This window comes from Kosakonia pseudosacchari (assembly GCF_900184035.1).
Taxonomy (GTDB): domain Bacteria; phylum Pseudomonadota; class Gammaproteobacteria; order Enterobacterales; family Enterobacteriaceae; genus Kosakonia; species Kosakonia pseudosacchari.
In genome coordinates, this window is the sequence record NZ_FXWP01000020.1 from 1 (window position 1) to 54,703 (window position 54,703).

The following is a 54,703-nucleotide window of genomic DNA, read 5'->3' on the forward strand; positions in this document are numbered from 1 at the left end:
CTTTAGCGCTGTTGATACGCAGACCGGAAGAGAGACGCTCGATCGAGGTGCCCAGAGAAGACTGAGATTTGTTCAGGTTGTTCTGGGTCATCAGCGACAGGGTGTTAGTATTAATAACAGCCATGATGTAATTCCTTAAAAAAGTTATCAGATTCAGGCATCTGCCTACGGTTTTCTCACCGTCATTCAGATTATCGACCGCGTCTGAGCAACCTTTAGAAAAAAAGATCATTTTTTTAAAGCCGCAAACTGCCCGCTATTCTTTATCTTTATTTCGCCATTGTTTTAAAAAAAACCCTCTAATCTTTTCGCAGTCGCTGCCGATAATCCACACAGTGATTGTCTAAAACTGAAGGATAAAGAAATGGCAACTATTAGTTCTATCGGAGCAGGCACCAGTTTAAGTTCGTCGCTCAGTACGCTGTATAGCCAGCTGCAGACGGCCGAAGAGGCCAGGCTGACGCCAATTACCACTCAGCAGACATCGTATAAAGCAAAACTTACTGCGTGGGGTGTCGTTCAGACGTCGCTGACCAAACTGCAAACAGCGGCCAATGCGCTGAAAGATACTTCCAAAATTGCATCGGCCAAAGTTTCCAGCACTAACACGGCGTTTACCGCCTCCCTGGCGACCAGTGCAACGGCGGGATCATATTCTATTGAAGTGACGTCGCTGGCAGCAGCGCAGTCGCTGCTCAGCCCGAAAGCGGCAAGTAAAGATACGGATTTAGGTGATAGCAGCCTGAGCTCGCGCACCATTACGATCACCCAACCGGGTCAAAAAGATCCGCTGACCGTTACGCTGGCAAGCGATAAGACCAGCCTGGCGGATATCCGTGATGCGATCAACGCGAAAGCAGGCAGTGTGACCGCCAGTATCATCAAAGCCGATGACAGCAGCTACTACCTGGCGCTGACCTCGCGCGATAGCGGTACCACCAACCAGATGACGATCACGACTAATGATACCAAATTAGCCAAGTACGTTAGTTATGACTCCAGCAATGCCGGCAGCGCCAGCAATACCATGACGCAGCAGGTTGCCGCTGCCGACGCCAACCTGAAGATCAACGGCGTTGCCATCACGCGTAGCAGTAACACCATCACCGATGCGCCGGAAGGTGTAACGCTGACGCTGAACAAGACCAATACCGGTAGCCCGGAAACGCTGGCGGTAACCAAAGATAACGCGCCAATGACCGCGGCGGTGCAGGCGTTTGTAGATGCCTATAACTCACTGCAGACGACCATTGCCAACCAGACAAAATACACGAAAGTGGATCAGGGCAGTTCGTCTCAGGACAACTCTAACGGCGATCTGCTGGGTGACGGTACGCTGCGTAACATTCAAACGCGTCTGCGCTCCCTGCTCTCCTCGTCGCAGAGCAACACCGGCAGCTATAACATCCTGTCGCAGCTGGGTATTACCCAGGATGTCTCCGGCAAACTGACCGTCGACAGCACCAAGCTCGACAAAGCGCTGACGGAAAAATCGACTGACGTCATCTCTTTCCTGACCGGTGATGGCAAAACCACAGGTTTTGCGACGCAGGCCAGCAATCTGCTGGATGATTTCCTCGGTACCGACGGCACCGTGCAGAATGCAACCGATGGGATTAACAAGACGCTGAAAAAGCTGTCTGAGCAGTATGACCGGGTTAACGACCAGATCACCGCAACCATGGCTCGTTATAAAGCGCAATTTACAAGTTTAAGTACGCTGGTATCGTCACTGGAGTCAACCGGTAACTATTTAACCCAGCAATTTAACAAGACCAATTAATAAAGTATTCGTTGAGGTTTGAAATGTATACGAAATCGGGAACTCAGGCTTATGCTCAGGTCGGCGTGGAAAGCGCCGTCCTGAGCGCCAGCCCGCATCAACTTGTGGTACTGCTTTTTGATGGCGCATTAAGCGCCATGAAAAGGGCTGCGATCCTGATTGAGCAGGGAGATATTCCTGGTAAAGGACAGGCGCTTTCAAAGGCTATTAATATCATTACCAATGGTTTGCGTGCCGGTCTCGACCACGAAGTCGGTGGCGAGATCGCCGCAAACCTGGACAGTCTTTATGACTATATGACACGACGTCTTTTACAGGCTAATCTCCACAATGACCTCTCCGCCATTGATGAAGTTTCAACGTTGCTCAACAACATTGCTGATGCCTGGAAAGAGATTGGCCCCAATAATCAAAACGCGCGGGACACTTACTAATGGAAGCAAATTTCGGGTTGCTCCACCACTATCAGCAGCTGTTGGTCACCAGCCGCACCATGCTTAACCTCGCGAAGGAAGGGCGTTGGGACGAACTCATTGAGCACGAGTTGAATTACATTACCGCTGTGGAGAAACTGACACAGTTCCAGGACATTAGTGAAGTCGCGCCTCAAATGCAGGCGCAAATTCGCCCGCTGCTACAGCAAATTCTGGACAATGAAGTTTCCCTCAAAGAACTGTTAAGCCAGCGAATGGACGAGCTGCGGACATTGGTTGGACAGACATCCCGACAACATAACCTGCATTCGACATATGGACGTCTCTCTGGAAACATTTTATTCCCCAACGAGATCTAATCTCATGCCCGGCGGGTGATACAGGAACAGTCCATCACCCGCTACGGTTTTCGCCTTCACCACGCATTCCGTTTTTCTCTCCCAATACAGACTCCACCGCCAATATGTGCGTAGCGGCTCGTTGTTTCTCAAATCTCAGCCATACTTCCAACGTCTCATTCTGGAGCATGGAAGATGAAAAACCCCACCCTGTTGCAAACGTTTCACTGGTACTCCCCTGATGGCGGCGCACTCTGGCCGGAACTTCGCGCGCGCGCAGGTGCGCTCAATGACATGGGGATCAATATGGTCTGGCTTCCCCCGGCGTACAAAGGTGCCGCAGGCGGCCAATCGGTGGGTTATGACAGCTACGATTTATTCGATTTAGGTGAGTTTGATCAGAAAGGCAGCGTCGCCACTAAATATGGCGATAAAGCGCAACTGCTCGCCGCCATTGACGCCCTGCAGGCGAACGATATCGCCGTGCTGCTGGATGTGGTGGTAAACCACAAAATGGGCGCCGATGAAAAAGAAGCGGTACGAGTAAACCGGGTCAATCAACAGGATCGTACGCAAATTGACGACGAGATTGTTGAATGCGAAGCCTGGACGCGCTTCACCTTCCCTGCCCGCGCCGGGAAATATTCGCGATTTATCTGGGATTACAAATGTTTTAGCGGCGTCGATCATATCGAAAATCCGGGCGAATACGGCGTCTTTAAAATCGTTAATGACTATAGCGGCGACGGCTGGAACGACCAGGTTGACGACGAGCTGGGCAACTTCGACTACCTGATGGGCGCCAATATCGATTTTCGTAACCATGCGGTGACGGAAGAGATTAAATACTGGGCGCGCTGGGTAATGGAACAGACCCACTGCGACGGTTTTCGTCTGGACGCAGTGAAACACATTCCGGCCTGGTTCTATAAAGAGTGGATCGAGCATGTGCAGGAAGTCGCGCCCGGACCGCTGTTTATCGTTGCTGAATACTGGTCCCATGAAGTGGAAAAGCTGCAGCAGTATATCGGCCAGGTTGAGGGCAAGACGATGCTCTTTGACGCGCCGCTGCACATGAAATTTCATGAAGCCTCGCAACAGGGACGCGATTACGATATGCGCCAGATCTTCGACGGAACCCTGGTGGAAGCCGATCCGTTTCACGCCGTCACGCTGGTTGCCAACCACGACACGCAACCCCTGCAAGCCCTGGAAGCCCCGGTCGAAGCCTGGTTTAAACCGCTGGCCTATGCGCTGATCCTGCTGCGCGAAAATGGCGTGCCGTCGGTGTTTTACCCGGATCTGTTTGGCGCAAGCTACGACGACACCGGCGGCGATGGCGAAACCTACCATGTCGATATGCCCGTCATTGCACATCTCGATCGGTTAATTCTCGCCCGTCAGCGTTTCGCCCACGGCGTGCAAACCCTGTGGTTTGATCACCCTAACTGCATTGCCTTTAGCCGCAGCGGCACCGAATGTGAGCCGGGCTGCGTGGTGGTGATGTCCAATGGCGATGAGGGAGAAAAGCAGCTAATGCTGGGGGAGAATTACGCCAGTAAAGTGTGGCGGGATTTTCTCGGTAACCGCGAGGAAACCATCACCACCGACGAACACGGTGAGGGAACATTCACCTGCCATGGCGGTAGCGTCAGCGTGTGGGTCATTGAGGATGCGGGATAAAAATGCGCCGGGTAACATGCCGACCCGGCGTACTATTTAGTGCGGGATCTTCAGCCCGGCTTTTGTTAACGCGTCCTGGCATTCAACCGTGGGTTTATCCACCCGTTGCAATGTCAGACCGTCAAACTCCAGCGTATTGCCTTCGCGCTCAAGGCGGTAAATGTCGCGTTTTTGCGTCACGTTATACAGCTTGTCGCCATTACGCATCAGCTTGCCCGGAACGGCGATCACGCGCTGCCACTGGCGGCAATCAAGCGTATCTCCCTCTTTTGTCACGATAAGGCTGGCGATGGCTTCCGGGCTCACCAGGCTGCTTTGCGGCCCGGAAGACTGCCAGTAACCCGCCAGCCCTGCCGGTGCGGGCTGCTTCACCACCGCATCGTAATTATCCACCTGAACGCAACCGCTCAGCAGCATCGCCGCGCCAATAATCACTCGCTTTTTCATTATTTATCCTGCTCGCGAAGAAAAAAATATTGTGGCATTAAAGCATTATCATCGCCACCCTTTCCCCCACCGCCTGCAAGTTTGATCTATACCAGGTTTTTCGCCTTTTTTACGTTAGCTTGTCATCTCACCCGTGTATTATCCGGGTTCTTTTGCATTACCCGTTCCTTCTGAGTTCAGAGGCTCATTTCTATGTCATGGCAACAGTTCAAAGACTGCTTTTTGATAAAGTTCTGGTCACCTGTCCCGGCGGTTATCGCTGCGGGCATCCTCTCCACCTACTATTTTGGTATCACCGGCACGTTCTGGGCGGTCACTGGCGAATTTACCCGCTGGGGAGGCCAGTTATTGCAACTGGCCGGCGTGCATACCGAAGAGTGGGGCTACTTCAAATTGATCCACCTGGACGGCACGCCGCTCACCCGTATTGATGGCATGATGATCATCGGCATGTTTGGCGGCTGTTTCGCCGCCGCGCTATGGGCGAACAACGTCAAGCTACGTTTACCACACAGCCGTATCCGCATCATGCAGGCGATTGTCGGCGGGATGATTGCCGGTTTTGGCGCGCGTCTGGCGATGGGCTGTAACCTCGCCGCCTTCTTTACCGGTATTCCGCAGTTCTCGCTACACGCGTGGTTTTTTGCTATTGCCACCGCCATTGGCTCGTGGTTTGGCGCACGCTTTACGTTGCTGCCGCTGTTTCGTATCCCGGTCAAAATGCAAAAAGTCTCCGCCGCCTCGCCGCTGACGCAAAAACCTGCGCAGGCAAAACGTCGTTTTCGCATCGGCATGCTGGTGTTCGCCGGCATGGTGGCCTGGGCGCTGCTGACGGCGATGAACCAGCCAAAATTAGGTCTGGCGATGCTGTTTGGTGTCGGTTTTGGTCTGCTTATCGAACGTGCGCAAATCTGTTTTACCTCGGCCTTCCGCGATATGTGGATCACCGGACGCACGATGATGGCGAAAGCGATTATTTTCGGTATGGCCGCCAGCGCTATTGGCATCTTCAGCTATGTCCAGTTGGGCATGGAAGCCAAAATTATGTGGGCGGGTCCGAATGCGGTGATCGGCGGGTTGCTGTTCGGCTTTGGTATTGTCCTGGCCGGCGGTTGTGAAACGGGCTGGATGTACCGCGCGGTAGAAGGCCAGGTACACTACTGGTGGGTTGGGCTTGGTAACGTGATTGGTTCAACGATCCTTGCCTACTACTGGGATGATTTATCCCCTGCGCTGGCTACCAGCTGGGACAAAATCAACCTGTTGAATACCTTCGGTCCGCTGGGTGGCCTGCTGGTCACTTATCTTTTGTTGCTGGCCGCTTTCTTGTTTGTCGTCGGCTGGGAGAAACGCTTCTTCCGCCGCGCCAGCACAATCACTTCCGTTAAGGAGACAGCATGAACATTGTGCCTGATTACCGTCTTGATATGAGCGGTGAGCCCTGTCCGTACCCGGCCGTTGCGACACTGGAAGCGCTGCCGCAGTTAAAAAAAGGCGAGATTCTGGAAGTGGTAAGCGACTGCCCGCAATCCATTAACAATATCCCTCTGGATGCGCGTAATCACGGCTATACCGTACTGGATATTCAGCAGGATGGGCCGACGATCCGGTATTTGATACAAAAATAAGGTTTTACCTGTACTCCTCCCCCAGGCTAACGATAAAATTAGGCGCTGTAATTACAACGGAATGCATAAACCTGGGGGCGTTTATAAAATGAAATTAGCATTAATTGGTAATTGCCAACTTGAAGTTCTGGGAAATTTGATAATGAACGTCAGCGGGCTGCATGAAGGTAAGTTCGACGGCATTTTCAATATGCCTATTTATAAACTTAACGAAATAATGACTTCATTAACTTCTATCACGAATTAGAACAGTGTGATTTCATTTTTATGCAGCATCATGCGGACAAATGGGGACCGTTTTCAACGGCAGCCTTAAGTCAATTCTTCGATATCACTATGCTGCCGACCATGGAATCCCGCATTTCAACGCCGCAACTCGGGTACTATAAAAATAAAATCCCTGATTTTATGGTCTACGTCGATTACCGCATGCTGCATCTTTATCTCACCAATGTGGGTATTCAAAACGTGGTGGAAGCGTACCATTCCGTGCGTTTTTCCAGTGAAAAACAGACCACTATGCTTAAAGAAGATGCGCTGAAATACCGCACCTTATTTCAACAAGGTAAGCTTTACTTCGATTATTCTGAAGAGTATTTCCGTACACTTTCCGCGAATCCGGATTGCTACTCAACGGTAAGCCACCCGGATAACTATAATCTGAGTTTGTTATTACAGGTGATTTATCACAAATCACTGGGTATTAACGAGAGTTTTGATCTGCAGGGCAATGACCTGCTTAAAAATTATGTTGCACCGAAAATTGGCTCAGGTGACAACGCGTATCATATGATGCGCCCGACAGGCCTGGCTCTGGCCGGTAAAATTAATTATGCCTTCTTTGACAGTCAAAACCGGCATGCCCTTAAACAAGCGCTGGTCAACTCCTCTTACTATATTAGCCTTGAAGACCGCTACCAGAATTTGTAATTCATCCGCTGTTTTCCTGCGTTAAAAAAGCCCTTTGAAGGGCTTTTTTATTATGCCTAAAAATAACGTCACCCGTCTGTTGATAACAGAACCCTTGATAACAATGAGCGCGACATAAAACAAATCAACCTGCGATAACGGAGTATTAGCTGGTAATAAGGTGAATCTCACCGCCTTCATCCATTAACATACAGCGATTGCGCCCGGTCTGTTTTCCCCGGTACATCGCCGCATCGGCTCTTTTCACGACGACGCCAATAGACTCGCCCGCCCACGCCTGCGTCACACCGATGGTCACCGTAATGTTAAGCGCTTTATCGTCACAGCGAATGGTTGTCGCTGCAACCGATTTACACAGGCGCAGCGCGGCCTGGCACGCCTCTCTGTCCGAAGGCGCGTATAAAATAATAATGAACTCCTCACCACCGTAGCGGTAGGCGGTGTCACCCTCACGGATCCGATCGCGCAATTGCTGCGCCAGTTCACGTAAAACAGCATCGCCGACAAGATGCCCGTAGGTATCATTCACATTTTTAAAACGATCGATATCAAGCAGCAGCATATACATATTCTGATCGGATACGTCTTTCAATTGCTGTTCAAATCTTTCATCCAGCATTCTGCGGCCTGGCAAGCCTGTTAATATATCAACGCTACTGCGCATCTTTAATAAATAGATTTTATAAGCGGTTACCGCTGCAGAAAATAACGTAAGACGATGCTTAAATTCTGAAAATTTATCCGTATTTGTTTTTTTATCCCTAATCACCCACATCAATTCACGACCGCAGTGATGCATTTTTGTGTGTGTTGCCTCAATTGCCTGCAGGCAGTTGGACTCCTCCTGATCCATGGATTGATGCCCGTCCAGCCAGCGACCGAAATGGCACAGGTGGTGCGAGTTCACATTAATACTTTCCGACTGCTCAATATTATTATTGACCACACAGGCAAACATATTGATTAACCAATCATAATGCGCGTCAACTGCCTTATTAAGATCAAAAAGAATATTATCAATTTGTTCCGTACTCCGATACATGATATTCCTCACCGCTGCGTTACAGGCGCTACAGTGTAAAAAACAAAGTGTATATTTATGTCAATATAATAAAGAGCACGCAATAATCAGATATTTCGTCACAAGGAATATTTACGAAGCGGGGCCCGCGCGCGCACTAATTTTAAGCGCGGAAAATGCCCTAGCATAAAACTCATCGCATTCAGTCTGTTACCCATGCGCTGTTTTGCAGCACCACGCGGTAGCCGTCATGATCCTGCCAGCTCTTGCCTGAAATATCCCAGTAAGGGTTAAACGAAACGACTTCTGTAAAACCGGCTTTGCGCATGGCTTCACAGCGCGCAGCCCATTCATCAGCATCCGGGTAATAGAGCACCAGCAAATCCTCGGCCGTCGCGACAGGTGTGACAGGATGGTGGTGACAAAGGGTAAATTCAAGATGCCAGGGCACAGCGCGATGCCCCAGCATCACGCCGCTGAATCCCTCGTGATCGGTGAAATCGGCAATTTTGCGCAGTTCAAGCGCGTCGCAATACATGCGGCAGCTCAGTTCAAGGTCGGTTACGGGCCGGGCGATTCTCATATGGGCAAACATTCGCAATCTGTCCTTCGGGTATCGTCAGTGGAAAACGGTAAAAATGACTTTACCCGCAACGGCAATGGTCGATGTGATCGTCTGTGCCCACGCAATAGGGTAGTAAGGAGGAAAAAGAAGTGGGTGAAAAAGCGCGAGGCACGCAAAAGAAGGGGAAAATAACCGCCAGCGTGGTGGTTATCTTCCCGTTATTCGTGGTTATGCGTGAGTCAGGCTCACTACACCTGCATGTTCATGATGTCCTGGTATGCAGAAACCAGTTTGTTACGTACCTGAATACCCATTTGCAACGAGATCGATGATTTCTGCAAATCGGTCATCACGTCGTTCAGCGCTACACCCGGCTCACCGAGTGTAAATTTTTCCGCCTGGGTACGCGCTGCGTTTTGCGTGTCGCTAATGCGATCCAGCGCAGCATGCAGTTGCCCGGCGAAGCTGATAGACGGTTCACTCTCCACGCTCTGATTACGCGCAACCCCGGCAGTTGCCTGCAACTGACTGACGACGCTTTCAATGCCCTGTATAGCCATGGTAAATCCCCGGATGGTTTGATACCTGACAAGGTTAACAGCTTGTCAATGGGATAATGGCGGTAAATAGCGATAAAAAACCAGGTTATTTGAGGCATAGAAAATTCGGATTCATCAAATAATGACACTGCCAGTTAATGGACATTTGTCGAGTTTGCCGACCCGGGAGTCTGTTTTGTTTCTCAACTCAAATAACAACATCCACCCAGAGTTACGAGGTGCGCAATGAGTGCGACTGCAACAACTGCACCGCAGAATAAATCTCTTGAGTGGCTTAACCGCTTACGCGCGAACCCCAAAATTCCTTTAATGGTGGCCGCTGCAGCAGCGGTTGCCATTGTTGTTGCTATGGTACTGTGGGCGAAAAGCCCGGACTACCGCACGCTTTATAGCAACCTGTCCGATCAGGACGGCGGCGCTATCGTCACCCAATTGACGCAGATGAACGTCCCCTACCGCTTTGCTGACGGTAGCGGTGCTATTGAAGTTCCCGCCGATAAAGTCCAGGAACTGCGCCTGAAACTGGCTCAACAGGGGCTGCCGAAAGGCGGCGCTGTCGGTTTTGAACTGCTGGATCAGGAAAAATTTGGTATCAGCCAGTTCAGCGAACAAGTGAACTACCAGCGTGCGCTGGAAGGCGAACTGGCGCGCACCATCGAAGCACTCGGCCCGGTAAAAGGCGCGCGCGTTCACCTCGCGATGCCAAAACCGTCGCTGTTCGTGCGCGAACAGAAAGCCCCTTCCGCGTCCGTCACGGTGAATTTACAGCCGGGACGCGCGCTGGATGACGGCCAGATCAGCGCCGTCGTACACCTCGTTTCCAGCGCGGTGGCTGGTTTGCCGCCGGGCAACGTTACCGTTGTCGATCAGAGCGGTCGTCTGCTGACCCAATCCGGCGTTGCCGGTCGTGACCTGAATGATGCGCAACTGAAATACACCGCCGACGTTGAAGGCCGTATCCAGCGTCGTATCGAAGCGATCCTTGGGCCTATCGTGGGTAACGGCAACGTTCACGCGCAGGTAACGGCGAAACTCGACTTTTCGAATAAAGAGCAGACGGAAGAGCAATACACGCCAAACGGCGGCGATCCGTCACAGGCAGTGCTGCGTTCGCGTCAGGTAAACAGCAGCGAGCAGATTGGCGGCCAGTACCCTGGCGGCGTTCCGGGTGCGTTGTCGAACCAGCCTGCCCCGGCGAATAGCGCGCCGATCACCACGCCGCCTGCCAATCAGCAGAACGGCCAGCAGAATCAAAATGCGCAGGGTCAGCAAGGCACGAGCACGGCAAGCACCACCACCGGGCCGCGTAACACCACGCATAACGAAACCAATAACTACGAAGTCGACCGTACGATCCGCCACACCAAAATGAATGTTGGCGATATCGAGCGCCTCTCTGTGGCGGTGGTGGTCAACTATCGTTCGCTGCCGGGTGGCAAAACCGCCGCGCTGACAGCCGACCAGATTAAACAGATTGAAGATTTGACTCGCGAAGCGATGGGTTACACCGAGAAACGCGGTGACACCCTGAACGTCGTCAACTCGCCGTTCAACGCAACGGACGATCTCGGTGGTCAGCTCCCATTCTGGCAGCAGCAGTCGTTTATCGAACAGCTGATGTCCGCAGGTCGCTGGTTGCTGGTTCTCATCGTGGCGTGGCTGCTGTGGCGTAAAGCGGTTCGTCCGCAGCTGGTACGCCGCCAGGAAGAGGCGAAAGCCCTGCAGGAAGCGCAACAGGCCAAAGCGGAAATCGAAGAATCGGTGGAAGTGCGCCTCAGCAAAGACGAGCAGAACCAGCAACGTCGCTCTAACCAGCGCCTGAGCGCCGAGGTAATGAGCCAGCGTATTCGCGAAATGTCAGATAACGATCCGCGCGTCGTGGCGCTGGTCATTCGCCAGTGGATGAGTAACGAACATGAGCAATAATCTTTCCGGAACGGACAAAAGCGTCATCCTGCTGATGACCATTGGCGAAGATCGCGCGGCTGAGGTGTTCAAACACCTCTCCGCCCGCGAAGTCCAGCACTTGAGTACCGCGATGGCCAGCGTACGTCAGATCTCCAACAAACAGCTGATGGACGTGTTGCAGGAGTTCGAGAACGAAGCGGAACAATTCGCGGCGCTGAACATCAACGCCAACGATTACCTGCGTTCGGTGCTGGTGAAAGCCCTTGGCGAAGAGCGTGCTTCCAGCCTGCTGGAAGATATTCTCGAAACGCGCGATACCACCAGCGGCATCGAGACGCTCAACTTTATGGAGCCGCAGAGCGCCGCCGACCTTATCCGCGACGAACACCCGCAGATCATCGCCACTATCCTTGTGCACCTCAAACGTTCTCAGGCGGCGGATATCCTTGCGCTGTTTGACGAGCGTATGCGCCACGATGTGATGCTGCGTATTGCCACCTTCGGCGGCGTACAGCCTGCTGCGCTGGCGGAACTGACCGAAGTGCTGAACAACCTGCTCGACGGCCAGAACCTCAAACGCAGCAAAATGGGCGGCGTGAGAACCGCGGCGGAAATCATCAACCTGATGAAAACGCAGCAGGAAGAAGCCGTTATTACCGCCGTTCGCGAGTTCGACGGCGAACTGGCGCAGAAAATTATCGACGAGATGTTCCTGTTCGAAAACCTGGTGGATGTGGACGACCGCAGCATCCAGCGCCTGCTGCAGGAAGTGGATTCCGAATCCCTGCTGGTTGCCCTCAAAGGCGCCGAGCAGCCACTGCGCGAGAAATTCCTGCGCAACATGTCGCAGCGTGCGGCAGATATCCTGCGCGACGACCTGGCCAACCGTGGGCCGGTGCGTCTGTCTCAGGTGGAAAACGAACAGAAAGCCATCCTGCTCATCGTTCGCCGTCTGGCGGAGACCGGCGAGATGGTAATTGGCAGCGGCGAGGATACCTATGTCTAATGAATTGCCGTGGAAAGTCTGGAAGCCGGACGATTTGGCACTGCCGCTGGCTGCCGAGTTCGCTCCCCTGCTGACGAAAGAGTCTTCGTCAGCCGATGAAGCGGACGGCGAAGAAGACGAGATATCCCAGGAGCAGAAGCTGCAACAGCAGCTGGCGCAGATCCAGATGCAGGCGCACGACGCCGGGTATAACGCCGGTCTGGCGGAAGGCCGCAAAGCCGGTCACGACGTCGGCTATCAGGAAGGGCTGGCGCAGGGGCGCGAAGATGGTCTCAATCAGGCACGCCAGCAACAGGCGCCGATCCATGCGCGTATGCAGCAGCTGGTCAGCGAATTCCAGTACACGCTGGATGCGCTGGACAGCGTTATCGCCTCGCGTCTGATGCAGATGGCGCTGGAAGCCGCGCGCCAGGTGTTAGGCCAGGTGCCGGTTGTTGATAACAGCGCGCTGATTAAGCAGATCCAGCATTTAATTCAGCAGGAACCGCTGTTCAGCGGGAAACCGCAGTTACGCGTGCATCCGGACGACTTGCAACGCGTGGAAGAGATGCTTGGCGCAACCCTCAGCCTGCACGGCTGGCGTTTGCGTGGTGACCCGACCCTGCATCCGGGCGGGTGCAAGGTTTCCGCCGATGAAGGCGATCTTGACGCCAGCGTAGCAACACGCTGGCAGGAACTGTGCCGTCTGGCGGCGCCGGGAGTAGTTTAATGACCGCACGTTTGACCCGCTGGCTCACGACGCTGGATAACTTTGAAGTCAAAATGGCGCAGCTGCCCGCTGTGCGCCGTTATGGTCGGCTGACCCGCGCGACAGGTCTGGTGCTGGAAGCCACCGGCCTGCAACTGCCGCTGGGCGCGACCTGCATTATTGAGCGTCAGGACGGTGTCGAAACGCGCGAAGTCGAATGTGAAGTGGTTGGCTTCAACGGCCAGCGCCTGTTTTTAATGCCGCTGGAAGAAGTCGAAGGTATTTTGCCTGGCGCGCGCGTCTATGCCCGCAGCGTGTTAGGTGATGGTTTGCAAAGCGGTAAACAACTGCCGCTCGGCCCTGCCCTGCTTGGCCGCGTGCTGGATGGCGGCGGCAAGCCGCTCGACGGCCTGCCGGCACCGGAAACCGGTGAGACCGGCGCGCTGGTCACCCAGCCGTTTAACCCTTTACAACGTACGCCGATTGAGCATGTGCTCGATACCGGCGTTCGCGCCATTAACGCGCTGCTGACCGTCGGACGTGGCCAGCGTATGGGCCTGTTCGCCGGTTCCGGCGTCGGTAAAAGCGTGTTGTTAGGCATGATGGCCCGTTATACCCAGGCCGACGTTATCGTCGTGGGGCTGATTGGTGAACGTGGCCGCGAAGTAAAAGATTTTATCGAGAACATCCTTGGCGCTGAAGGCCGCGCACGCTCGGTGGTGATTGCCGCCCCGGCAGACGTTTCTCCTTTATTGCGTATGCAGGGCGCTGCGTACGCGACGCGCATTGCTGAAGATTTCCGCGACCGCGGTCAGCATGTGCTTCTGATCATGGACTCCCTGACGCGTTATGCCATGGCGCAGCGTGAAATCGCGCTGGCAATTGGCGAACCGCCAGCGACGAAAGGTTATCCCCCTTCTGTCTTCGCCAAATTACCGGCGCTGGTGGAACGCGCGGGGAACGGTATTCACGGCGGCGGTTCGATCACCGCGTTTTATACCGTTCTGACCGAAGGGGATGACCAGCAAGATCCGATCGCTGACTCCGCACGAGCCATTCTTGATGGGCACATTGTCTTGTCTCGCCGCCTGGCGGAAGCTGGTCACTACCCGGCGATTGACATTGAAGCCTCTATCAGCCGTGCGATGACAGCGTTAATTACGGAACAACATTACGCCAGAGTCCGGAACTTTAAACAGTTGCTGTCGAGCTTCCAACGTAACCGCGATCTGGTGAGCGTTGGCGCATATGCGCGCGGTAGCGACCCAATGCTGGATAAAGCCATCGCATTGTGGCCACACCTGGAAGCCTTCCTGCAGCAGGGCATTTTTGAACGTGCCGGGTGGGAAGATTCAATGCAGGCATTAGAGCTGATCTTCCCGACAGTCTAAGGTAGTGGAGAGCTGACTTATGACGCAAAACAGCGCATTAACGACGCTAAAGGATTTGGCAGAGAAAGAAGTTGACGACGCCGCCCTGAAACTGGGCGAAATGCGTCGCGGCTGCCAGCAAGCGGAAGAGCAATTAAAAATGCTGATTGAATATCAGCATGAGTATCGCAGCAGTCTGAATAACAACATGAGCCAGGGGATTGATAACCAACGCTGGCAGAATTATCAGCAGTTTATTCAGACGCTGGAAAAAGCGATTGAGCAGCACCGTCAGCAGTTAGCGCAGTGGAATGAAAAAGTCGATAGTGCGCTGGGTAGCTGGCGTGAAAAGAAACAACGTTTACAAGCCTGGCAAACCTTGCAGGACCGACAAAGCGCCGCGGCGTTACTGGCGGAAAACCGTCTCGATCAGAAAAAAATGGATGAATTTGCACAGCGCGCGTCCCTGAGGAAAATAGAATGATCAACTTGTCAAAACTGTTAATGACAGAATCCGATGCCACCACCGGTGTGCAAGCCGGCAAAAGCGGCGGCGATTCTGCACAAGATTTCCTCGCTCTGCTGACGGGTGCAATGACCGGCGGCCAGGGACAGGAGAGCGATGCGCCCATCACGCTTGCCGATCTGCAAGCCGCAGCCCTGAGCGGCAAGCTGGCGAAAGGCAACCTGGCGGCAACCGCAGCCACCGGCGAAGAGACGCAGGCACAAACGCCGGCGCAAAAACTGGCGGAACTGCTGGCGCGCCAGAGCGCGAAAAGCGATGTAATGGCATCGGCAGCAAGCGACGCCGATGTGCAAAAACTGTTTTCTGGCCTGACGCCTGCGGCGAAAACCGATGTGCTGGCCGCGTTAAGCAAAACGGCCAAAGCCGGTGACAGCGAAAACAAAACCGATTTAAGTGATGAAGAGCTGGCAGGGTTAAGCGCGCTGATGGCGATGCTGCCGCATCAACAAGCCGCGCAGTTGAACACCGCCAGCGCACAACCGGTAAGTGCCAGCAGCAGCGTTGATGTCGCCAAAGCAGCGAACCGCGCACTGAACACCAGTTCACTGACGGCAGATACCGATTTACCGCGTGGCAGTACGAAAAACGACAGCGCTGCCGGCACCACGCCGTTCCATGTAGCGGATGATGCCCAGCAGACGGCGGTGCTCGCTTCCTCGTCTGCGGCGGTGAAGAAAGATAATGACAATGCGCTGCAAACCACCAATACCACTGCCAGCATCGCGCCGGTGACCACCACCGCCAGCGCCGCGCAGGCCAGCACGCCTGTCGCCGCACCGGTTGTCAGCGCTCCGCTGGGTAGCCATGAGTGGCAGCAGAATATCAGCCAGCATGTCACGCTCTTTACCCGTCAGGGTCAGCAGAGCGCGGAGCTGCGTCTGCATCCGGAAGATCTGGGCCAGGTGCAGATCTCCATTAAGCTCGAAGATAACCAGGCGCAGTTGCAGATGGTGTCGGCGCACAGCCATGTTCGCCAGGCACTGGAAGCGGCGCTGCCGATGCTGCGTACGTCGCTTGCAGAAAGCGGTATTCAGTTGGGTCAGAGCAATATCAGCAGTGAGTCTTTTGCCGGTCAGCAGCAACAGCAGGCCTCGCAACAGCAGCAACAGGCTTCACGTTCGGGCTCAGGCGATCTGTTTGGCACGGATGATGGCGACGCGTTAGTCGCCCCGGCGAGCCTGCAATCTGCAGCTCGAGGTAACGGCGCAGTCGACATCTTTGCCTAAACGCCAGAGGTAGCATGATTATCCCCGTCTTTTCCACCCTTTGACGGGAGCAGGACACGGGATAATCAGCTCATAAGCAGTACTAACAGGAAGCCCGTAACAGATGACTGACTCCGCTATTAACAAAAAACGTAAGCGCTCTATCTGGATCCCGCTGCTGGTGTTAATCACACTCGCAGCTTGCGCCACCGCTGGCTATAGTTACTGGCGTATGCAACAGAAACCTGCGGCTAACGCAAAAGTGGAAGCGCCTCCTCCGCCAGCGCCGGTTTTCTTCGCTCTCGACACCTTTACCGTGAACCTGGGCGATGCTGACCGCGTGTTGTATGTCGGTATCACACTGCGTCTGAAAGATGACGCGACGCGCGCCAGACTGAGCGAATACCTGCCGGAAGTGCGTAGCCGCTTGTTGATGTTGTTCTCACGTCAGGACGCAGCACAGCTTGCAACCAACGAAGGCAAGCAGAACCTTGCTACCGCGATTAAAGAGACGATCGCAACGCCATTAGTGCCAGGACAGCCGAAGCAGGAAGTCACTGACGTTCTTTATACAGCTTTCATTTTGCGGTAAAGACATGGGCGATAGCATTCTTTCTCAGGCCGAAATCGATGCGCTGCTCAACGGAGACAGCGATAAGAGTGATGATCCGCAACCGGGTATGGGTGGCGATAGTGATATTCGCCCCTATGATCCCAATACCCAGCGCCGCGTGGTGCGTGAGCGTCTGCAAGCGCTGGAGATCATCAACGAGCGTTTTGCGCGTCAGTTCCGTATGGGGTTGTTTAACCTGCTGCGTCGTAGCCCGGATATCACCGTCGGCGCGATCCGCATCCAGCCCTATCACGAGTTTGCGCGTAACTTACCCGTTCCGACCAACCTGAACTTGATTCACCTGAAACCCCTGCGTGGCACCGGCTTGTTTGTTTTCTCACCAAGCCTGGTGTTTATCGCCGTGGATAACTTGTTCGGTGGCGACGGGCGTTTTCCAACGAAAGTGGAAGGCCGTGAATTTACGCACACTGAACAGCGCGTCATCAATCGCATGCTGAAGCTGGCGCTCGAAGCCTATAGCGACGCGTGGAAGGCGATTAACCCGCTGGACGTGGAGTATGTGCGTTCGGAAATGCAGGTCAAATTTACCAACATTACGACATCGCCGAACGATATCGTCGTCAATACCCCGTTCCATGTTGAGATCGGTAACCTGACGGGTGAGTTCAATATCTGTCTGCCGTTCAGCATGATAGAACCGCTGCGCGAAATGCTGGTCAACCCGCCGCTGGAAAACTCACGCAGTGAAGACCAGAACTGGCGTGACAATTTGGTGCGTCAGGTTCAGCACTCTGAACTGAATTTGATTGCCAATTTCGCGGATATTCCCCTGCGCCTGTCGCAGATACTTAAGCTCCAACCCGGCGATGTGCTGCCGATTGATAAACCCGATCGCATTATCGCTCATGTGGACGGCGTACCGGTGTTAACGAGCCAGTATGGTACGGTCAACGGACAATATGCGTTACGTGTAGAGCACTTGATAAACCCGATTTTGAATTCGCTGAATGAGGAACAGCCCAAATGAGTGATATGAACAATCCGTCCGATGAGAACAGCGGAGCACTGGACGATCTGTGGGCTGACGCGTTGAACGAACAAAAAACCACTCCCGCTACGAAAAGCGCGGCCGATGCCGTGTTCCAGCAGCTCGGCGGTGGTGATGTTGGCGGCACTCTCCAGGATATCGACCTGATTATGGATATCCCGGTCAAACTGACCGTGGAACTGGGTCGTACGCGTATGACAATTAAAGAGCTGCTGCGTTTGACGCAGGGTTCCGTGGTGGCACTTGACGGGCTGGCGGGCGAACCGCTGGATATCCTGATCAACGGTTATCTGATTGCTCAGGGTGAAGTGGTGGTCGTTGCGGATAAATACGGCGTACGTATCACCGATATCATCACCCCTTCCGAGCGTATGCGTCGTTTGAGCCGCTGAGTCGAGCATGAAAACACAGGCCACGGTTTCCCAACCGTCTGCCCTTTCCGGTTCGCCACTGTTGCAGGTCAGTGGCGCGCTGTTTGGCATGATCGCGTTAATTTTGATTATCGCGTGGCTTGCCAAACGCCTTGGCCTCGGCGGCAAAACCGCCAGCGGCCGGGGTTTAAAAGTGACCGCCAGCACCACGGTTGGCCCGCGTGAACGCGTGGTGATTGTGGATGTTGAGGATGCACGCCTGGTGCTGGGCGTTACGCCCACCAACATCAATCTGTTGCACAAACTTCCTCCCGCACCCGCAGAAAGTGAAGACGTGAACGTGAAAAATGTGGATTTCCAGACCGTGATGAAGAATTTGCTTAAGCGTTCCGGGAGATCCTGATGCGCCGTTTGTTCTCTTTTGCGCTGGCCGGATTATGGCTGGTTGCCCCTGCGGCATTTGCACAACTTCCGGGTTTGATTAGCCAGCCGATAGCCGGTGGTGGCCAGAGCTGGTCGCTGCCGGTGCAGACGCTGGTATTTATTACCTCGCTTACCTTCCTGCCCGCCATTTTGCTGATGATGACCAGCTTCACCCGCATCATCATTGTGTTCGGCCTGCTGCGAAACGCGCTGGGAACACCGTCTGCGCCGCCGAACCAGGTGCTGCTTGGGCTGGCACTGTTTTTGACCTTTTTTATTATGTCGCCGGTGATCGACAAGATTTATACCGACGCCTATCAGCCGTTTAGCGAGAATAAAATCTCCGTCGATGTGGCGCTGGAACGCGGCGCGCAGCCGCTGCGCGAATTTATGCTGCGCCAGACGCGCGAAGCCGATTTGGCGCTGTTTGCCCGTCTGTCTAATAGCCCGCCGATTCAGGGTCCGGAAGCCGTATCAATGCGTATTCTGTTGCCCGCTTATGTGACCAGCGAGCTGAAAACCGCCTTTCAGATTGGCTTTACGATATTTATTCCGTTCCTGATTATCGATCTGGTGATCGCCAGCGTCCTGATGGCGCTCGGGATGATGATGGTACCGCCCGCAACCATTGCCCTGCCGTTCAAACTGATGCTGTTTGTGCTGGTCGATGGCTGGCAGCTACTGGTCAGCTCGCTCGCCCAGAGCTTTTACAGTTAGGAGTAAGCGATGACACCAGAATCGGTCATGATGATGGGCACCGAGGCGATGAAAGTCGCACTCGCGCTCGCTGCCCCACTGCTGCTGGTTGCGCTGGTTACAGGCCTGGTTATCAGTATTTTGCAGGCGGCGACGCAGATCAACGAAATGACGCTCTCCTTTATCCCGAAAATCATCGCCGTGTTTGTCACGATTGTGGTTGCCGGGCCGTGGATGCTGAATTTACTGCTTGATTACATGCGCACCCTGTTCAACAACATTCCTTATATCATCGGGTAAGCCGACTTATGTTGAACGTCACCAGCGATCAGTGGCTGCATTGGATCAGTATGTATTTCTGGCCGCTGCTGCGCGTGATGGCGTTAATTATGACCGCGCCGATCCTTAGCGAATCGCGTATTCCGCGGCGGATAAAAGTGGGGCTGGGGATTGTGATTACCATCGTCATCGCCCCCACCCTGCCGCCAACGCCGGATGTTCCGGTATTCGCCCCGGCGGCACTGTGGCTGGCGCTACAGCAGATCCTGATTGGCGTTGCGCTCGGTTTTACGATGCAGTTCGCCTTTGCGACGATTCGTACCGCCGGTGAGCTGATTGGCCTGCAAATGGGTCTCTCTTTCGCCACCTTTGTCGACCCCACCAGCCACTTAAACATGCCAGTGCTGGCGCGCATCCTCGATATGCTGGCGCTGCTGTTGTTCCTCACCTTCAATGGGCATTTGTGGTTAATTTCGATGCTGGTCGATACCTTCCACACGTTGCCGATTGGCGGTAACCCGGTAAACAGCAATGCCTACCTGGCGCTGACGCGGGCAGCAGGCATGATCTTCCTCAATGGGTTGATGCTGGCATTACCAGTTATCACATTGCTGCTGACCATTAACCTTTCCCTTGGTTTACTGAACCGCATGGCACCGCAATTGTCGGTGTTTGTGATTGGTTTTCCCGTTACGTTAAGCGTTGGGATTTTACTGATGGCGGCAATGATGCCGTTAATCGCTCCTTATTGTGAGCGATTATTCAGTGAGATTTTCAATCTGTTAGCTGATATTGTTAGCGAACTTCCACAGAATAGTAATCCCTGACCTTTAGTAATGCCTTTCTGAGGATATTCCTAAAGTTAAATTTAAAAAACATCCCCCACCATATATCTGGCGCGGCTTATTTGTTTTTAGCCTTCTCACAGAACGCAACATTTACTTTACTTTAAGATGATTCCTGGCAAATTATACCTAACTTTACGGGATAGTGGGTTCGCCTGAAGTTTCGCGTCGTACTTCAGTAATATAAGTTTTTCCTGTATGGCTTCTGAAGCTTCTGGCGGGTGGTGAATTATCGTTACGCATTGAGTGAGGGTATGCCATGTCAACGATTATTATGGATTTATGCAGTTATACCCGGTTGGGATTAACAGGGTATCTGACAAGCCGGGGGGTTAAAAAACGAGATATCAACGACATCCAGACAGTTGATGAACTCGAATCAGCTTGCGCCACACTTCAGCCAACCGTGGTGTTTATTAATGAGGACTGCTTTATTCATGACCCAAGCAGCAGTCAACATATAAAGCAAGTCATTAATCAGCATCCCCGTACACTTTTTATCGTGTTTATGGCTATCGCCAATATCCACTTTGACGAATATCTTTTGGTTCGCAAAAACTTATTGATTAGTTCTAAATCAATCAAGCCTGAGTCGCTGGATAATATTCTGGGAGATTGTCTCAACAAAGAGAAAAAAAGCGTTGGGACCATTAACTTACCAACACTTTCACTAAGTCGTACCGAGTCCAGCATGTTGAAAATGTGGATGTCCGGGCAGGATACGATTCAAATCTCCGATCAGATGAATATTAAAGCGAAAACGGTATCATCACATAAGGGTAATATTAAAAGAAAAATTAAAACGCATAATAAACAGGTTATATATCATGTAGTGCGGCTAACAGATAATGTTACCACGGGTATATTTGTTAATATGCGTTGAGGCTGTTTTTATCCATTCACCCTCCAGCCGGAGGGCGAAATATTAATCTGCAAGTTCTACAAATACGCCGTCCGGGTGGTCTTTTTCATTAAAGAACCAAATCCCGAGCGGGTAATCTTCCAGTGAGACCAGGTACATCGTACCTTCATTAAACGCTTCGACAGCCAATACCACTCCCGGACGGCGTGGACCCCCGTCCGTTTTGACCGTAACCCGATCGTTAACCTTCATAAGTACCCTCCTCTCGCATTTACGCCAGTGTAGAACAAAACCGCTGCCCTGACAGCGTGCCTGCGTTTAGCTGGCGATTTTTTCTACCGACTATACTTAACACTGCATTTATGAAGGAGGTGACGGCGTGAAAACAGTCAAAGAGTATAGCGAGACCGCAAAGCGGGATGTGCATATCGATGTCGATGCCCTGCTGGCTGCGATTAACGAAATCAGCGAAAGCGAAGTGCATCGTGTCGACGACGAAGATGGCCAGCGCGTGAGCGTGGATGGTCGGGAATATCATACCTGGCGGGAACTGGCGGAAGCATTTGAACTGGACGTGCATGACTTCAGTATTACGGAGGCGAATCGCTGAAGAAAACATCCCGGCCGCCGAAACGGCCGGGACAAACTTGCTCTCGCAAGAAGCACTTAAAATTCGTACACCAGGGAATCTGATGTGGGGACAACTTTATAGACAAAACACCATCAAGACAAGAAATATCTATAAATCAATGAATTAGCACATACATCTGTATTCTACTGCATACAATGCGCGACAAAAGTCTCCCGACTCACACTGCCAAAGGAGCTCACTATGCCGAGCCTGGACGACCCATTACTGATCTTTACTGACATAGAAGGGACACTGCTGGATAGCCATACCGGCGAATGGCAACCCGCTGCGGAGTGGCTTGCGCGTCTGCGCCAGCGGAAGATACCGGTGATCCTCTGTAGCAGCAAAACGGCGGCAGAGATGATCGCCATACAAAACCTTTTGCAACTGCAAGGCCTGCCCTTTATTGCCGAAAACGGCGCGGTGATTCAGTTAGATGAACACTGGCAGGATCATGACGACTATCCACGGATTATTAGCGGTTCCCCTCATGCGGAAATCGCCCGCGTGCTGACCCAATTACGCCAGAGCAATGGCTGGAAATTCACGACGTTTACAGAGCTGGATGAACATGTGCTGGCCGAGTTAACTGGCCTTACGCCTGCGCAGGCTAACCTCGCAAAGCTGCAGGAAGCCTCTGAAACGCTGATTTGGCGCGATAGCGACGAACGCATGGCTGCTTTTGATGATGCGCTGGCGCAGCTGGGGTTACGTGTTGTGCAGGGAGCACGATTCTGGCATGTGCTCGATGAGCGCGGCGGAAAAGATCAGGCCGTAAGCTGGCTGACCCGACAATATCGGCATTACCAGGGCAAACGCGCGGTTACGGTTGGGCTGGGCGATGGACCAAACGATGCACCGTTACTCGATAATGTCGACTACGCCGTGGTGGTGAAAGGCCTTAATCGCCAGGGGGTAACGCTACGCCAGGATAGCCCGCCCCGGGTTTATCACACGCAACAAGAGGGAGCGGCGGGCTGGCGCGAAGGCCTGGATCATCTGTTTGGAATCTCATCCACTGAACAGACTTGATTGCGACCATTGTTTTTTGCCAGGTATAAGCGGCTATCGGCAATGGATTGCAGGTATTCAAAATCGTAATTGCCGCTTTCCTGCGCATCGCTGACCCCGAGGGAAACCGTGATGCGCAACGTCGTGCGCTTATGGATCAGGATCTCTTTACTTTCAATGCGCGAACGGATGTGTTCGGCAACCTGCACCGCCTGCTCAAGCGTGCTGCCTGGTAATAAAATACAGAACTCTTCACCGCCGACGCGCCCGGCAACATCCTGTTCTCTAATGGAGCTGCTGATAAGCCCGGCGGCGTGGGATAACACCAAATCGCCGGCCTGATGACCGAACTGATCGTTGACGCCCTTAAAATGGTCAATATCCAGCTGAATGACCGAGAAGGGTCGCCCCTGCGCCCGCGCCTCTTCAGATAACAGTTTCGCCTGCTCAAAGAACGATCCGCGATTATAAAGGCGCGTCAGCGGGTCGAACCACGCCTGCCATTGCAGCGTGCGTTGCATACTATACAAGTTGGTCACCATTCTGCGGATCACCACCCAGGAAAAGAGCAGCATGCCGGTAAACAACACCCACAGCAGCGAGAGCGCGATGCTGATACGCCCGAAATCCCCGGAGATGCCTTCACGCAAAGAGTGAATACGCAGCAGGACGCCACCAAAATGTTTAAGCTTTTGCCAGCTCACATAGCGGGTGCCCAGGTTCAGGCCGCCAACGGTATCGCGAGTCAGTTCCGCTTGCAGCTTCGCCACGTCAGCCTCGTCAAACTCGGCGCTGGCATCCTGTGGCGATTGGGTGCTGGTCAGCAGCCGGAAATGGTTATCGTAAAGCTGATATTCCCCGCCATCCTGCTGGAGCTGTTCACCAAGCAGTAGCGGCTTAATCGCGCTCAGCGGAAAGCTCATGACCAGCACGCCGTACCAGTAATGCTGATAATCAAGCGGCACACTGGCGGCGACGATATTGTCGCTTTCCGTGCTGTTAAAAAGCGTGAACCAGCGAACGCCACGCCCACGATTTTCCCGTAGCTGCTGGCCGCTAAACCAGGGGCGCGTTAATAAGCGGTAATAGGTGGAAATAATGTCCTGCTCACGCTCAATGGGGCGCGTGGAGAGGAAAAAACCGGCGCGCGAGAAATAATAGGCCTGACGCGGCAACATGGCAGCCTCCGAGGAGAGGCGAAACAGGTAGCCAAGCTCCATTGCCGCCGTGAGTTCGTTGTGCAACCGCTCCTCGTCGCGACGCAGCAGCCCGCTCTGCTCAACTAAAGCGTCAGAAACGCCGTAAATGGGCAGCGTCCGGCTGTTATCCAGCCCGATCTGCCAGTAGGGTAAGGCGCGTTTACGATCAAACTCGCCCTGCACGGAATTTAATACTTCAAATCCCAACGGCTTTTGCAGTGCCGCCTGCATACCATTTCGGAAAAAGAGCAACCGGTCTACGCCGACCTGAATCTGCATATCCAGCGCATTGCTGACGTTTTCCAGCGCGCTACGCTGGCTGGCGACATACGCGCCTTGTAGCACAATCACTTCGCGCCAGGTCAAAATCGTCGAACAGACCATGACGATCACAAAGCAAAGGTTAACCACCCGAGCCGGGACGAAATAGCGCTGTAGATGTTTGAACGGCCTGGGCTGTTTCACGACACGATTCTGCCGCACACGGGCTCCCTGAGATATCTGTGAGTGCGCTTTCGCCCCGCTCGTGTTTAATCCGGCAATAAAAACGCCCAGCAATGCCGGGCGTTTTAGTGGTTACGCTTCTTCGTGGATGCGCCGCCTGTCGCCAGGCATCAGCTCATCTTCACGAAAGGCTTCCCGTTTGACGCCGTAGCCGTCATACCAGCGGCACTCAACCATGCCGCTGGCATAACCGGTAACAATCATGAGCGGACCACCCTTTTTACTCTGCACTTCATCGCTGACCAAAAAGACCATTCTTGCCTCCGGTATCAGGGCGAAACTTTTTCACCTTAGACGAAGTTGCTTAAATTTGCGTAATCCCTGTCGCGAGATTTTATTTTTCACCGCCACGTAAACGTTCCACTCCTTTCATTACCGCGACCACCACGGCACCAATCACAAAGCCCAGCACCAGGTTGGCCAGCATGGGAACCAGCGCCTGCAGCAGTGCAGGCTGGCTCGCGGCAAAATGCTCGATAGCATGATGTAACGGCGCAATGCCATGTACCACAATCCCGCCGCCAACCAGGAACATGGCCAGCGTACCGACCACAGACAGGAGCTTCATCAGCCAGGGCGCGGTGAATAACAACCCTTTCCCCAGCCCCTGCGCCAGAACGCCCGGTTTCTCTACCAGCCAGTAGCCCATATCATCGAGCTTCACGATGATTCCCACCAACCCGTAAACACCAATAGTCACCAGCACCGCGATGCCCGACAGGATCAGCACCTGGTTCAGCAAAGGCGCATCGGCAACGATACCGAGCGTGATGGCGACAATCTCGGCAGAGAGAATAAAATCAGTGCGCACCGCGCCTTTAATTTTATCTTTCTCGAACTGCTGCGGATCTTGCGCTGCCAGCGCTTCCAGACGCTGCTGACGCGCCTCCGGGCTCTCTTTATGTTTACGCGCTGCAAACGTGTGCAGCACTTTTTCCACACCTTCAAAGCATAAAAACGCGCCGCCGAGCATCAGCAACGGTGTGATGGCCCAGGGGATAAAGGCGCTAATCAGTAACGCCAGCGGGACGAGAATCACTTTATTCAGCAGTGAGCCACGCGCGACGCTCCACACCACCGGCAATTCGCGATTGGCGCGCACGCCGGTGACCTGTTGTGCGTTAAGCGAAAGATCGTCGCCCAGCACACCGGCGGTCTTTTTCGCCGCCAGTTTACCCATCACTGAAATATCATCCAGCAACGTCGCAATATCATCGAGTAATGTTAATAAACTACTTCCTGCCAAAATGTCTTCCTTTTAAATTTATGGTGTAACGCTTCTCAGTATGATGGAAAAAGCGCGGGACGAAAATCACCTCTTACAGTCAACAAAAATTTAACACTTCTTATGCAATTAACCACTCGCCAGGCCGATAGTTTTAACGTTTACTATAAGCCTCTTATCTTTTGCCGTGGTGGGTTATGCGTTTCAGGCAAGTTTTACCGCTTATTGGCGCGCTTTTCGCGCTCTATATTATCTGGGGTTCCACGTACTTTGTTATTCGCATTGGCGTTGAAAGCTGGCCACCGTTTATGCTGGCCGGTACACGCTTTTTATCTGCGGGCGTCCTTCTGATTGGCGTCTTATTACTGACCGGCCATAAATTGCCACCGCTGCGCCCGATGCTTAATGCCGCGCTGATTGGCGTGCTGCTGCTGGCGGTGGGCAACGGGTTTGTGACCGTCGCGGAACACCAAAATGTGCCCTCGGGTATTGCCGCGGTTGTTGTGGCGACCGTTCCGCTTTTTACCTTATGTTTCAGTCACTTTTTCGGCATTAAGACACGAAAACTTGAGTGGTTTGGCATTGCCATTGGTCTGGCAGGCATTGTTTTACTTAATAGCGGCGGGAATTTAAGCGGTAATCCGTGGGGCGCTGTGTTGATTCTGGTCGGTTCGCTAAGCTGGGCATTTGGTTCGGTATACGGTTCGCGCATTGAGCTGCCGGGCGGCATGATGGCGGGCGCAATCGAAATGCTGGCCGCAGGCATTGTGTTGTTAGCGGCGTCGGCATTAAGCGGCGAGCGCCTTAGCGCAGTACCGCCACTTTCCGGTTTCTTCGCCGTCGGTTATCTGGCGCTGTTTGGCTCTATTATCGCTATCAATGCCTATATGTACCTGATCCGCAACGTCTCGCCTGCCGTTGCCACCAGCTATGCGTATGTCAATCCGGTTGTCGCTGTGCTGCTTGGCACAAGTTTTGGCGGGGAACATCTCTCCCCCGTGGAGTGGCTGGCGTTGGGCATTATTATTATGGCAGTGGTACTGGTGACGCTGGGTAAATACCTCTTTCCGGCGCGCCCGGTAGTTACGCCTTGCGAGGCAGAGAAGTAACCGGCATCGCATGAATCCCCTGAGTGTCGATCTGCGCAGTCTGTTGCCCTTCGCAGATCCACTCTTCCAGCCGTTCACATAGCGCCTCATCGCCGAGTTTTAACCGTCCCCGCAGCGCACACTCCCAGACCACCAGCACTCGCCAGCCCTGTTCGAGCAACAACGCCGTGTCGCGCGCATCGCGTTCCACGTTTTTGCCAATCTTCGCCAGCCAGAAATCCGTGCGCGTGGCAGGCACTTTGAACAGGTAACAGGAGTGGTGATGCCAGAAACAACCGTGGGTAAAGATAACGCAGCGATACTCGTCGAGCACAAAATCAGGTCGCCCCGGCAAGGCGGCGTCCTGGACACGAAAATTGAGTTCCAGTGAAACAAGACACGCGGCAAGCCGCTTTTCGATCGCCGTATCCTTTGTGCCGATGGCGCGCATATTTTTACTGCGCGTTGCTTTATCATGCACATCCGCCATCGCGCGTCTCCCTCAGGTCAGATGAAAACTGAAGCGGCGCAGCACCGCTTCATCAACGCGCTGGTGATCACCTTGCAGTTCGGCGCTGAGCTTCGCCATAAAGTGCACCAAAAAATCCGCGTTGTGTTCGGCGAGTTTACGCCCTTGTTCAGTCTGCATGGTGGCGGGTAATTTCAGCAACTTGCAGCGAAAATGATCGAGAGCGAAGGCTTTATCATCCAGTTCGCGTTCGGCGGCAAACGGATCTTCACCATCGAATAAGGCCGCGCCCATCAAGCCAGAAACGGCAAAGACGCGCGCCAGACCAATCGCCCCCAGTGATTCGAGCCGATCGGCATCCTGAACAATTTTCGCCTCCAGCGTTTGCGGCGCAATACCCGCGCTGAAGCTGTGCGCTTCAATAGCATGGCGCACGCCAGCCACGGCGTGTTGCGGGAAATCAGGAAAATCGCTTGCGAGAATAGCCGCCGTTTTTTCTGCCGCCATTACTGAGGATTGGTGACGCTGCGGGTGATTTTTGGCAAAACTCACGATGTCGTGGAAATAACAGGCGGTCAGCACCACCAGCGCGTCAACCTGCTGGCCCTGCATGAGCGTTTGTGCCGTTTTCCAGACCCGGCGAAAGTGTGAAACATCATGCGCGGCGTCGCCGTGGTTAAAATGCTGAGAAATCCATTGGTCAAAACGGTGCTGCCAGTCGATTACATTCATTCTTGTTCCCGTTAATGTACTGTTTCAGGCATCCGGATCCTGCGGACGCGTGTACCAGGCAATAGCGCCAAGTATCACCCCCACGACGGCTAAAACCAGCACGCCAAAAAGCGAGTTCAGCCAGTCACCTGTCGCAGTTCCCACAGTGCCAGTATTAAACCCGACCGGCAAATTTGTCTGGCTGACTGGCCAGATATCGTTTAGCACAGTCCAGATAAAATAGACGCAGAAAATCCAGAACACCCACAGTGCCAGTTTGCCACCGAAGCTGCGAACCGCTTTATCGTCCATAATGGTTTTCCGCATGGGTTAAGGGAGGAAAGGAATGAAATTGTCCCAGCATAAATGTGACAACGCTCTCATCATATCGTCTGGTGATTAATTTTAAAGATATATCAGCGAGACTGATGAGTCCCCTCACCCGCAACGGCCACAGACCGCGAAAGAGAGTGCCACGTGTCAATGACAAACAGACGTAACGGGATAAAAAATAATAAGAAAAAGTGGAATGAGTGCGCTTGCGATGACATTTCCAGGCCAGGACGAAACGCTACAAAAATTAATGATAAAAGGGGCAATCATTTCTATCAATTATGTTAAGAAAAGGTTATAAAATGTGCAAATGCAAGAGTGGAAAAGCAACTGTGACGGGAGTCGTTGAAAGCGAAGCGCGTAACTGTTTGAATAATGGCGGAGAGAGGGGGATTTGAACCCCCGGTTGAGTTGCCCCAACTACGGTTTTCGAGACCGTCCCGTTCAGCCGCTCCGGCATCTCTCCGTTCAGATGGTTGCCATGATGCCAGGTAATTTGGCATTTTAACAGACCCTGTCCCGTTAATTTGGTTCAAGTGGCGAGTTTGCGAGCAAAACGATGATTAAGTGGCCCTGGAAGACAAGGGAATCTGCCGAAGGCGCAGAATACCCCTGGGAAGAAGCGTTAAATGCCCCCGTGTTAGCAAATTTGTCGTCGGAGGAACAGGAGAAACTTGTTCATCTGGCTGAGCGCTTTTTGCAGCAAAAACGCCTGGTTCCGTTGCAAGGATTCGATTTAGATGCGCTGAAAAGCGCGCGCATCGGCTTACTGTTTTGCCTGCCGGTGCTGGAGCTTGGCCTTGAATGGCTGGATGGCTTCCACGAAGTGCTGATCTACCCGGCGCCGTTTGTTGTTGATGACGAGTGGGAAGACGACATTGGTCTGGTGCACAACCAGCGCGTGGTTCAGTCCGGGCAGAGCTGGCAACAAGGCCCTATTATCCTTAACTGGCTGGATATTCAGGACTCGTTTGACGCTTCCGGCTTTAATCTCATTATTCATGAAGTGGCGCATAAACTGGATACGCGCAACGGCGATCGCGCCAGCGGCATTCCGCTGATTCCGCTGCGTGAAGTGGCAGGCTGGGAACACGATCTGCGCGCTGCGATGGACAACATTCAGGATGAAATCGATCTGGTTGGCGAAAGCGCGGCCAGCATCGACGCCTACGCGGCAACCGATCCGGCAGAGTGTTTCGCCGTACTGTCAGAGTATTTCTTTAGCGCACCAGAGCTGTTCGCTCCCCGCTTCCCGGCGCTATGGCAGCGCTTCTGCCATTTCTATGGGCAGGATCCGCTAAGCCGTTTGCGCGGGCAGGCAGGCTGCGATAACGACAGTACACGGCAGGTACATTAAAACGCCGCCTGTGTTTTAATTCGCCAATTGAATCAGTGTGTTAAATTTAGTGTTGACACTCAAGTACGGGGCCAGTAGTATGCGCCCCGTTCACACGATTCCTCTGTAGTTCAGTCGGTAGAACGGCGGACTGTTAATCCGTATGTCACTGGTTCGAGTCCAGTCAGAGGAGCCAGATTATGAAAAGCCTGCTTTTAAGCAGGCTTTTTGCTTTTCAGGCCAGCCAGCTGGCCGCCGCCTTCCCTTCAGCCCTTCCTTCTCTTTTCTGCACAGCAGGCGACCTGATTAACGCGCAATGCCCGTCATGATTAGGCGGTGGGTACTGTGCCGCCATCGATAACGTGCTCTGTTCCTGTGATCGCCGCCGCACAGGATGAAGCGAGGAACACAATGAGACTGGCCACTTCCGCCGGTTTTGATGGACGCCCCAGCGGGATGCCGCCAAGCGAATCCATGATGATTTTCTTACCACCTTCGTAATCCGTTCCCGCCTGGCGCGCCAGCCGTTCGGCCAGCGCGACGGAGGCTTCGGTTTCGATCCAGCCGGGTGCGACACGCAGCACGCGGATCCCTTTTGGTGACACCTCTTTTGACAGGCTTTTACTGTAGGTCGAGAGGGCGGCCTTAGCCGCGGCATACGCGGTTGTCGATTCCGGCAACGGCAGTTCGCGCTGAATAGAGGTGACATGAATAATGACCCCGGTCCCCTGCGCGAGCATACCGGGTAACAGTGCTCTGTCGAGCCGGACCGCAGGCAGCAGATTAAGGTTCAGTTCCTGTTGCCACTCCTCTTCGCCCAGCGCGGCGAAACCGCCACCGGGCGCTGTCGAGCCACCAACAACGTGAACAATAATGTCAACGCCGCCAAAGTGGCTCTGCACTGCCTGCGCGACGCGCTGACAACCGTCAACCGTTGTCAGATCGGCCGCCACAAAGTGATCCGCTAACGATTCTTCAGGCTGGATTCGCGCAGTGGTTAACACTTTTGCCCCCTCGTCATGAAACAGGCCAACAACCGCCTTTCCGACGCCCTTCGTGCCCGCCGTGACCAGAACGCGTTTTCCTTGTAAGTTCAGATTCATGCTCATTACACGATCTCCAGTGCGGCAATCTTCCCGTCCAGTAAGGTGAACGCATGGCTAAGCTGCACCGGGCTGCCGGGAAAATTGCCCACCACATGTGAGGTTACCGTTAGCCGCGTTCCGTCATCCGCCACGCGGATCGGTTCAACGGTGTAGTCAAAAGCATTCTGCACGTCGCGTTGCCAGGCCTGGATAGCTTCAAGCCCGCGATGCGTCTTACTTTCATCAATAACCACGGCATCAGGCGTAAAGCAGTGGCTAACGTTGGCGATATCTGCGCCATTACTGATGGCGAAGTAGGTAGCAACTGCGTCGGGTAATGATAAAGACATGGTGAGAGGCTCCTTCGGTTTGCGGTGCTCTCATTTTCACCATATAGTGTCAAATCATCAAGAACGCACAAAAAAGTTAGTAACACGCTTATGAGTAAGATTTATACCCCCGATACCGCCGCGCTTGGCGTAGAACAGGTGCTGCGATTACTGGAGGGCCGCTGGAAGCTGGTCATCCTGTTTCATTTATTTGATGGAAAAGTGCAGCGCTATTCCGATTTCAGCAGGCTTATTCCTGGCATTTCGCAAAAGATGTTGAGCCAGCAACTGCGTCAGCTCGAAGCGGATGGCATTGTGTCGCGCAAGGTCTATCCGCAGATCCCGCCGAAGGTGGAATACCGGCTTACGCAGTGGGGGCAAGCTCTGTGTCCGGCGCTGGATGCGATGCTGAAATGGGCTGAAAAACGCGACACCTTCTCACCGAACGAGCCTTAAATCCGGCGAAAATATTGCCCTTCGTTCTGATACAACCCGCTACGCGCTGAACCGTTCGGCCGCACAGCGGGCATTTCTTCTTTTTTTGGTCGCACTCTCCAGCACATACCGCAGCCGCCATGTGCCATGCTAAAGGTGCTGTTACTTCATAATGGCGCGGACATTGCCCGGCAAAAATGAAGCCATTCTCTGCAAAACCCCTTTATCACTGACGTAACCGGAACAGAGAGGACGACCATGATCACCTTATGCAATGCGTGCGGCACCTCGTATGAAATAACCGACACGCCCCCACAGCGGTGCACTATCTGCGAAGATGAGCGCCAGTTCGTGCCGGTAACCGGGCAGAAGTGGGTTGAGTTCCCTGCCCTTCTGGCCTCGCACGTCAATAAATGGCAACAACACGAAAGCGATCTCTTCAGCATCCAAACCGTGCCTGATTTCGCGATTGCGCAGCGCGCGTTTCTGCTGAGAACAGCGCAAGGCAATATTCTGTGGGACTGCATCGCCACGCTCGACGACGCCACAAAAACGCTGATCACCTCTCTGGGCGGGCTCAAGGCTATCACGATTTCGCATCCTCATTTCTACACCACCATGCAAGACTGGGCTGCCGCCTTTGACGCCCCGATTTATCTGCATGAACGCGATCGTGAGTGGATCATGCGCGACAGCCCACACATTACTCTCTGGGATGGCGACACGCTGCAACTGACATCAGACGTAAGCATCATGCGCCTTGGCGGCCATTTTGCCGGTGGCTGCGTTCTCCACTGGGCACGGGATGAAGGTGTGCTGCTGTCCGGCGACATCGTTCAGGTCGCGCCGGGCGCCAATGCCGTCTCCTTTATGTGGAGCTACCCGAATATGCTGCCGCTGCCGGCAGAGACGGTTCGTGAAATGACGCGCCGACTGGATGCAGTGAAATTCGCAAAGCTCTACGGCGCGTTTGAAGGACGGGAGATCGCGCAGAATGCGGCGGAAATTGTGCGCCGGTCAGGTGAGAAATATATTGCCTGCCTGCGCTAAGCCGTTGGCGCACGCTCGCACATCAAGCACGGCGGCCATCGATTCAATAGCATAATTGCATGGCAACCCTGCGTTTCGGATCCAACCCGGCGAGGGTTTCCGCGGCAAGCAGCGCTTTCAGCCGGGGTGAAATAGCGTTGCCTTCAACGATGGCAAAACCCAGCGAAGCGTAAAACGGCGCGTTGAAGGGCGCATTACGATCGGTCGTCAACGAGGCGCCGTTTAAACCACGCGCTTTGCCTTCCGCCAAAAGCGCGTGCACCAGGCGTCGGCCAACTCCCTGCCGTTGCCAGTCCGGGTGAACATCCGCTTCGGCAATGTGCAGCCAGTTTTCCGTGATCTCGGCTCCGGCAAAACCGACTGGAATATCGCCCGGCGCGAACGCGACGAGCAACACCCCTTCCCTGCATAGCTGATGCAACGCGTCCAGGCTGTTAGCAACAGGCGCGCCACTGACTGCCCCCGCCTGGCGCAGCGTTTCAAACGCGGCAAGTTCAATGGCTCTTAACGCCGCCAGGTGCTCGCTTCGCGCTGGTCTGATTGTAATATCTGTCATCTGAATGTTCCCAATGGTAACAAGCGTTAAGCCTGACAGGCATAACAGCCTCAGGTCGGTTCCATACCGTTCCGCGGCTCGTATTGTACAGCCCTGGGGCTCCGGCGCCATTTTCACACTGCACCCTCACACTGTGTCGCTTATTTGCATCGTTTCATTTACTTACACAAAACGACCGTTTCGAAATAATTCATTAATGCAACTAATAGAATATGAATCGTGTTAGTGATTTTAGCCGTGATGGTCGATTCGCCGTTCTTCCCCGAGAACGGCTTTTTTTTGGGTTTTGACAGGAGGGTAAGTTGATGTTCCAGTCTGCGGTTGTTTTCCTTTCATCACTGTTCATGTGCGGCAATGTTTTTGCAGGTTCCGTCGCATCGGTGTCGCTCAGCACACTTTCATCTGCACTCAATGAACGCATGCTGATCATGAAAGATGTCGCCAGTTATAAGGCGCAGCATCACTCCCCGGTGGAAGATGTAGAGCGGGAACAAAAAGTACTGGCGGAAGCGGTGAAAAATGCCCAGGACGCGGGTCTGGATCCCCGCTCCGTGGAACCTTTTTTTCGCGCGTTGATGAATGCCAGCAAGGCCGTTCAGTACCGCTATCTGGCCGACTGGTTAGCCACCCCGGATGTTAACCGCTCCGTCAGAAGCCTGGATGCGACGCGGCAACAGATAAATCAACTGGATGGCGAGTTGCTCACCGCCATCAGCCAGCGGTTGCTCACCGGCGCTTTCACTGAAGCAGACACCGCATGGCTGTCGGCACAAATTATGGCACCGAACCTCAGCGAGGCGGATAAAAACAACCTTCTTGCCGCTTTACGCCTTATTCATCGCGCACGTTAGCCATCAATGTCGTACGCAATGAAAACTCCCATGCCCGGCCTGCCAGTGTGCAGACAGGCCGGGTATTCGATAAGAGATGCCGGGTTATGGACGGAGCCTGCGGTTTAACATCGACCACCCGAATGCCACGCACTCAAACCATTCAACTACCGAATAATCTTCTGCGCATTAACGCCCCCTGAGTTAAATTCCCCCTTTCATGCCGCCCGCTCTGCAAAAGAGTTTTCTCCTGTCCGCTGTCGCTGTAGTCTCAATAACGGCTTTTTTTGGCTGCGTACGATGTGAGTAACCTTTTCTCCCTATTAAAACTAGAAAATTTTGCAATTTTGAGGAACGGACAGAACAACTATGGACTCCACGCTCATCACAACCCACCCCGATGAAGAGGCACCGCCACTCAATCGCGCCCGCCGTGCGGCATGGGGCAGCTTTGCCGGCGCAGTGGTCGACTGGTTCGATTTTTTACTGTATGGCATCACCGCCGCGCTGGTATTTAACAGCGAGTTTTTCCCGCAGATAGACCCGGCGATGGGTACGCTCGCCGCTTTCGCCACGTTTGGCGTCGGTTTTTTATTCCGCCCGCTCGGCGGCATTGTCTTTGGTCATTTCGGCGATCGGCTCGGTCGCAAGCGAATGCTGATGATGACGGTATGGATGATGGGCATCGCCACAGCCTGTATTGGCATTCTGCCCTCCTTTGCCACTATCGGCTGGTGGGCACCGGCGTTATTGGTGATCCTGCGTGCCATCCAGGGTTTCGCCGTTGGCGGCGAATGGGGTGGCGCGGCGCTGCTGGCTGTCGAAAGCGCACCCTCCGGGAAAAAAGCCTTCTACAGTAGCGGCGTTCAGGTTGGGTATGGCGTCGGGTTGTTGCTTTCCACAGGTCTTGTGTCGCTCATCAGCAGCCTGACCACCAACGAGCAGTTTCTGAGCTGGGGCTGGCGTCTGCCTTTCTTGTTCAGCATCGTACTGGTGCTCGGTGCGCTGTGGGTGCGTAACGGCATGGCGGAGTCCGCCGAGTTTGAACGAGCGCAGACGCAACAACCGGCGCAGACAAAAAAACGCCCGCCGGTGTTTGAAGCGCTGTTTCGCCATCCGGGCGCGTTTTTGAAAATTATCGCCTTGCGCCTGTGTGAACTGCTGACCATGTATATCGTCACCGCCTTTGCGCTGAACTACTCGACGCAAAATCTGGGTTTACCGCGTGAACTGTTCCTCAATATCGGCTTGCTGGTCGGTGGGATAAGTTGCCTGACTATTCCGTTATTCGCATGGATGGCAGATCGCTATGGACGGCGGCGCATTTACATCACGGGCGCATTGCTCGGTGCGCTGAGCGCGTTCCCGTTCTTTATGGCGCTGGAAGCGCGCTCCATTTTCGGTGTGGTGATCTTTTCGTTACTGCTGGCCAATATCGCTCACGATATGGTGGTTTGCGTACAACAGCCGATGTTCACCGAAATGTTCGGCGCGGGCTATCGTTACAGCGGCGCGGGAGTCGGTTACCAGGTCGCCAGCGTGGTCGGCGGCGGTTTTACGCCCTTTATTGCCGCCGCGCTGCTGAACTTTTCCGCTGGCGAGTGGCATTCCGTCGCCATTTATCTGCTGGCAGGCTGTCTGCTCTCCGCCCTGACAGCGATGCTGATGAAAACACCGTCGCACACGCATCAGTAAAAACCACCTACACAGGAGGTGATGTTCATTCCGGGATAAAAACAGCGCCTCCGCATGCGGAGGCGCTGTTGCTTATAACTTTCGTTAAATCTGGTAATCGATCGCCGCTTCGTCCGGTTCCATCACCTGGCGTTTGATATCGTCGACCGACAGCCCGGCGTTACACAGCTCAATAAAGCGCCAGACATAGTTTCGTTGTAACTGACCGCGTTTTAACCCTAACCAGACGGTATTGGCATCAAACAGGTGCTGCGTATCCAGCCGCACCAGTTTGCCCTCTTCGTTTTCGCCGCTCGATTGTTCTGCCACCAGCCCGACGCCCAGCCCCAGCTCGACGTAGGTTTTGATAACATCGGAATCCTGCGCGCTCAGCACCACATCCGGGATTAACCCTTTGCGACCAAACGCTTCATCAATACGCGACCGCCCGGTGATCCCCTGGCGATAGGTGATAAGCGGCCAGCGACTGATATCTTCGAGTGTTAGCGGTGAGGATTGTGCCAGCGGGTGATCGGCGGGCACCAGCAAACTGTGATGCCAGCGAAACCAGGGAAACGCCACGAGTGAGCTGTCATTGCTTAAGCGTTCGCTGGCAATGCCGATGTCTGCACCACCGTTATGCAGCAGAGATTCAATCTCTTGCGGGGTGCCCTGAATCAACTCCAGTCGCACTTCCGGGAACAGCGCGCGAAACGCTTTAATCACCGATGGCAAGCTGTAACGCGCCTGGGTATGCGTCGTCGCAATGGTCAGCACGCCAGAGGTGTCATTGGTAAAGAGGTCGGCGAGCCTGCGCACATTGCTCGCCTCGTTAAGAATGCGCTCGGCAATTACCAGCAGCGCTTTACCGGGTTCCGTCATACCCAACAAACGTTTGCCGCGACGGATAAAAATCTCAATCCCCAGCTCTTCTTCAAGCTCACGAATATGGCGGCTCACGCCGGATTGTGACGTGTAAAGCATGTTGGCGACTTCGGTCAGGTTGTAATCCCGCCGCGCCGCCTCGCGGATAATTTTGAGTTGCTGGAAATTCACCCTTTGCTGCTCCTGGCCTGTCAGACATGACGATATTGTTAAAGTCTGCGGCCAGGCAGAACAAATAATAAAAACCAGCATCTTATTCCATTAAGGAATAATGCTTAACTTACCAGCTGCAACTCATGGCTTTCCATCGCCGGGCGGCTGACTAACGACATTAAAATATCTTTCACCGCTTGCGCCTGCGGCGAGAGCGTGCCGCGCGCGGAAACGTTCAATGACAATGGTAAGTTCATCGAAGGCGTGGTGATACGCGCCATCCAGCCGTTCGTCGCGGCGCACAGCGAACGTGCGGCAGACTCCGGCAGCACCGTCACGCCCATTCCGCTGGCAATCGCCGCCGTCAGCGTGGCGATCGACTCAATTTCGCCAATGATTTTCGCGGTCAGCCGACGCAGCGAAAACGCTTCATCAACACGCAAACGGACGGCGCTGTAATCGCGCGGCAGGAATAGATTCATATCGGCAACCGCCGTCAGATCGACGCTCTGCCCCGGGCAGTCACGTGTGCCCACCAGATACAAATCCTCTTTTAGCAGCGGCAGGCTGTTAATCCCCGCGCCCGGCGCGCGTTCATACAGCACCGCCATATCCAGTTGCCCGCTGAGCAATTTATCGTTCAGCGTTGAGCCACTATTTTCATGCAGATAAACCATGACTTCCGGCAACTCGGTACGCACCGCCTGCAACAGCGGCATGGTGACGGAAGATGCGGCAGTACCCGGCGCCAGACCAATAGAGACTTGTCCCCGCAGGCATTGACCGACATTGTTTACCGCCAGTTGCGCCTGTTCGCACTGGCGCAAAATTGTCCGTGCGTGGGTGTAGAGGATTTTGCCCGCTTCCGTCGGCGTCACGCCACGTTTGGTGCGAATCAGTAATTGCTGATCCAGTTCGCCTTCCAGAGTGGCAACCTGCTGGCTCAGCGCGGGCTGCGCAATATGTAATACTTCGGCTGCCTGAGTCAGGCTTCCAATATCGACGATTTTTACGAAGTATTTCAGTCGTCTTAAGTTCATTTTGCCTCCTGTACGGATACCAGTGCCAACGCCGGATGTGATGTTGTCAGGAGAGTTGCAATATGCTTGCCAGTTTTAGTTAGGCAAAATGAAAGGCGCTAACAGGCTGGATAATAAGAGATTCTAATTACAACCGGGGGAATTATTACTGAAACAGTGGTTTGTATGATGCCCCACGAAAGACTTATTGCACAGTTTTGGTGCAAATGCGCGTTTAAGTGCTTATCGTGACAGCAGATTGCTGAAATAGTCAGCAAACGATCGCCACAGAACGATCCAGCCTTTGACAAGGGCCAGGGGCATCGCTAATATTCGCCCCGTTCACACGATTCCTCTGTAGTTCAGTCGGTAGAACGGCGGACTGTTAATCCGTATGTCACTGGTTCGAGTCCAGTCAGAGGAGCCAGATTTAAAAAAGCCTGCTTTTAAGCAGGCTTTTTGCTTTTCTACCGCTAGTATGCGAAACCAATCACCTTTCATTCAGGTAAAACGTGGCTTTGATAGCTGAGCGTTTGCTCGCCAGGCACCAGCCGCAGTTTTCAACCCTCTCGTTTTTTCAGCTATTCCTGACAAGCCGTATTGCTGCACTCAGGGATTACGCTTGCCGGTACAGGGAAAAACGCGGTTCACCGCAGTAAAAGTGAAGGTCAGGTCCCGTATTGCAAGTGCGGGTTTGCCTGTATTGGCGAAGCTGGTAGAGATAAAGATTAACGGGCCTGGCTGTGCAGGCCCGTTAGCGGGATGAGGCGATGATTATCTGCCGGTATTAAAAAAGGCCACAGTCTGCGTCAGCCGACGGGTCTGCTCTTCCAGCGCACTGGCGGCCGAAACTGCATGTTGAACCAGCGCGGTGTTCTGCTGCGTTACCGCGTCAATTTGCACAATCGCTTCGTTAACGTGGCTGATGCCTTTGCTCTGCTCGTCGGTGGCGACAGAGATTTCCGACATGATGTCCGAGACACGCCGCACCGCCACAATCATCTCGTCGATACTGCTGCCAGCAATTTTGATCTGTGACGAGCCGTTGTTGACGCGAGTGACAGACTCTTCCACCAGCCCTTTAATTTCCTGCGCCGCCTGTGAGCTGCGCAATGACAAGCTGCGCACTTCACCCGCAACCACCGCGAAGCCTCTGCCCTGTTCCCCGGCTCTGGCTGCTTCAACCGCCGCGTTCAGCGCCAGAATATTGGTCTGAAACGCGATGCCGTTAACCACCTCGATAATGCTCGCTATTTTCCCGGCGCTTTCGGAGATACCGTTCATGGTTTCATTCATGCTCTGCATGACCACTCCGCCGCGCGAGGCAATATCCACGGCTTCACTCGCCAGATGGCGCGCCTGCCCGGCGTTCTCCGCGTTTTGTTTCACGGCGGCGGTGATCTCCTCCATGCTGGAGGAGGTACGTTCCAGCGACATCGCCTGTTGCTCGGAATGAGAGGCAATTTGTTGATTTCCTGCAACAATATCATGGGTGCTGGTGTTAATGATCTCCGCTCCTTCACGGATATCTTTAATCACCGCGGTCAGTTGCTCACGCATCACGCCCATTTCGTGGATCAGGCTTGAGTTGTCCCCGGCTTTTTTATCCACCGTCTGCGAAAGATCCCCGGCGGCAATCCGCGCGGCAACATCGACGGCATAACGAGGTTCGCCCCCAAGCGCCAGCAGTGTTCCCCGGTTAATAAGATATACAATCACCGACAGCAGAATACTGATAGCCACAAACTCAATCAGGTTCTGGTAGAGCGAAACCCGAAATGCCGTGTCGATATCATCCACATAAAGCCCGGTGGTGATGATCCAGCCCCAGGGCGTCCACGGAATGCTGTAAGCGATTTTCGGCTGAGCTTCCGTCTCGCCAGGACGAGGGAAAACGTAAGCGGTAAACCCGGCCTGATTATCACGGGTAACCGCAACCATATCTCTGAAGATATAGGCGCCATTGGCATCGGCAATCTGCGGCCCCTGACCAATTAGTTTCGCGTTGATCGGATGCATAATCACTTCAGCCTGGGTATTGAGAATCGTGAAATATCCCGTTTCCCCATAGCGTAAATCTTTAATCAACTGGGTTGCGCGCTGCTGCGCTTCCTGCTGGGTGATCGCCCCTTTATCAACCAGCGCGGCCTGTGTTTTGACGATACTGAGCGCCAGTTGCGAAACATGCTGCAACTCGTTTTTCCGCAGCGCCAGTTGGTCTTCTTTGACCGTAAAAGAGCTGTAGAGCAGCGTCCCGGCAAGGCACACCAGTGCCACGATGAGAGGGAGCCAAAGTTTTTGCGCGAGGGATAGTTTCATGGCATGAGTACCTATTGTTGTTTTATATGGCGGGTACAGCATCGGCTTCGGGCGTTCGAACCGCGCCTTATCTCTATATCGGAAATAAAAAAAAACGAGTTAATCGATAGAAGTTGTATATCTTTCACAACGTAACCGTTTTGAAGTTATGAAAAAGTAACTAATTAATAAATAGAGTGTTATTTTTTGGCAGGTTAATTCATCCGGCGAAAGTCTTATTAATAAATAAGAACGCCGTCACACTCAGGCGCGAAAGCGTCACAGAGAGGACAGCGGGATCCCGCCGCATTCGCTAACGGAGTCTCGCCGTTTTTGTGTGCCCTGCGCAGAGTCTGGCTTACGGGCAGGCTTTACGTGTTGCGCGTGGTTTGCGTGTGCGGCAGTTCTTTCAACATTTTGTGCAGCCATTGTGCCGCCCCTCGCTTGCCGCTGCGTTTATGGGAATAAATCTTCACCTCAAACGGGGGAACTGCAAAAGGCAGCGCAAAAATGGTGATCCCTGCCGCCTGCTTTAACTTTTCCGCTGCCGAACGCGGAAGCGCCATCAGCAGATCGCTGTCGGCGATAATAAAAGGCGCGCTGAGCATCGAGGGGGTTTTTATCGCCACCTGCCGCCTGTAACCCAGACGTTCAAGTTCCCGGTCCAGCACGCCTTTGCTTTCATTCCATGGCGTCACCACCAGGTGGCGCGCGGCAAGGTAATCATCCAGCGTTAACTGTTGCCTGCGTGGATTGCTGATAACGACATACTCATCGGTAAACCAGTCGATCTCGTCCAGTTCCGCGTAATGACTATCCTGCGGCGCGCTAAACCCCAGCGCAAAATCCACTTCTCCAGCCAGCAGTTCATTGAGCGCCGGGCTATGCGGCAAATAGCGAAACTCGAAACGCAGGCCAGGTGCCGTGTACTGCAATTCAGCCATCAGCGCGGGAAAAATACTAAACGCGGTGAAATCGGTGATGGCGATCTGCAAACAGTCTGTTGTCGTTGCGGGATTAAATTCTGCTTGCGGGGTGAGTTGATGGTTGAGATGCGCTAAGGCCGACGCGATAGCGGGCGCGAGTTGGCTGGCATAGACGCTTGGGCACATAAGATGCCCTTCCCGGTAAAATAACGGATCGTTGAGCGTCGCGCGTAATCTTGAGAGCGCGTGGCTAAGCGCCGAGGTGCTCATCGCCAGTTCTTCTGCCGCCTGGCGCACAGAACGGTGGCGATAGACCGCGTCGAAAACCGGTAACAGGTTGAGATCAAGACGGCGTAACGTTGGATGCATAATATTCATCGACTGGTGATTTCATTGCACTTAATTCTTTGCACGATACCGCTTATGCTGGCGACCATCAATTTTGAACTCCCGGTAAAAACAACAGGAACAGCAATGAGCATTATCATCCGCCCGGCCCGCCCGACTGACGCAAACGCCATTTTTGAGATGATTTATGAACTGGCGGTGTATGAAAAAGCTCCTGAAGAAGTGATCACCACTGCGGATGAAATCCGCGAAACCTTGTTCGGCGCAGAGAGTAAAACGGAAGCCTTACTCTGTGAAATCGAAGGCAAAGCCGTGGGTTACGCAGTGTTCTTCACCAGTTATTCGACCTGGCTTGGCCGCAACGGTATTTACATGGAAGATCTCTACGTTTCGCCCGCTTTTCGCGGCAACGGTGCCGGAAAAGCGATGCTGCAAAAGATTGCGCAGTACGCCGTTGAGCGCCGCTGCGGTCGTCTGGAGTGGAGCGTGCTCGACTGGAACCAGCCCGCTATTGATTTTTACCAGAGCATCGGCGCGCGGGCGCAAAGTGAATGGGTACGTTACCGGCTGGATGGTGATGCCCTGCTGAAATTCGCCGAAAACCCCCGCACGTAATCTCTCTTCATTAAACCCGCCACGGCGGGTTTTCGCTTATTCATCATCCGCTTCGTCTCACGCCTCGCTTAAAGATCCCGCGCTTGCTGCCGATAAAAACTGTGCAGCTATACTCATAGCTGTTCTTTGGTTGTTTTTTCTACAATAAAGGATTTACAGCATGGATCCGATACAAATTGCATCATTAGCCAGCAGCCTTGACTCTTATCAGCTTGATAATCAAGTCAATACGCTGGTGCTGAAAAAAGCGCTCGATACGCAGAAAACCATCGCCAGCGACTTGATTCAGCAGATCCCGCAGTTACCTTCCAACCCGGCAATCGGTCGTAATATCAATACCACCGCTTAAGCCATTTTGCCCGCTGGCGCTTGCGGTAACAGCGCCAACCGGCAACGTTTGCAAGCCCGCCTCGCGCGGGCTTTTTTGTTTTTCGCTTGCCTGCAATGTTAAATCGGCGTAGCCTCTGCCGAATTAAAACCGATCGGTCTAAATTATGAATGGCGAAACAGCAGCACTGCAAAAACCCCGCCGTGGGCGGCCGCCAAAAGTTGAGCGCGACTTTACCGATACCCGCCAGGAGCTGATTCGTTCGGGTCTGGAAGTGCTAACGGAAACCGGCTATCTGTCGGCGGGCATTGATGCGGTGATCAAAAATATCGCAGTGCCGAAAGGCTCGTTCTATCACTGCTTTAAAAGTAAGCAGGAATTTGGCATGGCGGTGCTCGCCGCTTACGGCGACTTTTTCGCCCATAAACTGGACAAATTTTTAGGCGATACCCAACTCTCCCCGCTGCAACGCATGGCTGCCTTTGTGCATCACGCGGGCCAGGGAATGGCGAAATACGCCTTCCGCCGTGGTTGCCTGGTGGGGAATCTGTTACAGGAAACGCCACTGTTACCGGAAGCCTTCCCTGAGCGCCTGAAAGCGATCCTCACCGACTGGGAAACGCGCATCGCAGCGTGTCTGGATGAGGCAAAAGCCTGCGGCGAACTGCCGCCAGACACCGCAAGCCGCGAGCTGGCTAGTGTGTTCTGGTCCGGCTGGGAAGGTGCCGTGATGCGCGCCAAACTGTTCCGCTCCGTCGAGCCGCTGGATCAGTACTGGCAATTTTTCCACCACAGCATAACAACCGCCTCTGCTGCGTAAAGCATGACGGGGGATGGAGCATCTGCACAGGACGGCGAAAACGCCGAAAATACACCTCATCCGACGAGGAAAACGCAGTCATGAAAGCATTAGTTCTGGAACAGAGTGAGAATAAAACCCTGGCGGAAGTGAAAGAGATAGCCCTGCCCGCACCGGGTGAAGGCGACGTTCGGGTCGATATCGACTGGTCCAGCCTTAACTACAAAGACGCGCTGGCAATCACCGGTAAAGGCAAAATTATTCGCCAGTTCCCGATGGTGCCGGGCATTGATTTTTGTGGTCGCGTGAGCGAAAGCCGCGATGCGCGCTTTGCTCCCGGCCAGGCCGTGATCCTCACCGGCTGGGGCGTGGGCGAAAACCACTGGGGCGGCCTTGCCGCGCAGGCCTGCGTAAAAGGTGACTGGCTGGTTGCGCTGCCGGAAGGGTTAAGTGCGCGCAATGTGATGATCATTGGCACCGCCGGTTTTACCGCCATGCTGTGCGTCATGGCGCTACAGAATGCAGGCATTAAACCGCAGGATGGTACCGTGTTGGTCACTGGTGCCAGCGGTGGCGTCGGCAGTACCGCTGTCGTGCTGCTGAAAGCGCTGGGCTACACCGTTGCTGCCGTGACCGGACGCGAATCGACCCATGATTTTCTGCGTAAGCTGGGTGCCGATGAGATCCTGCCGCGCAGCGATTTTGAACAGACCCGTCCGCTGGAAAAACAGCTATGGGCCGGTGCGATTGATACCGTTGGCAATCACGTATTAGCAAAAGTGCTGGCGCAGACGAACTACGGCGGCTGCGTTGCCGCTTGCGGTCTGGCAGGCGGTTTCGAGCTGCCGACCACTGTGATGCCGTTTATTCTGCGCAACGTCCGTTTGCAGGGCGTGGATTCCGTGATGGTGCCAACCGCACAGCGCGGCGCCGTGTGGGAAAATCTCGCACGCACGTTGCCAGAAAGTTACTACCAGCAGGCCGCAACCGAAATTACGCTGGAACAGGCTCCGGCAACCGCTGCCGATTTTCTCAGCAATAAAATCCAGGGTCGTACACTGGTGAAAATCAGCGGCTAATCCGTCTTCCGGCGCGGGCTGTCGCGCCGGATCGTTCCCTCATCCGTTTCCTCTGAATCCCGTTGCGCGCTGCTTTCGTTTCACATTCCTGTGACATACTATCGGCTACAGCCGTAGAGCAGATAAGGAGATAAAGATGAATAATAAGGGTGCAAATTTGACCCCGGAACAAGCGCTGGATCAACTTGAAGCGCTGTATGACCGTTCCGTCGAGGCCCTTCGTCAGGCGATCGCTCGCTATATTGACGACGGCCAGCTTCCTGATACCGACGCCCGCGCACAAGGGTTATTCGTCTATCCGCAGTTATCCGTAAGCTGGAATGGCAGCGCGACGAATCCACCAAAAACCCGCGCCTACGCCCGCTTCACCCATTCGGGCTGTTACACCACCACCATCACCCGTCCTTCGCTGTTTCGTCCCTATTTACTCGAACAATTAACACTGCTGTGTCAGGACTATGGCGCACACATTGAGGTGGGGTTATCGGCGCATGAAATCCCGTACCCTTACGTGATTGACGGTTCGGAGCTGACGCTCGACAGGTCAATGAGCGCGGGCTTAACGCGCCATTTTCCCACTACCGAACTGGCGCAGATTGGCGACGAGACCGCCGATGGCCTGTTCCACCCGACTGAGCTTTACCCGCTTTCCCATTTTGATGCGCGCCGCGTGGATTTCTCGCTGGCGCGACTGCGCCACTACACCGGCACGCCGGTTGAACACTTCCAGCCGTTTGTGTTGTTTACCAACTACACGCGTTATGTCGATGAGTTCGTGCGCTGGGGCTGTAACGAGATCCTCAACCCCGATAGCCCTTACGTCGCGCTCTCCTGCGCGGGCGGTAACTGGATCACAGCCGATACGGAAGCGCCTGAGCAGGCGATTTCTGATCTGGCGTGGAAAAAGCACCAGATGCCGGCATGGCACCTGGTCACCGCTGACGGTCAGGGAATTACGCTGATTAATATTGGTGTGGGCCCGTCGAACGCGAAAACCATTTGCGATCACCTGGCCGTGTTGCGCCCGGATGTCTGGCTGATGATTGGCCACTGCGGCGGCCTGCGGGAAAGCCAGGCGATTGGTGATTACGTGCTGGCGCATGCCTACCTGCGCGACGACCACGTGCTGGACGCCGTGCTGCCGCCGGATATTCCGATCCCGAGCATCGCCGAAGTACAGCGTGCGCTGTATGACGCGACCAAAGCGGTGAGCGACATGCCGGGTGAGGAGGTCAAACAGCGGCTGCGTACCGGCACGGTGGTCACCACCGACGATCGCAACTGGGAGCTGCGCTATTCTGCCTCCTCACTGCGCTTTAACTTAAGCCGCGCGGTGGCGATAGATATGGAAAGCGCCACCATTGCCGCCCAGGGTTATCGCTTCCGCGTGCCGTATGGCACCTTACTTTGCGTGTCGGATAAGCCGCTGCATGGCGAGATCAAACTCCCCGGCCAGGCCAACCGTTTTTACGAAGGGGCGATTTCCGAGCATTTGCAAATTGGCATCCGCGCCATCGATCTGCTTCGCGCAGAGGGCGACCGCCTGCACTCGCGTAAATTGCGCACCTTTAACGAACCGCCATTCAGATAACAATTAAAAAGGATTAACCATGCAAACCCCAACACCGTTACAAGCGTTACGCGATCGTCTGGTCGCCATGGAGCTTGACGGCATGATTGTTCCGCGCGCCGATGCGCACCAGAGCGAAGACTGCGCGCCACATGACAATAAACTCCAGTGGCTCACGGGCTTTACCGGTTCTGCCGGGCTGGCGCTGGTGCTGCGCGACAAGGCGCTGCTGTTCGTGGATGGCCGCTACCAGGTGCAGGTGCGCAGCGAAGTCGATCTCCATGATTTTGAGATCCACCATTTGCACAACGAGCCACTGGATCAGTGGTTAAACGCTTCCTTACCTGCGGGCAGCCGCATCGGTTTTGAGCCACTGCTGATGGTTAATAGCCAGTTTCAGGCGCTGAACGCCACGCACTGTGAACTGGTGGCGCTGGATAGCGATCCGTTCGATGCCATCTGGGCCGACCGCCCGGCGGCACCGTGCGGCGTCATTCGTGAGATGCCGCTGGCGATAAGCGGTGAAAGTAGCGCCGATAAACGCGCACGCATCGCGCGGGTGCTGGCGGAAAAAGGCGCGGATTACCTGGCGATCACGCTGCCCGATAACATCGCCTGGCTGCTGAATATTCGTGGGTCAGACATTGCAATGAATCCGGTGGCGCATTCCTTCGCCCTGCTCAGCCGCGAGGGAGCCGTCGAGTGGTTTGTGAACCCGCAGAAAACCACCGCGTTATCTGCGCAGCTCACCTCAACGCTGACGCTGCATGATTTTGACGCCTTCCTGCCGCGCTGCCAGCAAATTGCCGCCGGGAAACGCATCCTGCTTGATGGTGATTTCGCGCCAGTGGCGCTGCGTTTCGCGATTGAACAGCGGGGTGGCGAAGTGCTGTGGAGCGCCGATCCTATTACCTTTATCAAAGCGCATAAAAACGCCACCGAACTGGCAGGCTATCGCGAAAGCCACCAGCAGGATGGCGCAGCGTGGGTTAATTTCCTCGCCTGGCTGGCGCGCGAAGTGCCCGCACGTGAAGCGGCGGGCAACCCGGTAACCGAGCTGGAAGCGCAGCAAAAACAGCTGACATTCCGCCAGCGGCAGCCGGGCTTTATTGAACAGAGTTTCAGCACCATTTCAGCCTCCGCCAGCAATGCGGCGATGTGCCATTACCACAGCAGCGAAAAAACCAACAAAGCCATCACCAGCGCCAACTTCTATCTGAATGATTCCGGCGGCCAGTACCAGAACGGTACTACTGACGCGACGCGTACACTGTCATTTGGCGCGCTCAGTGCCCAGCAGCGATTGCATTACACCGCCGTGCTGAAAGGCTTTTTATCAATGTTCACCCTGCAATTTCCTGCCGGTACGCACGGCCACCAGTTGGATGCGTTTGCGCGCCGGGCGCTATGGGATTTAGGGCTGGATTTTGACCACGGCACCGGCCATGGCGTTGGTCATCAGTTGTTGATCCATGAGCAGCCGCAGCGCATTGCGAAAAAGGTCAATCCGTGGCCGCTGTCGGCGGGCAACATCATGACTATCGAGCCGGGTTACTATTTAGCGGACAACTACGGCATTCGTATTGAAAACCAGGTGGAAGTGGTGGAAAGCCAGCCGGGATTCTGCCGCTTTGCTTCGCTGACGCTTATCCCGATTGATTTAAGCCAGGTGGAGTGGAGCCTGCTTAGCGAACAGGAGCAGCAATGGCTGGATGACTATCACCAGCAGGTGCGCGACACCCTGTCGCCGCTGGTTGATGACGACGCCCGCGCGTGGCTGTTTACCGCCACTGCACCGCTGCGCGTACAGGCGAGCTAAATATTCGTTTTATTCAAAAAACCCGCCGCGGCGGGTTTTATTTTAAAAGTGTAGCGGTAACGCTTCAGTGTTTTTGCCAGCTTATCGCCACCCGGCCTGATAAGCAGGCGTGGCGGCGTCGTTCGCTTTTGCCATCACGATATTATGGCGCTTCAAAAAATAGCCACGCAGGGCAAAGCGCCAGTCAACGGATGTAAGAGTGCAGAAAAACAAAAAAGCCTGCTTAAAAGCAGGCTTTTTTAAATCTGGCTCCTCTGACTGGACTCGAACCAGTGACATACGGATTAACAGTCCGCCGTTCTACCGACTGAACTACAGAGGAATCGTGTGAACGGGGCGAATATTAGCGATGCCCCTGGCCCTTGTCAAAGCCTGTTTTTCACATTTTGGCGCGTTTGCCGAATTATTCTCCATTCTGCGCAGAAATGGCCCTTTTTTGCGGCTTCGGATACTTCCACAGCCAGCGTCCGCTGACCATACGCCAGTAAAACAGCGCGCCGCGCACCGCCCAGTCAAGGAACATCCCAAGCCAGACACCAACCACGCCCATACCGAGCATAATCCCCAGGGTATAACCGGCGACGACGCGACAGCCCCACATTCCAAGCATTGATACCCACATGGCGAAACGGGCGTCGCGCGCGCCTTTCAGCCCGGCTGGCAGCACCCAGGAGGCCGCCCAGATGGGCATAAACGCCGCGTTAAGCCAGAGAAGCACTTTAACCACCTCTTTTACATCCTCTTCCCGGGTGTAAAACGAGGCGAAAATCCCGGCAAACGGCGCGGTTCCCCAGGCAAGCGCGGTCAGTAACAGCGTCGAGAGCCAGAATACATGACGCAACTGGCGCTCCGCCTGGCCTATCTGCCCTTTACCCAGCCGTTTACCGGTGATAATCGTGGAGGCAGAACCCAGCGCATTACCCGGCAGGTTGATCAACGCGGCGACGGAGAAAGCAATAAAGTTACCCGCGATAACGTTGGTGCCCATGCCGGCAACGAACATCTGTGTCAGCAGCTTGCCGCCGTTAAACAGCACCGATTCAATACTGGCAGGAATACCGATGCCCATCACTTCCCAGATGATGCTGAAGTTGAGCTTTTCGAAATAACTTTTTAGCGGAATGCGCAGCGCCGGGTTAAAGCCAATCATCAGTACCCAGATAATCGCCACCGCGCCAATGTAGCGCGAAATGGTCAGCCCCAGCCCTGCTCCGGCGAAACCCATCCCTTTCCAGCCGAAGAGACCGTAGATCAGCACGCTGCTGATAAGAATGTTGAGGATATTCATGCCGCCATTAATCAACAGCGGGATTTTGGTATTGCCCGCGCCGCGCAGCGCACCACTGCCAATCAGCGCAATAGCTGCAGCAGGGTAGCTGAGCACCGTCAGTTCGAGGTAGGTCAGCGCCAGCGCTTTGACGTCTGCCGTTGCCGCCCCGGCGATAAAATCGATAATTTCCGTACCGTAGTAGTGGATCACCGCCGCCAGTACAATCGAAAACAGGGTCATGATCACCAGCGACTGGCGCGTCGCTGCCCTCGCCCGCTCGCCGTCCAGCTTACCGAGGCTGAAGGCCACCACCACCGTGGTGCCCAGGTCGATAGCCGCGAAAAACGACATCACCACCATGTTAAAGCTATCAGCAAGCCCTACTCCCGCCATCGCCTCTTTGCCCAGCCAGCTTACGAGGAAGGTGCTGAGCACGCCCATCATCAGGACACAGGTGTTTTCGAGGAAGATAGGTACGGCAAGGGGGGTGATTTCTCGCCAGAATAAAACACGGTAGCTTTTACGCTTTCTGTACCACGGCGTGCGCATGACAGCGTGGCGAAGAGGAGTGACGACGTTCAAATTGGTCCTTAGCCGCGAAAGGTGAAATCACATTTCAAATGATGGGGGAGAAACCCTGATCCTGCAAAGCATTTCCGCAGAAATCGATGATAACAAGCGCAAATTGTCGATGGATTCAGCAGTCAGCACACCCTGCGAGAAATGAGGTTTGACAAAAGATTTTTCGCCGCTAAGATAAGCCTCCACAACGATTCCTCTGTAGTTCAGTCGGTAGAACGGCGGACTGTTAATCCGTATGTCACTGGTTCGAGTCCAGTCAGAGGAGCCAGATTATGAAAAGCCTGCTTTGAAGCAGGCTTTTTTGCTTTTATCGTTCCGCTAAAGATCGCGATAAATTTCCCCCTCCCCAAATGCACCTTTCCAGCTGCGCATCATCGCGCTGAACCTGTTTCGCAATCCGTTGAAAATATTTGCTTACTTTAATGCTATGTTCGCGGCTTGCAGAAATCATGGCCATGCATGATCAATACCGCGCGCCATAAAACATAAAAACAGGTGACCAGCACGCCAGGTCGCCAATCACCCGGCATCTATTCAGGCCACACATTTCAGGGTTCACTACCATGCGTAACCGTTCTACGACTCGTCTGGCAAACTCTCTTTTCGCCACCGCCCTCCTCCTCTTTACTGCTGCAGGCCATGCTGATGATCACGCACAAGCTCCGCAATACCAGCAGATTGACGGGCTGATAAGAGAGCCGCTTTTGCTTGCGGTGACTTTAGATAATGGCCAGCCTGCCGTGCTGGATGCCTTTGTCACACGTATGGTCAGCCAGACGCCTTTGCCCGTGGTGTTAATCACGAATGGAACCGTTGGCACTGCAGAGTTTGATCGCTGGATAATCAACCCGAACCGTTATGCCTCAACGGCTATCGCCTTTGCGCGCCACGGTTATGCGGCGGTGGTTGTCCTGCGTCAGGGGTACGGACAATCAAGCGGTGCGGCGGAGTATGCCGATGGCTCCTGCGCGCAACCGCTACATATGCAGGCCGGAGCACAGGACACCCGTGATCTGCTCGCCGCCCTCGATGCTGTGCGCCGCCAGCCGTGGGCCGCACCCGATAACGCCATCCTGGCCGGGATGTCCGCAGGCGGTTTTGCGGTAATTGCCGCTGGCGCGGCTAACCCACCAGGCGTTAAGGCAGTGATCAATTTCGACGGCGGACGAGGGGCTATTGACGGGAAATCACTCTGCGATAAAGCCGGTCTGCTGCAAGCTTACGCACGTTACGGGAAAACAGCGCAGATCCCCTCCCTGTGGCTGTATGCGAAAAATGATAAATCCTTCCCGCCATTGATGGGCAAAGAGATGTTCGATGCCTATCAACAGGGAGGCCACACGGCGCAATTCATCACGATGCCGGCCTTCGGCAACAACGGACATGTCTTTATGGATTCAGCGCCGGAAAGTTTCTGGTGGCAGACGGTGGCCACATTTCTAAAACAGCAGCATTTACCGGCCAGCGAAGCTGTGCCTCTGCCCGAAACGCACCTGCCTGCACCGCCTGCGCTCAATGCCGCCGGTAAAAAAGCGTTCTCAGAATATGCCGCAACACAACGCTATGAAAAAGCCTTTGCCACAGACGAGGACGGCGACTGGGGCGCTGCGTACTGGGCCAGGAACAGCCGTGAAGCGGCAGAAACGGCGCTAAATATCTGCCAACAGGAGCAGCGTCCGGGCGCGGGCAAATGCACGGTGTACGCCATTAATAACCGTCTCGTAACCGCAAACACGCCTTAGCCCCCACAGAAACCAGTCACAGAGAAAACACACTCAGCATGGTTCCAGCCTGGAAACCCACTCTGTGTCAGGTGAACACTCCAGACAAATTGCCCTATTCGTCATTCAATGTTGCGGTAAATGCAAAATGAGAAACTGAACCGCGAAACTGGTACAGGTGCGTTGCTTCACTCATCAGTGAGTCATAAATATTTGCGCCCAGCGTTTCTTTTATCAGGCGCTGGTTTTGGTAGACCAGACCATAAAACTGGAACTGCTTAGTGAGATGGCTATCGATACTCAAGATATTATCGACGGTAAAACCATACCTGGATAAGCATTCGCATAACGGATCACTGTTTATCAGTTGCGTTAAGGAGTAATTTTTCATCCAGTTAGTAAACGCGACTCTGCCACCGGGCTTCATTACCCTGGATAACTCTCGACATAATTGGTCATAACTACTGGCATGATTAACGCAATCAAAACCGACCAGCGCATCCAGGCTATTATCCGTGACCGGGAGATTAAAAAAATCGGCTACCTCGTAGGTAATCTCCGGATGCATATTGTTGTGCCGTGCTTTTTCGATGGCAACTGGGCTAAAGTCAGTTGCCAGCAGAGAGCAGCGCAACGCTTTAACCAGATACGGCGCGAATTCACCGCTGCCACAACCAATTTCCGCCGCGTAATAAATATCGCCCTTCTGAAGCAATTTCTCCGTCACCCAATTTAGTGCCTTACGTCCGACGAAGGAATATTGCCCAGCCGTAGGAATAAAATCATCGCCTAATACCTGGCGAAGGCAGGCCTGAAAGAGGTCGGTTTGCGCGAATTTGCTGTGCAGGTTGTTATAATCACCCACTTTGTCTGTAGGTTCATTAATTGCCCGGGAATCATGATTCAGACTCGCCATTACCTCTTCCTATCAGTTCTTGTAGCAACACCGGGGGCGCGACAAATTGCCTGTTCTGGCAGGATGCAAGAAACGCATTCAGATTATCCGTAGTGATAATATCGTCAAGCACTGAACGTACGGTCTCGATATAGCGCGCCTGCTCTTCTTCATCGGCGAATTTATTAATGTCTTTTCTGAGCGGTAAGTATGATGCCAACTGCGGCAACACAGATTTGACGAAATCTATACCGTTTCGTCTGCGAAATGCAAAAGAGATATGGAGCGAGTGTGAGTTACAGGGTTCTGGCGCATGCCACTGCCCGCGCGGTAAATAGAGAAATTCGTTCGTATTGAGAATAAAACTTTCGCTCGGTGTCCCATCCGGAACAGGCATTGCGGATTTGTTTTCGGCGACAGGAAAGGCAAAATCAGGTTTATAAAGATGCCATTTTTTCTTGCCGCTCAGTTGAAAAATAAGCGTGTCACTATTATCCCAGTGCGTGGTGAATCCTTTTTCATTACCCACACTGAAAAAAATGGTTGCCCCGGTTCTTTCCTGGAAGAAAACGGATAATGATTCGGTAACTGCACGAATAGTCGTTGACAGATCTTCCGCAAAATCCAGCGCCAGAGTGGCACCGTTGTCAATCTCCTGCATTACCCGTTGTGGAATCAGCTTAATAATTCCCTCGCCCATCGCTGAGTGGCTTCGTTCATTATATTCCGCAGGCGAAAGTGGCTTTCCCGATCGAACTAATCGACAGCGTGGAAATGACAGACGGCGCGTGTTGATAATCTCTTCGAGATCAGCAGGCGTCAAAATTTCTGCTGCTGCCGCGTCAAAGTGACATTTATAAACTTTATTTTGCTGATAACAGTACATGAATTGTTGAAAATGGTCATGACCTAGAAGCACGTCAATGGCATAATTCTCAGGCTTCATATTTGTGCTCCCCGCGTTTATAAAATGCTTCCGGATAAGTTTTTTCGTAATACCCATTCATTTCAACTTCATCAAGTGAAAGTGCCCGACGCAAATGAAAAGAACATAGAATTACAGGGGCAATTAACACCACAACGGCACCAGAAATAACGGTAAACGGAACCACTCCCAACAAACTGATATACCAGCCAGCAATAGCCACGCCAAAAGGGTTCGCTAGGCTGGATAAAAAGCCTGCCATGGCGCTCATTCTTGTTCGGTAATTACGCGGCGTTGCGGTTGAGCGCAGCGTACTGAGGTTAACATTGATAAAAATAAACGCCATACCGCAGAAGAACGCCAGCGCAATAGAAATATAGATATTTCCCATCAAGACAATTGCCATGACGCTACTGCCCAAAAGGACAAAACCAAATAAAACATTATTGAGCCGCCCCGCCCATGCTCTTACGATAGCATTAATATAAAGACTGCTAACAATCAGCCCCAGAGCAAATGAGAATTCGAATGCACCAAGATAGGTAGCGGGAAGCTTTAATTCAGTGCTAATCCAGTACGGTATCGTCACGGAAAAGAAAGGAAACATCGTAAAATTAATGACAGAGGAGACCAATGCAATATGAAACTCAGATTTTACATGATAGATCGCTTTAAATGCCCCTTTCGTTTTATGGAACCAGGTCTCCTTTTCGCCTGTTGAAACGGCGTCCACATCATATTTATACAATAAAATAATAAACGCGATGCTGGACAATGCATAAACCAGTGCAGAAATGTACAGCGCAACCCTTGCTGAAAAAAGCGAAATAAGCGAGGCGGCAATCACCGGCCCTATCAACATAATAATGGAATTGATGGTCGACCGGTGCGATATAGCTTGTGTCACTTCTCCTTCTGCAACGAGATCGGGAATTAGCCCCATAATCGTGGGTTCACGCACAGATGAGATAGCGCTCATCACCACGAGTCCCGAGGTGATAGCCGCTAGGTTGAAATATCCCAGATAAATTGCCAGGCAGAATAATGCGATGATCCCTAAAACAGCGAACTGGCAGGCAATGATAAATTTGATGCGATTGAAGTGATCGCCAAATGACGCCAGAAACGGTTTAAGGTAAATCTCTGCCGCCACGGATATCGCAATGAGTGAAGAAAAAGCGACCGCAGAGTGCGTGACTTGCAGGCACCACCAGGCCATAGCCAGTCGGAAAATATGCCCCGACACCATGCCCAGCGATGTGCCCGTTTGCAATAAGAAGAAACGGGGGCCAAGACGCATCAACACATCAACTTTCATACAACCCATCCCATTCGCGCAAATTTTGCTTTTCGCTTTGTGTTAGCCCCATAATCCCGCCGGTAAGGTTAACAACGTGGGTAAATCCCTGATCCTTAAGATACAGGATAGCGCGTTTGCTACGGCTCCCGGATTTGCAGTAACACACTATCAGTTGATCCTGAGGGAGTTCTGCGATGCGTGCCGGCAACTCCCGCATTGGGATATGCATTCCGCCGATGGAAATAACATTCCGCTCAGCCGTTTCCCTGACATCCAATAAACACAAACCGTCATTGTGTGTTTTCAGCGAAACCAACTGATTGAAATTGATGCTTTCGATCTCACTTGATTCATCATAAGCCGGTTTGATAACTGCCCGACCGCGTTTTTTGAGCCGCAATAATGAGGACCGGTTGCTCAGTGAATCATAAATCATGACGCTATCGGTAAGCACCTCCCCAATCCCGGTAATTATCTTGATCACTTCCCCGGCCTGCATCGTCCCCAGAATACCC

At 53.6% G+C, this 54,703-nt stretch carries 62 protein-coding genes, 5 tRNA genes and 1 pseudogene (1 of these 68 cut by a window edge); 40 read left to right on the forward strand and 28 right to left on the reverse strand.

Features of this window, described 5'->3' with window-relative positions; genetic code table 11:
• Positions 1–124 (reverse strand): flagellin N-terminal helical domain-containing protein (locus tag BN2591_RS16485; protein ID WP_482793313.1); only part of this gene is annotated, 124 nt, incomplete at its 3' end.
• Between the two features lie 240 nt (positions 125–364).
• Here BN2591_RS16485 and fliD point away from each other — a divergent pair.
• The 4 genes from fliD to amyA all read left to right on the forward strand — a co-directional run bounded on the left by fliD (position 365) and on the right by amyA (position 4,238).
• Positions 365–1,783 (forward strand): flagellar filament capping protein FliD, encoded by a 1,419-nt coding sequence (fliD, locus tag BN2591_RS16490; protein WP_086873031.1) that lies wholly within the window; start codon positions 365–367, stop codon positions 1,781–1,783.
• A 23-nt stretch (positions 1,784–1,806) separates the two neighbouring features.
• Positions 1,807–2,217, forward strand: coding sequence for a flagellar export chaperone FliS (gene fliS / locus BN2591_RS16495; protein ID WP_017458358.1), 411 nt, complete (start codon positions 1,807–1,809; stop codon positions 2,215–2,217).
• Complete coding sequence (gene fliT / locus BN2591_RS16500) at positions 2,217–2,576, forward strand: flagella biosynthesis regulatory protein FliT (RefSeq protein WP_086873032.1); 360 nt, start codon at positions 2,217–2,219, stop codon at positions 2,574–2,576. The genes fliS and fliT overlap by 1 nt, the downstream gene beginning before the upstream one ends.
• A gap of 174 nt (positions 2,577–2,750) precedes the next feature.
• Complete coding sequence (amyA, locus tag BN2591_RS16505) at positions 2,751–4,238, forward strand: alpha-amylase (protein WP_086873033.1); 1,488 nt, start codon at positions 2,751–2,753, stop codon at positions 4,236–4,238.
• 36 nt (positions 4,239–4,274) lie between these two features.
• Here amyA and yedD read toward each other — a convergent pair whose 3' ends face one another.
• Positions 4,275–4,685 carry a lipoprotein YedD gene (gene yedD / locus BN2591_RS16510; protein ID WP_086873034.1) on the reverse strand — a complete coding sequence of 137 codons (411 nt, stop codon included), beginning with the start codon at positions 4,683–4,685 and terminating at the stop codon, positions 4,275–4,277.
• 192 nt (positions 4,686–4,877) lie between these two features.
• On the opposite strand from yedD, the gene yedE reads away from it, so the two are divergent.
• The 3 genes from yedE (at position 4,878) to BN2591_RS16525 (ending at position 7,243) form a co-directional block, all read left to right on the forward strand.
• Positions 4,878–6,086 (forward strand): selenium metabolism membrane protein YedE/FdhT, encoded by a 1,209-nt coding sequence (gene yedE, locus BN2591_RS16515; protein ID WP_086873035.1) that lies wholly within the window; start codon positions 4,878–4,880, stop codon positions 6,084–6,086.
• Complete coding sequence (gene yedF / locus BN2591_RS16520; RefSeq protein WP_017458363.1) at positions 6,083–6,313, forward strand: sulfurtransferase-like selenium metabolism protein YedF; 231 nt, start codon at positions 6,083–6,085, stop codon at positions 6,311–6,313. Before yedE ends, yedF begins: the two co-directional genes overlap by 4 nt.
• 267 nt (positions 6,314–6,580) lie before the next feature.
• The gene (locus tag BN2591_RS16525) at positions 6,581–7,243 is read left to right on the forward strand and encodes a hypothetical protein (protein ID WP_244173021.1); all 663 of its coding nucleotides are present in this window, start codon (positions 6,581–6,583) and stop codon (positions 7,241–7,243) included.
• A 145-nt stretch (positions 7,244–7,388) separates the two neighbouring features.
• Here the strand turns inward: BN2591_RS16525 and BN2591_RS16530 are convergent, their stop codons facing one another.
• The 3 genes from BN2591_RS16530 to fliE form a co-directional block, all read right to left on the reverse strand.
• Positions 7,389–8,285, reverse strand: coding sequence for a diguanylate cyclase (locus BN2591_RS16530; RefSeq protein ID WP_086873036.1), 897 nt, complete (start codon positions 8,283–8,285; stop codon positions 7,389–7,391).
• Positions 8,286–8,466: 181 nt separating this feature from the next.
• Positions 8,467–8,859, reverse strand: coding sequence for a VOC family protein (locus BN2591_RS16535; protein ID WP_086873037.1), 393 nt, complete (start codon positions 8,857–8,859; stop codon positions 8,467–8,469).
• 218 nt (positions 8,860–9,077) lie between these two features.
• The gene (gene fliE, locus BN2591_RS16540) at positions 9,078–9,389 is read right to left on the reverse strand and encodes a flagellar hook-basal body complex protein FliE (RefSeq protein WP_086873038.1); all 312 of its coding nucleotides are present in this window, start codon (positions 9,387–9,389) and stop codon (positions 9,078–9,080) included.
• Positions 9,390–9,614: 225 nt separating this feature from the next.
• Here fliE and fliF point away from each other — a divergent pair, with 225 nt between their 5' ends.
• The 14 genes from fliF (at position 9,615) to rcsA (ending at position 21,211) form a co-directional block, all read left to right on the forward strand.
• Positions 9,615–11,315 carry a flagellar basal-body MS-ring/collar protein FliF gene (fliF, locus tag BN2591_RS16545; RefSeq protein WP_086873039.1) on the forward strand — a complete coding sequence of 567 codons (1,701 nt, stop codon included), beginning with the start codon at positions 9,615–9,617 and terminating at the stop codon, positions 11,313–11,315.
• A complete protein-coding gene (fliG, locus tag BN2591_RS16550) occupies positions 11,305–12,303 on the forward strand; it encodes a flagellar motor switch protein FliG (protein WP_020454194.1) in 999 nt (332 codons plus the stop codon). The genes fliF and fliG overlap by 11 nt, the downstream gene beginning before the upstream one ends.
• A complete protein-coding gene (fliH, locus tag BN2591_RS16555; RefSeq protein WP_086873040.1) occupies positions 12,296–13,012 on the forward strand; it encodes a flagellar assembly protein FliH in 717 nt (238 codons plus the stop codon). Before fliG ends, fliH begins: the two co-directional genes overlap by 8 nt.
• Positions 13,012–14,382 (forward strand): flagellar protein export ATPase FliI, encoded by a 1,371-nt coding sequence (fliI, locus tag BN2591_RS16560; RefSeq protein ID WP_020454196.1) that lies wholly within the window; start codon positions 13,012–13,014, stop codon positions 14,380–14,382. The genes fliH and fliI overlap by 1 nt, the downstream gene beginning before the upstream one ends.
• Before the next feature lie 19 nt (positions 14,383–14,401).
• A complete protein-coding gene (fliJ, locus tag BN2591_RS16565; protein ID WP_017458372.1) occupies positions 14,402–14,845 on the forward strand; it encodes a flagellar export protein FliJ in 444 nt (147 codons plus the stop codon).
• Positions 14,842–16,113, forward strand: coding sequence for a flagellar hook length control protein FliK (gene fliK / locus BN2591_RS16570; RefSeq protein ID WP_086873041.1), 1,272 nt, complete (start codon positions 14,842–14,844; stop codon positions 16,111–16,113). The genes fliJ and fliK overlap by 4 nt, the downstream gene beginning before the upstream one ends.
• A 103-nt stretch (positions 16,114–16,216) precedes the next feature.
• Positions 16,217–16,684 (forward strand): flagellar basal body-associated protein FliL, encoded by a 468-nt coding sequence (gene fliL / locus BN2591_RS16575; RefSeq protein ID WP_017458374.1) that lies wholly within the window; start codon positions 16,217–16,219, stop codon positions 16,682–16,684.
• A 4-nt stretch (positions 16,685–16,688) separates the two neighbouring features.
• On the forward strand, positions 16,689–17,693 hold the full coding sequence (fliM, locus tag BN2591_RS16580; RefSeq protein ID WP_020454199.1) for a flagellar motor switch protein FliM: 1,005 nt from the start codon (positions 16,689–16,691) through the stop codon (positions 17,691–17,693).
• Entirely contained in the window at positions 17,690–18,106 is a 417-nt protein-coding gene (fliN, locus tag BN2591_RS16585) for a flagellar motor switch protein FliN (protein ID WP_020454200.1), read from the forward strand. Before fliM ends, fliN begins: the two co-directional genes overlap by 4 nt.
• 7 nt (positions 18,107–18,113) lie before the next feature.
• A complete protein-coding gene (gene fliO / locus BN2591_RS16590) occupies positions 18,114–18,488 on the forward strand; it encodes a flagellar biosynthetic protein FliO (protein ID WP_017458377.1) in 375 nt (124 codons plus the stop codon).
• Complete coding sequence (gene fliP, locus BN2591_RS16595; protein WP_017458378.1) at positions 18,488–19,225, forward strand: flagellar type III secretion system pore protein FliP; 738 nt, start codon at positions 18,488–18,490, stop codon at positions 19,223–19,225. Before fliO ends, fliP begins: the two co-directional genes overlap by 1 nt.
• 9 nt (positions 19,226–19,234) lie before the next feature.
• Positions 19,235–19,504 carry a flagellar biosynthesis protein FliQ gene (gene fliQ / locus BN2591_RS16600; protein WP_017458379.1) on the forward strand — a complete coding sequence of 90 codons (270 nt, stop codon included), beginning with the start codon at positions 19,235–19,237 and terminating at the stop codon, positions 19,502–19,504.
• 8 nt (positions 19,505–19,512) lie between these two features.
• Positions 19,513–20,310, forward strand: coding sequence for a flagellar biosynthetic protein FliR (gene fliR / locus BN2591_RS16605; RefSeq protein WP_017458380.1), 798 nt, complete (start codon positions 19,513–19,515; stop codon positions 20,308–20,310).
• Between the two features lie 277 nt (positions 20,311–20,587).
• Positions 20,588–21,211, forward strand: coding sequence for a transcriptional regulator RcsA (gene rcsA, locus BN2591_RS16610; protein ID WP_017458381.1), 624 nt, complete (start codon positions 20,588–20,590; stop codon positions 21,209–21,211).
• Positions 21,212–21,253: 42 nt separating this feature from the next.
• Here rcsA and dsrB read toward each other — a convergent pair whose 3' ends face one another.
• Positions 21,254–21,442, reverse strand: a complete 189-nt coding sequence (gene dsrB / locus BN2591_RS16615) for a protein DsrB (RefSeq protein ID WP_086873042.1) — start codon at positions 21,440–21,442, stop codon at positions 21,254–21,256.
• Positions 21,443–21,569: 127 nt separating this feature from the next.
• Here dsrB and yodD point away from each other — a divergent pair, with 127 nt between their 5' ends.
• Positions 21,570–21,800, forward strand: a complete 231-nt coding sequence (gene yodD / locus BN2591_RS16620) for a YodD family peroxide/acid resistance protein (protein WP_017458383.1) — start codon at positions 21,570–21,572, stop codon at positions 21,798–21,800.
• 222 nt (positions 21,801–22,022) lie between these two features.
• Positions 22,023–22,853 (forward strand): mannosyl-3-phosphoglycerate phosphatase-related protein, encoded by an 831-nt coding sequence (locus BN2591_RS16625; RefSeq protein ID WP_086873043.1) that lies wholly within the window; start codon positions 22,023–22,025, stop codon positions 22,851–22,853.
• On the opposite strand, the gene dgcQ is transcribed toward BN2591_RS16625, so the two are convergent.
• The 3 genes from dgcQ to BN2591_RS16640 all read right to left on the reverse strand — a co-directional run bounded on the left by dgcQ (position 22,817) and on the right by BN2591_RS16640 (position 25,781).
• Entirely contained in the window at positions 22,817–24,514 is a 1,698-nt protein-coding gene (dgcQ, locus tag BN2591_RS16630; protein ID WP_086873044.1) for a cellulose biosynthesis regulator diguanylate cyclase DgcQ, read from the reverse strand. The genes BN2591_RS16625 and dgcQ overlap by 37 nt on opposite strands.
• Before the next feature lie 93 nt (positions 24,515–24,607).
• Positions 24,608–24,790, reverse strand: a complete 183-nt coding sequence (locus BN2591_RS16635) for a YodC family protein (protein ID WP_020454206.1) — start codon at positions 24,788–24,790, stop codon at positions 24,608–24,610.
• Positions 24,791–24,869: 79 nt separating this feature from the next.
• The gene (locus BN2591_RS16640; RefSeq protein WP_086873045.1) at positions 24,870–25,781 is read right to left on the reverse strand and encodes a DUF808 domain-containing protein; all 912 of its coding nucleotides are present in this window, start codon (positions 25,779–25,781) and stop codon (positions 24,870–24,872) included.
• Between the two features lie 176 nt (positions 25,782–25,957).
• Here BN2591_RS16640 and yedA point away from each other — a divergent pair, with 176 nt between their 5' ends.
• Positions 25,958–26,869, forward strand: coding sequence for a drug/metabolite exporter YedA (gene yedA / locus BN2591_RS16645; protein WP_086873046.1), 912 nt, complete (start codon positions 25,958–25,960; stop codon positions 26,867–26,869).
• Here the strand turns inward: yedA and BN2591_RS16650 are convergent.
• The 4 genes from BN2591_RS16650 to BN2591_RS16665 all read right to left on the reverse strand — a co-directional run bounded on the left by BN2591_RS16650 (position 26,844) and on the right by BN2591_RS16665 (position 28,827).
• Positions 26,844–27,338: a very short patch repair endonuclease gene (locus tag BN2591_RS16650; RefSeq protein WP_086873047.1), complete on the reverse strand. Its 495-nt coding sequence runs from the start codon at positions 27,336–27,338 to the stop codon at positions 26,844–26,846. The two genes, yedA and BN2591_RS16650, sit on opposite strands and share 26 nt — an antisense overlap.
• A 12-nt stretch (positions 27,339–27,350) precedes the next feature.
• Positions 27,351–28,049 carry a phosphohydrolase gene (locus BN2591_RS16655; RefSeq protein ID WP_086873048.1) on the reverse strand — a complete coding sequence of 233 codons (699 nt, stop codon included), beginning with the start codon at positions 28,047–28,049 and terminating at the stop codon, positions 27,351–27,353.
• A gap of 24 nt (positions 28,050–28,073) precedes the next feature.
• Positions 28,074–28,340: a cell division protein DrpB gene (gene drpB / locus BN2591_RS16660; RefSeq protein WP_086873049.1), complete on the reverse strand. Its 267-nt coding sequence runs from the start codon at positions 28,338–28,340 to the stop codon at positions 28,074–28,076.
• Positions 28,341–28,737: 397 nt separating this feature from the next.
• Positions 28,738–28,827, reverse strand: a tRNA-Ser gene (locus tag BN2591_RS16665).
• Between the two features lie 93 nt (positions 28,828–28,920).
• On the opposite strand from BN2591_RS16665, the gene mtfA reads away from it, so the two are divergent.
• From mtfA to BN2591_RS24890, 3 genes are all read left to right on the forward strand, one after another.
• Entirely contained in the window at positions 28,921–29,718 is a 798-nt protein-coding gene (gene mtfA, locus BN2591_RS16670) for a DgsA anti-repressor MtfA (protein ID WP_086873050.1), read from the forward strand.
• A 99-nt stretch (positions 29,719–29,817) separates the two neighbouring features.
• Positions 29,818–29,893: transfer RNA gene (locus BN2591_RS16675), tRNA-Asn, on the forward strand.
• A 4-nt stretch (positions 29,894–29,897) separates the two neighbouring features.
• On the forward strand, positions 29,898–30,026 hold the full coding sequence (locus tag BN2591_RS24890; protein WP_279627235.1) for a hypothetical protein: 129 nt from the start codon (positions 29,898–29,900) through the stop codon (positions 30,024–30,026).
• Here the strand turns inward: BN2591_RS24890 and BN2591_RS16680 are convergent, their stop codons facing one another.
• Together BN2591_RS16680 and BN2591_RS16685 are read right to left on the reverse strand one after the other, a co-directional pair.
• Positions 30,027–30,806 (reverse strand): SDR family oxidoreductase, encoded by a 780-nt coding sequence (locus BN2591_RS16680; protein ID WP_086873051.1) that lies wholly within the window; start codon positions 30,804–30,806, stop codon positions 30,027–30,029.
• Complete coding sequence (locus tag BN2591_RS16685; protein WP_086873052.1) at positions 30,806–31,132, reverse strand: nuclear transport factor 2 family protein; 327 nt, start codon at positions 31,130–31,132, stop codon at positions 30,806–30,808. The genes BN2591_RS16680 and BN2591_RS16685 overlap by 1 nt, the downstream gene beginning before the upstream one ends.
• A 90-nt stretch (positions 31,133–31,222) precedes the next feature.
• On the opposite strand from BN2591_RS16685, the gene BN2591_RS16690 reads away from it, so the two are divergent.
• On the forward strand, positions 31,223–31,567 hold the full coding sequence (locus BN2591_RS16690; RefSeq protein WP_086873053.1) for a winged helix-turn-helix transcriptional regulator: 345 nt from the start codon (positions 31,223–31,225) through the stop codon (positions 31,565–31,567).
• 237 nt (positions 31,568–31,804) lie between these two features.
• The gene (locus BN2591_RS16695) at positions 31,805–32,596 is read left to right on the forward strand and encodes an MBL fold metallo-hydrolase (protein ID WP_086873054.1); all 792 of its coding nucleotides are present in this window, start codon (positions 31,805–31,807) and stop codon (positions 32,594–32,596) included.
• Positions 32,597–32,639: 43 nt separating this feature from the next.
• Here BN2591_RS16695 and BN2591_RS16700 read toward each other — a convergent pair whose 3' ends face one another.
• Positions 32,640–33,152 carry a GNAT family N-acetyltransferase gene (locus BN2591_RS16700; protein WP_086873055.1) on the reverse strand — a complete coding sequence of 171 codons (513 nt, stop codon included), beginning with the start codon at positions 33,150–33,152 and terminating at the stop codon, positions 32,640–32,642.
• Positions 33,153–33,457: 305 nt separating this feature from the next.
• Between BN2591_RS16700 and BN2591_RS16705 the strand changes: the two genes are divergently transcribed.
• Positions 33,458–34,003 carry a chorismate mutase gene (locus BN2591_RS16705; RefSeq protein WP_086873056.1) on the forward strand — a complete coding sequence of 182 codons (546 nt, stop codon included), beginning with the start codon at positions 33,458–33,460 and terminating at the stop codon, positions 34,001–34,003.
• 348 nt (positions 34,004–34,351) lie between these two features.
• Complete coding sequence (gene shiA / locus BN2591_RS16710; protein WP_086873057.1) at positions 34,352–35,677, forward strand: shikimate transporter; 1,326 nt, start codon at positions 34,352–34,354, stop codon at positions 35,675–35,677.
• Positions 35,678–35,761: 84 nt separating this feature from the next.
• On the opposite strand, the gene cbl is transcribed toward shiA, so the two are convergent.
• Both cbl and nac read right to left on the reverse strand, forming a co-directional pair.
• Entirely contained in the window at positions 35,762–36,712 is a 951-nt protein-coding gene (gene cbl / locus BN2591_RS16715; RefSeq protein WP_020454221.1) for an HTH-type transcriptional regulator Cbl, read from the reverse strand.
• A gap of 104 nt (positions 36,713–36,816) precedes the next feature.
• On the reverse strand, positions 36,817–37,734 hold the full coding sequence (nac, locus tag BN2591_RS16720) for a nitrogen assimilation transcriptional regulator NAC (protein WP_086873058.1): 918 nt from the start codon (positions 37,732–37,734) through the stop codon (positions 36,817–36,819).
• 330 nt (positions 37,735–38,064) lie between these two features.
• On the opposite strand from nac, the gene BN2591_RS16725 reads away from it, so the two are divergent.
• Positions 38,065–38,140: transfer RNA gene (locus BN2591_RS16725), tRNA-Asn, on the forward strand.
• Between the two features lie 347 nt (positions 38,141–38,487).
• Here the strand turns inward: BN2591_RS16725 and BN2591_RS16730 are convergent.
• A complete protein-coding gene (locus BN2591_RS16730; RefSeq protein WP_208616149.1) occupies positions 38,488–40,032 on the reverse strand; it encodes a methyl-accepting chemotaxis protein in 1,545 nt (514 codons plus the stop codon).
• Between the two features lie 350 nt (positions 40,033–40,382).
• Entirely contained in the window at positions 40,383–41,315 is a 933-nt protein-coding gene (locus tag BN2591_RS16735) for a LysR family transcriptional regulator (protein ID WP_086873060.1), read from the reverse strand.
• 96 nt (positions 41,316–41,411) lie between these two features.
• Between BN2591_RS16735 and BN2591_RS16740 the strand changes: the two genes are divergently transcribed.
• The 6 genes and pseudogenes from BN2591_RS16740 (at position 41,412) to BN2591_RS16765 (ending at position 47,495) form a co-directional block, all read left to right on the forward strand.
• Positions 41,412–41,900 carry a GNAT family N-acetyltransferase gene (locus BN2591_RS16740; protein ID WP_086873061.1) on the forward strand — a complete coding sequence of 163 codons (489 nt, stop codon included), beginning with the start codon at positions 41,412–41,414 and terminating at the stop codon, positions 41,898–41,900.
• 160 nt (positions 41,901–42,060) lie between these two features.
• On the forward strand, positions 42,061–42,249 hold the full coding sequence (locus BN2591_RS16745) for a YjfB family protein (RefSeq protein WP_017458405.1): 189 nt from the start codon (positions 42,061–42,063) through the stop codon (positions 42,247–42,249).
• A 145-nt stretch (positions 42,250–42,394) separates the two neighbouring features.
• Positions 42,395–43,132 (forward strand): annotated as a pseudogene (gene acuR / locus BN2591_RS16750) (acrylate utilization transcriptional regulator AcuR).
• Complete coding sequence (locus BN2591_RS16755; protein WP_086873063.1) at positions 43,129–44,106, forward strand: MDR family oxidoreductase; 978 nt, start codon at positions 43,129–43,131, stop codon at positions 44,104–44,106. Before acuR ends, BN2591_RS16755 begins: the two are co-directional and overlap by 4 nt.
• Before the next feature lie 136 nt (positions 44,107–44,242).
• Positions 44,243–45,697 (forward strand): AMP nucleosidase, encoded by a 1,455-nt coding sequence (locus BN2591_RS16760; RefSeq protein WP_086873064.1) that lies wholly within the window; start codon positions 44,243–44,245, stop codon positions 45,695–45,697.
• 19 nt (positions 45,698–45,716) lie between these two features.
• On the forward strand, positions 45,717–47,495 hold the full coding sequence (locus BN2591_RS16765) for an aminopeptidase P family protein (protein ID WP_086873065.1): 1,779 nt from the start codon (positions 45,717–45,719) through the stop codon (positions 47,493–47,495).
• 81 nt (positions 47,496–47,576) lie between these two features.
• Here the strand turns inward: BN2591_RS16765 and BN2591_RS16770 are convergent, their stop codons facing one another.
• From BN2591_RS16770 to BN2591_RS25015, 4 genes are all read right to left on the reverse strand, one after another.
• The gene (locus BN2591_RS16770; protein WP_086873066.1) at positions 47,577–47,774 is read right to left on the reverse strand and encodes a hypothetical protein; all 198 of its coding nucleotides are present in this window, start codon (positions 47,772–47,774) and stop codon (positions 47,577–47,579) included.
• A tRNA-Asn gene (locus BN2591_RS16775) sits at positions 47,742–47,817 on the reverse strand. The genes BN2591_RS16770 and BN2591_RS16775 overlap by 33 nt, the downstream gene beginning before the upstream one ends.
• An 81-nt stretch (positions 47,818–47,898) precedes the next feature.
• Entirely contained in the window at positions 47,899–49,347 is a 1,449-nt protein-coding gene (locus tag BN2591_RS16780; RefSeq protein ID WP_086873067.1) for an EmmdR/YeeO family multidrug/toxin efflux MATE transporter, read from the reverse strand.
• Positions 49,348–49,374: 27 nt separating this feature from the next.
• On the reverse strand, positions 49,375–49,533 hold the full coding sequence (locus tag BN2591_RS25015) for a DUF5951 family protein (RefSeq protein ID WP_368492378.1): 159 nt from the start codon (positions 49,531–49,533) through the stop codon (positions 49,375–49,377).
• A 6-nt stretch (positions 49,534–49,539) separates the two neighbouring features.
• On the opposite strand from BN2591_RS25015, the gene BN2591_RS16785 reads away from it, so the two are divergent.
• Positions 49,540–49,615: transfer RNA gene (locus BN2591_RS16785), tRNA-Asn, on the forward strand.
• A gap of 295 nt (positions 49,616–49,910) precedes the next feature.
• Positions 49,911–51,089, forward strand: a complete 1,179-nt coding sequence (locus tag BN2591_RS16790) for a dienelactone hydrolase family protein (protein ID WP_086873068.1) — start codon at positions 49,911–49,913, stop codon at positions 51,087–51,089.
• Positions 51,090–51,183: 94 nt separating this feature from the next.
• Here BN2591_RS16790 and BN2591_RS16795 read toward each other — a convergent pair whose 3' ends face one another.
• The 4 genes in view from BN2591_RS16795 to BN2591_RS16810 are tightly spaced (each overlapping or abutting the next) and all read right to left on the reverse strand, a layout consistent with a single transcriptional unit that may run on beyond the window.
• Positions 51,184–51,984 carry a class I SAM-dependent methyltransferase gene (locus BN2591_RS16795; protein WP_086873069.1) on the reverse strand — a complete coding sequence of 267 codons (801 nt, stop codon included), beginning with the start codon at positions 51,982–51,984 and terminating at the stop codon, positions 51,184–51,186.
• On the reverse strand, positions 51,965–52,909 hold the full coding sequence (locus BN2591_RS16800; RefSeq protein ID WP_159457497.1) for a JmjC domain-containing protein: 945 nt from the start codon (positions 52,907–52,909) through the stop codon (positions 51,965–51,967). Before BN2591_RS16800 ends, BN2591_RS16795 begins: the two co-directional genes overlap by 20 nt.
• A complete protein-coding gene (locus BN2591_RS16805; protein WP_086873071.1) occupies positions 52,899–54,206 on the reverse strand; it encodes an MFS transporter in 1,308 nt (435 codons plus the stop codon). The genes BN2591_RS16800 and BN2591_RS16805 overlap by 11 nt, the downstream gene beginning before the upstream one ends.
• On the reverse strand, positions 54,196–54,703 hold the 3' portion of the coding sequence (locus tag BN2591_RS16810; protein ID WP_086873072.1) for a HesA/MoeB/ThiF family protein. It continues 605 nt past the right edge of the window; the window shows 508 of its 1,113 coding nt (coding positions 606–1,113); its start codon lies off the right edge, out of view; it ends in the stop codon at positions 54,196–54,198. Before BN2591_RS16810 ends, BN2591_RS16805 begins: the two co-directional genes overlap by 11 nt.

What these genes read in the sequence shown, in the direction of transcription:
- fliQ (WP_017458379.1), top strand. Translation starts at nt 19,235, where the DNA reads ATGACACCAGAATCGGTCATGATGATGGGCACCGAGGCGATGAAAGTC.
- fliK (WP_086873041.1), top strand. Translation starts at nt 14,842, where the DNA reads ATGATCAACTTGTCAAAACTGTTAATGACAGAATCCGATGCCACCACC.
- fliE (WP_086873038.1), bottom strand. Translation starts at nt 9,389, where the DNA reads ATGGCTATACAGGGCATTGAAAGCGTCGTCAGTCAGTTGCAGGCAACT.
- fliP (WP_017458378.1), top strand. Translation starts at nt 18,488, where the DNA reads ATGCGCCGTTTGTTCTCTTTTGCGCTGGCCGGATTATGGCTGGTTGCC.
- BN2591_RS16805 (WP_086873071.1), bottom strand. Translation starts at nt 54,206, where the DNA reads ATGAAAGTTGATGTGTTGATGCGTCTTGGCCCCCGTTTCTTCTTATTG.
- nac (WP_086873058.1), bottom strand. Translation starts at nt 37,734, where the DNA reads ATGAACTTAAGACGACTGAAATACTTCGTAAAAATCGTCGATATTGGA.
- fliN (WP_020454200.1), top strand. Translation starts at nt 17,690, where the DNA reads ATGAGTGATATGAACAATCCGTCCGATGAGAACAGCGGAGCACTGGAC.
- drpB (WP_086873049.1), bottom strand. Translation starts at nt 28,340, where the DNA reads ATGGACGATAAAGCGGTTCGCAGCTTCGGTGGCAAACTGGCACTGTGG.
- BN2591_RS16695 (WP_086873054.1), top strand. Translation starts at nt 31,805, where the DNA reads ATGATCACCTTATGCAATGCGTGCGGCACCTCGTATGAAATAACCGAC.
- BN2591_RS16745 (WP_017458405.1), top strand. Translation starts at nt 42,061, where the DNA reads ATGGATCCGATACAAATTGCATCATTAGCCAGCAGCCTTGACTCTTAT.
- BN2591_RS16735 (WP_086873060.1), bottom strand. Translation starts at nt 41,315, where the DNA reads ATGAATATTATGCATCCAACGTTACGCCGTCTTGATCTCAACCTGTTA.
- BN2591_RS16755 (WP_086873063.1), top strand. Translation starts at nt 43,129, where the DNA reads ATGAAAGCATTAGTTCTGGAACAGAGTGAGAATAAAACCCTGGCGGAA.
- fliO (WP_017458377.1), top strand. Translation starts at nt 18,114, where the DNA reads ATGAAAACACAGGCCACGGTTTCCCAACCGTCTGCCCTTTCCGGTTCG.
- BN2591_RS16530 (WP_086873036.1), bottom strand. Translation starts at nt 8,285, where the DNA reads ATGTATCGGAGTACGGAACAAATTGATAATATTCTTTTTGATCTTAAT.
- yedD (WP_086873034.1), bottom strand. Translation starts at nt 4,685, where the DNA reads ATGAAAAAGCGAGTGATTATTGGCGCGGCGATGCTGCTGAGCGGTTGC.
- BN2591_RS16730 (WP_208616149.1), bottom strand. Translation starts at nt 40,032, where the DNA reads ATGAAACTATCCCTCGCGCAAAAACTTTGGCTCCCTCTCATCGTGGCA.
- BN2591_RS16740 (WP_086873061.1), top strand. Translation starts at nt 41,412, where the DNA reads ATGAGCATTATCATCCGCCCGGCCCGCCCGACTGACGCAAACGCCATT.
- BN2591_RS16525 (WP_244173021.1), top strand. Translation starts at nt 6,581, where the DNA reads ATGCAGCATCATGCGGACAAATGGGGACCGTTTTCAACGGCAGCCTTA.
- BN2591_RS16790 (WP_086873068.1), top strand. Translation starts at nt 49,911, where the DNA reads ATGCGTAACCGTTCTACGACTCGTCTGGCAAACTCTCTTTTCGCCACC.
- BN2591_RS16690 (WP_086873053.1), top strand. Translation starts at nt 31,223, where the DNA reads ATGAGTAAGATTTATACCCCCGATACCGCCGCGCTTGGCGTAGAACAG.
- fliM (WP_020454199.1), top strand. Translation starts at nt 16,689, where the DNA reads ATGGGCGATAGCATTCTTTCTCAGGCCGAAATCGATGCGCTGCTCAAC.
- fliH (WP_086873040.1), top strand. Translation starts at nt 12,296, where the DNA reads ATGTCTAATGAATTGCCGTGGAAAGTCTGGAAGCCGGACGATTTGGCA.
- BN2591_RS16685 (WP_086873052.1), bottom strand. Translation starts at nt 31,132, where the DNA reads ATGTCTTTATCATTACCCGACGCAGTTGCTACCTACTTCGCCATCAGT.
- fliR (WP_017458380.1), top strand. Translation starts at nt 19,513, where the DNA reads ATGTTGAACGTCACCAGCGATCAGTGGCTGCATTGGATCAGTATGTAT.
- BN2591_RS16655 (WP_086873048.1), bottom strand. Translation starts at nt 28,049, where the DNA reads ATGAATGTAATCGACTGGCAGCACCGTTTTGACCAATGGATTTCTCAG.
- amyA (WP_086873033.1), top strand. Translation starts at nt 2,751, where the DNA reads ATGAAAAACCCCACCCTGTTGCAAACGTTTCACTGGTACTCCCCTGAT.
- BN2591_RS16705 (WP_086873056.1), top strand. Translation starts at nt 33,458, where the DNA reads ATGTTCCAGTCTGCGGTTGTTTTCCTTTCATCACTGTTCATGTGCGGC.
- fliG (WP_020454194.1), top strand. Translation starts at nt 11,305, where the DNA reads ATGAGCAATAATCTTTCCGGAACGGACAAAAGCGTCATCCTGCTGATG.
- yedF (WP_017458363.1), top strand. Translation starts at nt 6,083, where the DNA reads ATGAACATTGTGCCTGATTACCGTCTTGATATGAGCGGTGAGCCCTGT.
- rcsA (WP_017458381.1), top strand. Translation starts at nt 20,588, where the DNA reads ATGTCAACGATTATTATGGATTTATGCAGTTATACCCGGTTGGGATTA.
- BN2591_RS16635 (WP_020454206.1), bottom strand. Translation starts at nt 24,790, where the DNA reads ATGGTCTTTTTGGTCAGCGATGAAGTGCAGAGTAAAAAGGGTGGTCCG.
- fliS (WP_017458358.1), top strand. Translation starts at nt 1,807, where the DNA reads ATGTATACGAAATCGGGAACTCAGGCTTATGCTCAGGTCGGCGTGGAA.
- dsrB (WP_086873042.1), bottom strand. Translation starts at nt 21,442, where the DNA reads ATGAAGGTTAACGATCGGGTTACGGTCAAAACGGACGGGGGTCCACGC.
- BN2591_RS16680 (WP_086873051.1), bottom strand. Translation starts at nt 30,806, where the DNA reads ATGAGCATGAATCTGAACTTACAAGGAAAACGCGTTCTGGTCACGGCG.
- fliT (WP_086873032.1), top strand. Translation starts at nt 2,217, where the DNA reads ATGGAAGCAAATTTCGGGTTGCTCCACCACTATCAGCAGCTGTTGGTC.
- fliL (WP_017458374.1), top strand. Translation starts at nt 16,217, where the DNA reads ATGACTGACTCCGCTATTAACAAAAAACGTAAGCGCTCTATCTGGATC.
- fliJ (WP_017458372.1), top strand. Translation starts at nt 14,402, where the DNA reads ATGACGCAAAACAGCGCATTAACGACGCTAAAGGATTTGGCAGAGAAA.
- fliD (WP_086873031.1), top strand. Translation starts at nt 365, where the DNA reads ATGGCAACTATTAGTTCTATCGGAGCAGGCACCAGTTTAAGTTCGTCG.
- BN2591_RS16700 (WP_086873055.1), bottom strand. Translation starts at nt 33,152, where the DNA reads ATGACAGATATTACAATCAGACCAGCGCGAAGCGAGCACCTGGCGGCG.
- BN2591_RS16535 (WP_086873037.1), bottom strand. Translation starts at nt 8,859, where the DNA reads ATGTTTGCCCATATGAGAATCGCCCGGCCCGTAACCGACCTTGAACTG.
- fliF (WP_086873039.1), top strand. Translation starts at nt 9,615, where the DNA reads ATGAGTGCGACTGCAACAACTGCACCGCAGAATAAATCTCTTGAGTGG.
- BN2591_RS16650 (WP_086873047.1), bottom strand. Translation starts at nt 27,338, where the DNA reads ATGGCGGATGTGCATGATAAAGCAACGCGCAGTAAAAATATGCGCGCC.
- shiA (WP_086873057.1), top strand. Translation starts at nt 34,352, where the DNA reads ATGGACTCCACGCTCATCACAACCCACCCCGATGAAGAGGCACCGCCA.
- BN2591_RS16770 (WP_086873066.1), bottom strand. Translation starts at nt 47,774, where the DNA reads ATGTCACTGGTTCGAGTCCAGTCAGAGGAGCCAGATTTAAAAAAGCCT.
- BN2591_RS16795 (WP_086873069.1), bottom strand. Translation starts at nt 51,984, where the DNA reads ATGGCGAGTCTGAATCATGATTCCCGGGCAATTAATGAACCTACAGAC.
- BN2591_RS16800 (WP_159457497.1), bottom strand. Translation starts at nt 52,909, where the DNA reads ATGAAGCCTGAGAATTATGCCATTGACGTGCTTCTAGGTCATGACCAT.
- BN2591_RS16765 (WP_086873065.1), top strand. Translation starts at nt 45,717, where the DNA reads ATGCAAACCCCAACACCGTTACAAGCGTTACGCGATCGTCTGGTCGCC.
- yedE (WP_086873035.1), top strand. Translation starts at nt 4,878, where the DNA reads ATGTCATGGCAACAGTTCAAAGACTGCTTTTTGATAAAGTTCTGGTCA.
- BN2591_RS24890 (WP_279627235.1), top strand. Translation starts at nt 29,898, where the DNA reads ATGAAAAGCCTGCTTTTAAGCAGGCTTTTTGCTTTTCAGGCCAGCCAG.
- yedA (WP_086873046.1), top strand. Translation starts at nt 25,958, where the DNA reads ATGCGTTTCAGGCAAGTTTTACCGCTTATTGGCGCGCTTTTCGCGCTC.
- BN2591_RS16625 (WP_086873043.1), top strand. Translation starts at nt 22,023, where the DNA reads ATGCCGAGCCTGGACGACCCATTACTGATCTTTACTGACATAGAAGGG.
- fliI (WP_020454196.1), top strand. Translation starts at nt 13,012, where the DNA reads ATGACCGCACGTTTGACCCGCTGGCTCACGACGCTGGATAACTTTGAA.
- BN2591_RS16760 (WP_086873064.1), top strand. Translation starts at nt 44,243, where the DNA reads ATGAATAATAAGGGTGCAAATTTGACCCCGGAACAAGCGCTGGATCAA.
- mtfA (WP_086873050.1), top strand. Translation starts at nt 28,921, where the DNA reads ATGATTAAGTGGCCCTGGAAGACAAGGGAATCTGCCGAAGGCGCAGAA.